This is a genomic window from Leucobacter sp. wl10 (genome assembly GCF_003569785.1).
Taxonomy (GTDB): domain Bacteria; phylum Actinomycetota; class Actinomycetes; order Actinomycetales; family Microbacteriaceae; genus Leucobacter.
In genome coordinates this window covers 1-50,734 of the sequence record NZ_KZ984010.1, presented here as the reverse complement: position 1 = coordinate 50,734, position 50,734 = coordinate 1, and the positions used below count along the sequence as shown (strand labels likewise).

Annotated in this window: 46 protein-coding genes, 2 tRNA genes and 1 pseudogene; 27 read left to right on the top strand and 22 right to left on the bottom strand. The window is 67.5% G+C overall.

The features are described 5' to 3' along the window. Positions 1–440 precede the first annotated feature (440 nt). Both D1J51_RS15990 and D1J51_RS18230 read right to left on the bottom strand, forming a co-directional pair. Positions 441–830: a hypothetical protein gene (locus tag D1J51_RS15990; RefSeq protein WP_119076910.1), complete on the bottom strand. Its 390-nt coding sequence runs from the start codon at positions 828–830 to the stop codon at positions 441–443. 552 nt (positions 831–1,382) lie between these two features. Continuing rightward, positions 1,383–1,925 carry a recombinase family protein gene (locus D1J51_RS18230; protein WP_256386028.1) on the bottom strand — a complete coding sequence of 181 codons (543 nt, stop codon included), beginning with the start codon at positions 1,923–1,925 and terminating at the stop codon, positions 1,383–1,385. 189 nt (positions 1,926–2,114) lie between these two features. On the opposite strand from D1J51_RS18230, the gene purB reads away from it, so the two are divergent. The 4 genes from purB to D1J51_RS15960 all read left to right on the top strand — a co-directional run bounded on the left by purB (position 2,115) and on the right by D1J51_RS15960 (position 5,812). After that, positions 2,115–3,500: an adenylosuccinate lyase gene (gene purB, locus D1J51_RS15975; protein WP_119076906.1), complete on the top strand. Its 1,386-nt coding sequence runs from the start codon at positions 2,115–2,117 to the stop codon at positions 3,498–3,500. A 67-nt stretch (positions 3,501–3,567) separates the two neighbouring features. Further along, positions 3,568–4,443, top strand: coding sequence for a siderophore-interacting protein (locus D1J51_RS15970; protein WP_240423370.1), 876 nt, complete (start codon positions 3,568–3,570; stop codon positions 4,441–4,443). Positions 4,444–4,494: 51 nt separating this feature from the next. Beyond that, positions 4,495–5,325 (top strand): LssY C-terminal domain-containing protein, encoded by an 831-nt coding sequence (locus tag D1J51_RS15965; RefSeq protein ID WP_119076904.1) that lies wholly within the window; start codon positions 4,495–4,497, stop codon positions 5,323–5,325. Then, complete coding sequence (locus tag D1J51_RS15960; protein ID WP_119076903.1) at positions 5,318–5,812, top strand: hypothetical protein; 495 nt, start codon at positions 5,318–5,320, stop codon at positions 5,810–5,812. The genes D1J51_RS15965 and D1J51_RS15960 overlap by 8 nt, the downstream gene beginning before the upstream one ends. A gap of 28 nt (positions 5,813–5,840) precedes the next feature. On the opposite strand, the gene D1J51_RS15955 is transcribed toward D1J51_RS15960, so the two are convergent. The 9 genes from D1J51_RS15955 to D1J51_RS15915 all read right to left on the bottom strand — a co-directional run bounded on the left by D1J51_RS15955 (position 5,841) and on the right by D1J51_RS15915 (position 12,975). Continuing rightward, positions 5,841–6,128 carry an ABC transporter ATP-binding protein gene (locus D1J51_RS15955; RefSeq protein ID WP_119076901.1) on the bottom strand — a complete coding sequence of 96 codons (288 nt, stop codon included), beginning with the start codon at positions 6,126–6,128 and terminating at the stop codon, positions 5,841–5,843. Between the two features lie 28 nt (positions 6,129–6,156). Further along, on the bottom strand, positions 6,157–6,726 hold the full coding sequence (locus D1J51_RS15950; RefSeq protein WP_119076899.1) for a DUF308 domain-containing protein: 570 nt from the start codon (positions 6,724–6,726) through the stop codon (positions 6,157–6,159). A 197-nt stretch (positions 6,727–6,923) separates the two neighbouring features. Next, positions 6,924–8,300: a replicative DNA helicase gene (dnaB, locus tag D1J51_RS15945; RefSeq protein ID WP_119076897.1), complete on the bottom strand. Its 1,377-nt coding sequence runs from the start codon at positions 8,298–8,300 to the stop codon at positions 6,924–6,926. A gap of 617 nt (positions 8,301–8,917) precedes the next feature. Further along, entirely contained in the window at positions 8,918–9,367 is a 450-nt protein-coding gene (rplI, locus tag D1J51_RS15940; RefSeq protein ID WP_119076895.1) for a 50S ribosomal protein L9, read from the bottom strand. A 13-nt stretch (positions 9,368–9,380) separates the two neighbouring features. Next, entirely contained in the window at positions 9,381–9,641 is a 261-nt protein-coding gene (rpsR, locus tag D1J51_RS15935; RefSeq protein ID WP_017884085.1) for a 30S ribosomal protein S18, read from the bottom strand. A gap of 54 nt (positions 9,642–9,695) precedes the next feature. Beyond that, the gene (gene ssb, locus D1J51_RS15930) at positions 9,696–10,241 is read right to left on the bottom strand and encodes a single-stranded DNA-binding protein (RefSeq protein WP_119076893.1); all 546 of its coding nucleotides are present in this window, start codon (positions 10,239–10,241) and stop codon (positions 9,696–9,698) included. A gap of 3 nt (positions 10,242–10,244) precedes the next feature. After that, positions 10,245–10,604: a 30S ribosomal protein S6 gene (gene rpsF, locus D1J51_RS15925; protein ID WP_119076892.1), complete on the bottom strand. Its 360-nt coding sequence runs from the start codon at positions 10,602–10,604 to the stop codon at positions 10,245–10,247. A 137-nt stretch (positions 10,605–10,741) separates the two neighbouring features. Further along, the gene (locus tag D1J51_RS15920) at positions 10,742–11,524 is read right to left on the bottom strand and encodes a PIG-L family deacetylase (protein ID WP_119076890.1); all 783 of its coding nucleotides are present in this window, start codon (positions 11,522–11,524) and stop codon (positions 10,742–10,744) included. After that, entirely contained in the window at positions 11,524–12,975 is a 1,452-nt protein-coding gene (locus tag D1J51_RS15915) for a CCA tRNA nucleotidyltransferase (protein WP_119076889.1), read from the bottom strand. The genes D1J51_RS15920 and D1J51_RS15915 overlap by 1 nt, the downstream gene beginning before the upstream one ends. Positions 12,976–13,041: 66 nt before the next feature. Here D1J51_RS15915 and D1J51_RS15910 point away from each other — a divergent pair, with 66 nt between their 5' ends. The 3 genes from D1J51_RS15910 (at position 13,042) to trxA (ending at position 16,570) form a co-directional block, all read left to right on the top strand. After that, positions 13,042–15,180, top strand: coding sequence for a DUF6049 family protein (locus D1J51_RS15910; RefSeq protein ID WP_119076887.1), 2,139 nt, complete (start codon positions 13,042–13,044; stop codon positions 15,178–15,180). Between the two features lie 75 nt (positions 15,181–15,255). Continuing rightward, positions 15,256–16,212, top strand: coding sequence for a thioredoxin-disulfide reductase (gene trxB, locus D1J51_RS15905; protein ID WP_119076885.1), 957 nt, complete (start codon positions 15,256–15,258; stop codon positions 16,210–16,212). 34 nt (positions 16,213–16,246) lie between these two features. Then, positions 16,247–16,570 (top strand): thioredoxin, encoded by a 324-nt coding sequence (gene trxA, locus D1J51_RS15900; RefSeq protein ID WP_119076883.1) that lies wholly within the window; start codon positions 16,247–16,249, stop codon positions 16,568–16,570. A gap of 59 nt (positions 16,571–16,629) precedes the next feature. On the opposite strand, the gene D1J51_RS15895 is transcribed toward trxA, so the two are convergent. From D1J51_RS15895 to rpmH, 9 genes are all read right to left on the bottom strand, one after another. Beyond that, the gene (locus tag D1J51_RS15895) at positions 16,630–17,079 is read right to left on the bottom strand and encodes an SRPBCC family protein (protein WP_119076882.1); all 450 of its coding nucleotides are present in this window, start codon (positions 17,077–17,079) and stop codon (positions 16,630–16,632) included. A gap of 109 nt (positions 17,080–17,188) precedes the next feature. Then, positions 17,189–18,211, bottom strand: a complete 1,023-nt coding sequence (locus D1J51_RS15890; protein WP_119076880.1) for a ParB/RepB/Spo0J family partition protein — start codon at positions 18,209–18,211, stop codon at positions 17,189–17,191. Positions 18,212–18,214: 3 nt separating this feature from the next. Then, entirely contained in the window at positions 18,215–19,168 is a 954-nt protein-coding gene (locus D1J51_RS15885) for a ParA family protein (RefSeq protein ID WP_240423369.1), read from the bottom strand. Further along, positions 19,161–19,808 carry a 16S rRNA (guanine(527)-N(7))-methyltransferase RsmG gene (gene rsmG / locus D1J51_RS15880; RefSeq protein ID WP_119076879.1) on the bottom strand — a complete coding sequence of 216 codons (648 nt, stop codon included), beginning with the start codon at positions 19,806–19,808 and terminating at the stop codon, positions 19,161–19,163. The genes D1J51_RS15885 and rsmG overlap by 8 nt, the downstream gene beginning before the upstream one ends. Positions 19,809–19,852: 44 nt before the next feature. After that, positions 19,853–20,356, bottom strand: coding sequence for a Jag family protein (locus D1J51_RS15875; RefSeq protein WP_205547977.1), 504 nt, complete (start codon positions 20,354–20,356; stop codon positions 19,853–19,855). A 7-nt stretch (positions 20,357–20,363) separates the two neighbouring features. Further along, positions 20,364–21,329, bottom strand: a complete 966-nt coding sequence (gene yidC / locus D1J51_RS15870; protein ID WP_119076875.1) for a membrane protein insertase YidC — start codon at positions 21,327–21,329, stop codon at positions 20,364–20,366. Positions 21,330–21,333: 4 nt separating this feature from the next. Continuing rightward, on the bottom strand, positions 21,334–21,639 hold the full coding sequence (gene yidD / locus D1J51_RS15865; protein ID WP_119076873.1) for a membrane protein insertion efficiency factor YidD: 306 nt from the start codon (positions 21,637–21,639) through the stop codon (positions 21,334–21,336). Beyond that, complete coding sequence (rnpA, locus tag D1J51_RS15860) at positions 21,636–22,001, bottom strand: ribonuclease P protein component (RefSeq protein WP_119076871.1); 366 nt, start codon at positions 21,999–22,001, stop codon at positions 21,636–21,638. Before rnpA ends, yidD begins: the two co-directional genes overlap by 4 nt. A 25-nt stretch (positions 22,002–22,026) precedes the next feature. Further along, positions 22,027–22,164: a 50S ribosomal protein L34 gene (gene rpmH, locus D1J51_RS15855; protein WP_119076870.1), complete on the bottom strand. Its 138-nt coding sequence runs from the start codon at positions 22,162–22,164 to the stop codon at positions 22,027–22,029. A 411-nt stretch (positions 22,165–22,575) separates the two neighbouring features. Here rpmH and dnaA point away from each other — a divergent pair, with 411 nt between their 5' ends. The 11 genes from dnaA to D1J51_RS18505 all read left to right on the top strand — a co-directional run bounded on the left by dnaA (position 22,576) and on the right by D1J51_RS18505 (position 35,027). Continuing rightward, positions 22,576–24,012 carry a chromosomal replication initiator protein DnaA gene (gene dnaA, locus D1J51_RS15850; RefSeq protein ID WP_119076868.1) on the top strand — a complete coding sequence of 479 codons (1,437 nt, stop codon included), beginning with the start codon at positions 22,576–22,578 and terminating at the stop codon, positions 24,010–24,012. Between the two features lie 410 nt (positions 24,013–24,422). Then, positions 24,423–25,565 carry a DNA polymerase III subunit beta gene (dnaN, locus tag D1J51_RS15845; protein WP_119076867.1) on the top strand — a complete coding sequence of 381 codons (1,143 nt, stop codon included), beginning with the start codon at positions 24,423–24,425 and terminating at the stop codon, positions 25,563–25,565. 8 nt (positions 25,566–25,573) lie between these two features. Further along, positions 25,574–26,740, top strand: coding sequence for a DNA replication/repair protein RecF (recF, locus tag D1J51_RS15840; RefSeq protein ID WP_119076865.1), 1,167 nt, complete (start codon positions 25,574–25,576; stop codon positions 26,738–26,740). Next, complete coding sequence (locus D1J51_RS15835) at positions 26,689–27,225, top strand: DciA family protein (RefSeq protein WP_371414097.1); 537 nt, start codon at positions 26,689–26,691, stop codon at positions 27,223–27,225. Before recF ends, D1J51_RS15835 begins: the two co-directional genes overlap by 52 nt. 308 nt (positions 27,226–27,533) lie before the next feature. Next, positions 27,534–29,531 carry a DNA topoisomerase (ATP-hydrolyzing) subunit B gene (gyrB, locus tag D1J51_RS15830; protein ID WP_119076861.1) on the top strand — a complete coding sequence of 666 codons (1,998 nt, stop codon included), beginning with the start codon at positions 27,534–27,536 and terminating at the stop codon, positions 29,529–29,531. Beyond that, positions 29,521–32,085 (top strand): DNA gyrase subunit A, encoded by a 2,565-nt coding sequence (gyrA, locus tag D1J51_RS15825; protein ID WP_119076859.1) that lies wholly within the window; start codon positions 29,521–29,523, stop codon positions 32,083–32,085. The genes gyrB and gyrA overlap by 11 nt, the downstream gene beginning before the upstream one ends. Beyond that, positions 32,078–32,485, top strand: coding sequence for a DUF3566 domain-containing protein (locus D1J51_RS15820; protein WP_119076857.1), 408 nt, complete (start codon positions 32,078–32,080; stop codon positions 32,483–32,485). The genes gyrA and D1J51_RS15820 overlap by 8 nt, the downstream gene beginning before the upstream one ends. 95 nt (positions 32,486–32,580) lie before the next feature. Next, a tRNA-Ile gene (locus D1J51_RS15815) sits at positions 32,581–32,657 on the top strand. A 206-nt stretch (positions 32,658–32,863) separates the two neighbouring features. Continuing rightward, positions 32,864–34,150 carry a DUF418 domain-containing protein gene (locus tag D1J51_RS15810; protein ID WP_240423364.1) on the top strand — a complete coding sequence of 429 codons (1,287 nt, stop codon included), beginning with the start codon at positions 32,864–32,866 and terminating at the stop codon, positions 34,148–34,150. Between the two features lie 116 nt (positions 34,151–34,266). Continuing rightward, positions 34,267–34,339: transfer RNA gene (locus D1J51_RS15805), tRNA-Ala, on the top strand. A 136-nt stretch (positions 34,340–34,475) separates the two neighbouring features. After that, positions 34,476–35,027 (top strand): hypothetical protein, encoded by a 552-nt coding sequence (locus tag D1J51_RS18505; protein WP_240423362.1) that lies wholly within the window; start codon positions 34,476–34,478, stop codon positions 35,025–35,027. On the opposite strand, the pseudogene D1J51_RS18500 reads toward D1J51_RS18505, so the two are convergent. Together D1J51_RS18500 and D1J51_RS18055 are read right to left on the bottom strand one after the other, a co-directional pair. Then, positions 34,947–36,002 (bottom strand): annotated as a pseudogene (locus tag D1J51_RS18500) (recombinase family protein); the annotation flags it as partial. The gene D1J51_RS18505 and the pseudogene D1J51_RS18500 overlap by 81 nt on opposite strands. Then, the gene (locus D1J51_RS18055; protein WP_162903891.1) at positions 35,999–36,172 is read right to left on the bottom strand and encodes a hypothetical protein; all 174 of its coding nucleotides are present in this window, start codon (positions 36,170–36,172) and stop codon (positions 35,999–36,001) included. The gene D1J51_RS18055 and the pseudogene D1J51_RS18500, both read right to left, overlap by 4 nt. A gap of 220 nt (positions 36,173–36,392) precedes the next feature. On the opposite strand from D1J51_RS18055, the gene D1J51_RS15795 reads away from it, so the two are divergent. The 9 genes from D1J51_RS15795 (at position 36,393) to D1J51_RS15755 (ending at position 50,230) form a co-directional block, all read left to right on the top strand. Continuing rightward, the gene (locus D1J51_RS15795; protein ID WP_119076854.1) at positions 36,393–37,091 is read left to right on the top strand and encodes a hypothetical protein; all 699 of its coding nucleotides are present in this window, start codon (positions 36,393–36,395) and stop codon (positions 37,089–37,091) included. Between the two features lie 33 nt (positions 37,092–37,124). After that, on the top strand, positions 37,125–37,592 hold the full coding sequence (locus tag D1J51_RS15790; RefSeq protein ID WP_240423360.1) for a GNAT family N-acetyltransferase: 468 nt from the start codon (positions 37,125–37,127) through the stop codon (positions 37,590–37,592). A gap of 234 nt (positions 37,593–37,826) precedes the next feature. Then, positions 37,827–41,303, top strand: coding sequence for a MobF family relaxase (mobF, locus tag D1J51_RS15785; protein WP_240423358.1), 3,477 nt, complete (start codon positions 37,827–37,829; stop codon positions 41,301–41,303). 142 nt (positions 41,304–41,445) lie between these two features. Then, positions 41,446–42,339 carry a pPIWI-associating nuclease domain-containing protein gene (locus D1J51_RS15780; protein ID WP_119076913.1) on the top strand — a complete coding sequence of 298 codons (894 nt, stop codon included), beginning with the start codon at positions 41,446–41,448 and terminating at the stop codon, positions 42,337–42,339. A 177-nt stretch (positions 42,340–42,516) separates the two neighbouring features. Then, positions 42,517–44,463: a type I restriction-modification system subunit M gene (locus tag D1J51_RS15775; RefSeq protein ID WP_119076851.1), complete on the top strand. Its 1,947-nt coding sequence runs from the start codon at positions 42,517–42,519 to the stop codon at positions 44,461–44,463. Next, positions 44,460–45,677 carry a restriction endonuclease subunit S gene (locus D1J51_RS15770; protein ID WP_205547975.1) on the top strand — a complete coding sequence of 406 codons (1,218 nt, stop codon included), beginning with the start codon at positions 44,460–44,462 and terminating at the stop codon, positions 45,675–45,677. The genes D1J51_RS15775 and D1J51_RS15770 overlap by 4 nt, the downstream gene beginning before the upstream one ends. Continuing rightward, a complete protein-coding gene (locus D1J51_RS15765; RefSeq protein ID WP_119076849.1) occupies positions 45,674–48,787 on the top strand; it encodes a type I restriction endonuclease subunit R in 3,114 nt (1,037 codons plus the stop codon). The genes D1J51_RS15770 and D1J51_RS15765 overlap by 4 nt, the downstream gene beginning before the upstream one ends. Positions 48,788–48,789: 2 nt before the next feature. After that, positions 48,790–49,044: a helix-turn-helix domain-containing protein gene (locus D1J51_RS15760; protein WP_119076847.1), complete on the top strand. Its 255-nt coding sequence runs from the start codon at positions 48,790–48,792 to the stop codon at positions 49,042–49,044. Next, positions 49,028–50,230, top strand: a complete 1,203-nt coding sequence (locus D1J51_RS15755; protein ID WP_119076845.1) for an AAA family ATPase — start codon at positions 49,028–49,030, stop codon at positions 50,228–50,230. The genes D1J51_RS15760 and D1J51_RS15755 overlap by 17 nt, the downstream gene beginning before the upstream one ends. Positions 50,231–50,734 lie beyond the last annotated feature (504 nt).

The window sequence follows — 50,734 nt, the reverse complement described above, 5'->3', positions numbered from 1 at the left end:
CACAGCCCGCCCTACACCCCCAAATACGAAGAGCCAGTTTTGTTCCTCTCATCGTGACTCAGCCTGTTGCGTAGAGCCTTTGGGTAATCTGCGGCGGGCCCGCATGCGTCGAGACGCCCGTCGGCACGTTCTTGCTCCCCGGCTTCGGGAACAGAGTTTGGCGTGTCGTCGGTGGTGCTGTCTACGATCGGTCATGCGCGGTCCGGCGCGCTCCCCGATGAGAGGAGCACCGTGCCGTCCGAGTGGCATCCGATCCAGCACGTGCGCCCTTGCGAGTGGGTGCTCTGGTACTCCGGGTTCGCCAAGGCGTACGGCATCATCCGGGAGCTCAACTTCGGGCACGGCCGCAATGCGGAGGTCTGGTATCGGGCTCGTCACATACGCCCCCAACCCAGCCAACCGCCAACTGATCGGGTACCACCAGAGGCATCGATACCGGGTCAGCCCAACGGCACCACGGCTGCGTCGAGTGTCACCGTCACTCCATCAACAACACCGACAGATCGGAAGAACGTGAGCCGCTGGTACGTGAAGTAGGTCACCGTTGACTGCATGATGCCCGTGTCGAGTTCCTTCCATACATCCGTGTCTGCGTTGTAATACGACAGCGCGTAGGGGACGTCGACAGGCACTCCAGAAGCATTCCGGAACATGGTCGTGGTCCGGTAAACAATAAGCCCTCCCTGACCTGGCTCCGAAGTAGCAGTCAGCGTACCCGACGGCTGTGGACCGCCCGACGCAGCCGCCGCTGGAGCAGCAACTGCGACCATAACCACCGGCATCGACCACGCCGCACCCGCCAGCATCGTCCTACGCGTCACATCGCTCACATGAGCCCCCTGATCTCTCTATTGCCAAGCTATGATCGGCATGCCGTCCCTCGTATCCACCGATCGGGCGAATAGCCATCGGTATCCTCTGCGTGGAAGCCTGCCGGGTTCAAGCAACCGTAATAGCAGGACCCTGCGCGATCAGCGCGCTTTCGACATACAAGCGCGGGGTGTACACCACTTGCTCGGCAGCCGGAACCCAACGGCGGAACTCGATCAGAAACGAGTACAAGCCCGGCGCGGGGTCGCTAGACCTCCACCCCAAGTACGGATACGCGTACGTGGCGTCAGGAGGCCAGGACGACTCCACCGACAAGATCACCCAGTCCCTGATGAGACTGGGTGCCACGTGAAAATTCGCTCTTCCCGCCGGCAGGCCGGGAGGGATTTCCAGGAAGGCGCGAGCTTGCTGACCGTCCGACACAGACGCACGGTCCCAGTACATCAGCGGGATACCACCACCACTTGCTGTTGCAGCGGGGGCGGCAACCGACACCGCAACCACGGGAAACGACCATGCGCCCGCGCGCATGACTGCACGCCTGGATGCTTCTACCATCGCGGTGAACTCCTTGATCGGTAAAAACGTCCCCGGTCGTCGAGGAGGACGACCGGGGACGCTGGAGCTGTGTGGAAGCCTGGTGTGGCCAGCCCCATTCTGCGCGTATAAAGGATGGCAGCAATTCGAGTAGAGCGCAAGTCCACTGAAATTGGGATGCGCTCGGCTTCACCCCGTGATACAACGTGAACCCCATTGACCGCGGAGAGGACGTCTAGTGACTGAGGTCGAGAGACTGCCGCCTGTTCCGCGATCAGCACCCCGCCGGTGCCGTACCCGAACTTCGCCGCCCCGTGCCAGTCGCCGCGCTCGGCCTTCTGCCGGTTCGCGCGCCTGATCCGGTCGGCCTTGTGCCCGGACTCGTACGCCGCCATCGCGACGAGCTGGCGGGCCATCAACCGGTCCTCGTGCGTGTTCAGATCGAACGCGCCACCCATCACCGCCTCAATACGGATCGGGTGCGACTCCACCAAGTCGATCAAGTCCTCCAACTCCCGGGGACGGCGGTAGAGGCGGTCCACATGCCACGCCACCACCCGCGACGAGCCCCTCGGCGTCGACGGCGCGGCGCTGCACCCGATCACGGCCCTGCTCGTCGTGCCCCCTGCTGCGCACGGTCGCGCGCGCCTGAGGGATCGCGCCGCGCGATCGGAGGGACGGGCGGGAAGCTCGGGAAGAGTGGGAGAATGGGCGGTGGCCCGCGATCCCGAACCCGAGAGGCGCCCATGACCCCGCTCCCCCCGCAGCCCATCAGCCCGCTCGACGGCCGCTACCGTTCGCAGGTCGCGGGCCTCGGCGACACCCTCTCGGAGGCCGGGCTCAACAAGGCGCGCGTGCACGTCGAGGTGGAGTGGCTCGTCTATCTGACGCAGCATTCGCTGCTGGGCGGCGCCCCCATCGCCGAGGACCAGGTCGCGTCGCTGCGCGAGTGGGCGGCGAACTTCGGACAGCCCGAGATCGACGAGCTCGCCGAGACCGAGCGGACCACGCAGCACGACGTGAAGGCCGTCGAGTACCTCGTGCGCGCCCGTCTCGAGCGGCAGGGTCTGGGGCACCTCGCCGAGCTGACGCACGTCTGCTGCACGAGCGAGGACATCAACAACCTCTCGTACGCGCTCACCGTGAAGCAGGCGATCGCCGACGTGTGGCGGCCTCGCTTCGAACGGGTCATCGCCGAGCTCGCCCGCCAGGCCGAGCAGTACCGCGAGCTGCCCATGATGAGCCGCACGCACGGCCAGCCCGCGACGCCGACGACGCTCGGCAAGGAGCTCGCCGTCTTCGTGCACCGCCTCGAGCGCCAGCTGAACCAGATCGACGACATCGAGTACCTGGGCAAGTTCTCGGGCGCCACCGGCACCTTCGCTGCGCACCTCGCCGCCGATCCCGATACCGACTGGGCCGAGGTTTCGCAGGAGTTCGTCGAGGGCCTCGGCCTCGACTGGAACCCGCTCACCACGCAGATCGAATCGCACGACTGGCAGGCCGAGCTCTACACGCGCATCGCGCACGCCAACCGCATCCTGCACAACCTCGCGACCGACGTCTGGAGCTACATCTCCATCGGCTACTTCCGTCAGATCCCGGTCGCGGGGGCCACCGGATCGTCGACCATGCCGCACAAGGTCAACCCGATCCGCTTCGAGAACGCCGAGGCCAACCTCGAGCTGTCGAACGCGATCCTCGACTCCCTCGCCGCGACGCTCGTCACGAGCCGCTGGCAGCGCGACCTCACCGACTCCTCGTCGCAGCGCAACATCGGAGTCGGCCTCGGGCACTCGGTGCTCGCGCTCGACAACATCTTGAAGGGCCTCGGCCGGATCGACGCGGCGCCCGAGGTGCTCGCCGCCGACCTCGACGCGAACTGGGAGGTGCTCGGCGAGGCGATCCAGACCGTGATCCGCGCCGAGGTGACCGCCGGCCGGTCTTCGATCAAGGATCCCTACGCTGCCCTCAAAGAGCTGACGCGCGGACGCCGCATCGGACAGGCCGAGCTCGTCGAGTTCGTCGAGGGCCTCGAGATCGGCGAGGCGGCGAAGGGGCGCCTGCTCGCGCTCACGCCCGCCGCCTACGTGGGCGACGCGGCACGGCTGCTCGACTACCTGCGGCGCTGAGGGGCGACGGCCCTGGCGCATCCCGCGCCGCTGTGCCAGAGTGGAAACATCTGACGAGAGGATCTTCGTGTCCGAGCAGGTTCCCGCCACGCCGCAGCCGGCCCCGGCCGCCCGATTCGCGCGCCCCCGCACGATGCACCGCTTCACAGCGCGTCGCGTCACGGTCACGGATATCGCCGAGATCGAGCGCTTCACGCGAGTGACCCTGTCGAGCGACGAGCTCGGCGACTGGGCGAGCACCGGGCCGGGCGATCACGCCCGCGTGTTCTTCCCGGACCCCGAGACCGGAGAGCTGCTGGCGCCCGCGCCCGTCGGCCCGGAGGAGAGCGGCATCGTGCGCCCCGATGGGCCCGCCTTCGGCCGCGACTTCACCCCGCTCAACGTGCGCGAGGACGCCGGATCGGGGCACCGCGTCTTCGATCTCGACATCCTGCGCCACTCGGCGCCCGGGCCCGCGGCGCGCTGGGCCGCTCGCGCCGAGCTGGGTGACGAGGTCGTGGTCGTCGGCCCGCGCGGCTCCGTCTCCGTGGCGTCCGGCGCCCCCCGCGTGCTCTGCGTGGTCGACGAGACCGCGCTGCCGGCCACCGCGCGCTGGATCGAGGACATGCCGGTCTCGGCCCGCCTCGAGGTCGTCGCCGACGTGGCCGACGGCCTCGACTGGGTTCGCGCCTACCTCGCCGCCCAGGGCGGCCGCGACGTTCCCGTCTCGGCCCCGCCGACCGGCCCCGCCGGCCTCGCCGATGCCGTGCGCGAAGCGGGCGTCGGCGCCGACACCTACGTGTTCGCCGCCGGCGAGGCCACTCGCCTCATTCCACTGCGCCGCCTGCTGCGCTATGAGCTCGAGCTGCCGCGCGAGCAGTACGCGATCACCGGATACTGGAAGCGCGGAGCGGCGGCGTTCGACCACCACGCACCGATCGACCCCGAGGACCCGGAGGACTGAACCCCCGAGAACCGGCATAGGTGCGCCGGTCCCACTGGATAGCATGGTGGCATGAACTCGACGCGGCGTTCACGCATCTCGCTCACGGCGGTGCTCGACGAGTTCTTCTTCGTGTATGCCGGACTTGCCGCGGTCTGGCTGGCCTGGCTCGTGCTCACCGAGAGCTTCAGCTTCGGGTGGTTCGGAGTCCTGTTCCTCATCGCCTTCTGGGTGCTCCTGGCCTACCTGGCGCTCCCCCGCCTGCACCGCATCCTGACGACCATCTACGTGCCCGACTACTTCATCGGTCGTACCCGCACGAGTGACGGGCTGCTCGGCGATCCCATCAACGTCACGCTGCGCGGCACCGAGCAGCAGCTGCACGAGGCGATGGATCGGGCCGGCTGGATCCGCGCCGACCCGATCACCCTGCGCTCCTCGTGGCGCATCGTGGTGTCCACACTCGCGCGGCGCAGCTACGAGCGCGCACCCGTGAGCCCGCTGTTCCTGTTCGGGAGGGTGCAGGACTTCGCCTACCAGCAGGAGGTGGCGGGCAATCCCGCCAAACGGCACCACGTGCGCTTCTGGCGCACGCCCGAAGATTGGCTGCTGCCGGGCGGGGCGCAGGTGGATTGGCTGGCAGCCGGCACCTTCGACCGCGCCGTCGGGTTCTCGCTGTTCACGTTGCAGATCACGCATAAGATCGACGCCGACATAGACGTGGAACGCGACCATGTCGTCGGCACGGTGCTGCAGGGCAGCCCGACGGTGCATCTGGACGTGCTGGCCGACTTCTCCACCGGATATCACTCGCGCAACGGCGGCGGCGACAGCATTCGCACCGACGGCGACCTGCCGATCCTCGACCTGCGCCCGCTCGCCGAGAGGATGCCGCATGCCTGACGAGCCTCGCAAGCGGGCCGCGATCGAACCGCCGACCACCCTCTTCGGCCGCGAGGCGCAACCCGCCCCGACCACGAACAGACCGGTCGCGGTCTCCGGCGGTGCCGCCCTGGTCGTCGCGCGGGCGGGAGGCGCCGTGCTGTGGGGCGCGGGTCTGCTACGGGAGTGGGGATCGATTCGGGCCGAATTCGAGTTGAGCGGGGAGGAATCCATGCTGATGCTCGGGATTCTGCTCGGCCTCCAGGCGCTCTGGATGCTCCTGCTGCTCGTGCTGGCCTGGCTCGTGTGGCGCGGGAGCAACATCGCCCGCAGCCTCGTGATGCTCGGCGCCGCCGTGAGCATCACGGCCTCCGCGGTCTCCTACTTCACCTCCGGGGAGGAGATCACGGTGCGCACCACCCTGCTCACCCTGGCGCTCGACATCCTGATCCTGCTCGCGCTCTCGAGCCGGGATGCGCGCGCCTGGACGCGGCGGCCGCGCGCTTGACGCCCGTCGGACGCCCTCCGCGCGCCGATCAGTGCCAGTTCTTGCCGTCGGGGCGACGCAGGTCTTTGCGCGCCTCGAGATCCTCGGCGCTGGGCCTGCCGCCGAGCCCGACGAGCGCCACTATCACCACCGAGACGATGAAGCCGACGCCCAGGAAGATCAGCGCGAGCACCCAGTCACGGGTCGCCATCAGCACGACGAGTCCGGCGAACACGCCGAGCACGGCGGCGAAGCCGACGAGCTCGAGCGGGCGCAGGCGATCGCGACGCGATGGGGTCACGGAATCGTGCTTGGCGGGCTCTGAGGACTGACTCATCGTCTGCTTTCGGGTCGTGTGAGATGGACTAGCGGGGGGCGGGCTCGGAGTCCGGGCGACGCGTGTCGAACGCCGAGATGCCCAGGAAGACTCCCGTGATGATCGTGTAGGCGCCGAAGAAGCCGAGGATGGCGACGGAATCGCCGCGCACGAGCAGCGCGAGGATCGCGAGGAGAATCCCCGCCGCACCGACGACGGTCGCGTCCTGGCGGCTGCCCGGGCGCACGGCACTGCTGAGGAACTCGAGCAGCGCGCTCACGAGCGCCCACGCCGCGATGACCGCGGCGAGGACGATGGTCGTAGCGGCGAAGGGCAGCACGACCGCCGCGACGATCGAGGCGATGCCGAGCAGGAGCGGGATCGGACTGGGGGAGCCGGAGCGGCGCGCTATCCACTCGACGAGGTGCGCAATGCCGATGGCGGCGAGCGAGGCGGAGGTGATGCCCCGGTCGAATCCCAGCAGCTGATGGAGGGTCGCGGTGAAGGTGATCGCGGCGCCCGCGACGAGCAGCGCCGTCACACGCACCAACCGGACAGCACGCGGCACCGGCGTTTCGGGGGTCGTCGACGGGCCGGCGTTCGTCACCGCTGCGGACATGGCACCCCCTCCTTCGCCTCTAGTCTACCGCTCTGGTCAGGGCGATCCCTGATCGCGGGTTCCCGTCGTCTCACAGCGTGCGTCCGCTCATGCGACCGCGGTCGAGCCCTCCGGAGGAGCGACCCGGGCGCCCCTGTTCGATCGAAGCCGTCGCTCGCGCCCGCGGCCGCCGGGCGCGATAACGCACGCGGGACCGGTCATACCCCCTGCGGCATATCCTGGAACCGCGAGTAGTGGCCCTGAAACGCCACGGTGACGGTGCCCGTGGGGCCGTTGCGCTGCTTCGCCAGGATGAAGTCGGCCTCTCCGGCACGCGGGCTGTCCCGGTCCCCGACCGCTTCCCTGTGCAGCAGGATCACCATGTCGGCGTCCTGCTCGAGCGAGCCCGACTCTCGCAGATCACTGATCGCCGGCATCTTGTCGGCGCGCTGCTCAGATGCTCGGTTGAGCTGGGACAGCGCGATCACGGGGACGTCGAGCTCCTTCGAGAGCAGCTTGAGTGCGCGCGAGAACTCGCTGACCTCCTGCTGACGGCTCTCGGCCTTCTTGCCGCTCGAGAGCAGCTGCAGGTAGTCGATGACCACCATCTTGAGGCCGTGCTGCTGCTTCAGCCGACGGCACTTGGCTCGGATCTCGACGAGGGTGAGGTTGGGGCTGTCGTCGATGAAGAGCGGCTTCTCGGAGATGCGGGCCTGCGTCGCTGCGAGCTTCTGGAAGTCTCGATTGTCGAGGGCGCCCTTGCGCAGGGTCTGCATGGGAATCGTGGCCTCCGCGGCCAGCAGACGCATCGCGATCTCGGCGCGGCCCATCTCGAGCGAGAAGAAGACGGTGGGCGCGCCGGCGTGCACGGACGCGTTGCGGGCGACATCGAGCGCCAGCGTGGACTTGCCCATCGCGGGTCGGGCCGCAATGATGACCATCTGGCCGCCGGCGAACCCGTTGGTCATCGCGTCGAGCTCGCTGAATCCCGTGGGCACGCCGAGCATGCCGTCGGCCGCGCCATTGGCCTTGTTGATCTCCTCGATCGCGGCGTCGACGGCGAGCGACAGCGGCACATAGTCCTCGCCCTGGCTCTCACCGGTCACACCGTAGATCTCGGACTGAGCGACGTTGACGAGGTCGATGGCCTCGCCCTCTCCCGCGTAGCCCATCTGCACGATGCGGGTGCCGGCCTCCACCAGCCGCCGCAGCAGCGCCTTCTCGGCCACGATCTCGGCGTAGAAGCTCGCGTTGGCCGCGGTAGGCACGATGCTGGTGAGCGTGTGCAGGTACTCCGCGCCGCCGGCCCGCTGCAGCTCGCCCGCCTTGGTGAGTTCGTCGGTGACGGTGATCACGTCGGTCGGCTCGCCGCGCGAGTAGAGCGACAGAACAGCCTCGTAGATCACCTCGTGCTTCGGCACGTAGAAATCGGGGCCCTTGAGCAGACCGGTGACGTCTGCCACCGCGTCCTTCGAGAGCAGCATGCCGCCGAGGGCGCTCTGCTCGGCGAGCAGATCGTAGGGCGGGGTGCGCTCGTAACTGCGCGCTTCATCCTCGACGAACGGATCTGGGATTCCCAGGTGTGCGATGGACACGCGGTCACTCCTTCACGATGAGGCGGGGCTGTTACTGAACCATCAGACACCTGACCCCCGACATTCACGCTACGGGCACTCGCCGCCTCGTTCAAACACCGTCAAACGGGCCGCTTCCCGCCCTGTGGATAACTCGGTGCATAACGCGCCGCTTTGCGCGGGAGCTTTTCCACACTCTTGGGGAGAACATGTGGACAGCTTGTGGAGCGTGGATAATTTATACCCTTTGATCAGGTATTAATGTTTTCCACAAGAGATAAGTTATTCAAGTCTCAGGTAGAACTTGAGGCTTGAAACGCGGGCGACCATGTGGACAACCTGGACACGGAAGCGGCTTTGTCAAGCCCGAGCTCCGTCTCGGGCGTTTCCTCCTGTTCACAACGCATTCACCCTCCGTGTCCGGCGGGATCGGGAGCGCGACGGACGTCGTCGGCAGTCACGCGGAGGAGCTGCGCGTCTCGATTCCGAGCGGGGGAGCGAGGGCACGAGCAGGGCGAGGACGAGCGCGGGGAGCGGGCGACCTCGCAGGCGGAGGAATCCGCGGAGCGCTGCAGAGCGCACGGCGAAGGGGGCGACGATCCTGAGTGATCGTCGCCCCCTTCGCCGTGCGAGCCGAGCTATCGCTGCGAGATGACCTGCAGGGTCACCTCGGCGTCCACGCCCTCGTGCAGGTGGATGGTCGCCCGGTACTCACCGGTCGACTTGATGGTCGGCACCGTGATCTTGCGCTTGTCGATCTCGCCGATGCCGGCCTCGGCCACGGCTGCGGCGACGGCGGCCGGCTTCACCGAGCCGAACAGGCGACCGCCCGTGCCGGTCTTCGCCTGCAGGCGGATCTTGCCCTCCTGCAGCCTGACCCTGAGCGCCTGGGCGTCCTCGACCGAAGCGAGGGCGCGGGCCTCGCGCGCGGCGCGGAGCTGGGCGACCTGGGCCTCGCCGCCGCGAGTCCAGTGCACCGCGTAGCCCTGCGGCACGAGGTAGTTGCGTGCGTAGCCGTTCTTGACGTCGACGACATCGCCGGCGGAACCGAGGCCCTGGACCTCGTTCGTGAGAATTACCTTCGCCATGGTGGTCTACTCCTTAGCGGCCGGAACCGGCGTAGGGGAGCAGGGCCATCTCGCGGGCGTTCTTGACGGCCTTCGCGATCAGGCGCTGCTCCTGCACGGACACGCCGGTGATGCGGCGGGCGCGGATCTTGCCGCGCTCAGAGATGAACTTGCGCAGCGTAGCGACATCCTTGTAGTCGATGACGCCGACGGTCTGCTTCTTCGCGGGTGCGAGGGTCTTGGCGTTCTTGCCCCGACCCGGCTTGCGGCCTGCGCCGCTGGACTTGCCTGCCATATTGGTCTCTTTTCGTGATGCGATCCGGGTGGCCCGGATCGAGAAGTTGTCTGCCTAGAAGGGCTGCTCGTCGTCGAAACCGCCGCCGAAATCCCCGCCGGAGGAGGATCCGCCCTGGCCCGAGTTGGCCCAGGGGTTGTCCTGCTGCTGACCGCCGCCGCTACTGCCGGAGCGGCCCCAGCTGCTCTGACCCTGCGGCTGGTTGCCGCCGCCGAAGCCGCCGACCTGGCCGCGCGACTGACCGCGGGTGACCTGAGCGGTGGCGAAGCGGAGCGACGGGCCGACCTCCTCGACCTCGAGATCGAGGGAGGTGCGCTGCTGACCCTGGTTGTCGGTGTAGCTGCGCTGGGTGAGGCGGCCCTGGACGATGACGCGCATGCCCTTGGTGAGCGAGGCTGCGATGTTGTCGGCGTACTCGCCGTACGCGCGGCACCCCAGCCACAGCGGCTCTCCGTCCGACCAATCACCGGACTGACGATCGCGCACGCGCGGCGTCGACGCGATCCGGAACGTCACCCAGGACTTGCCCGCCTGGCTGACACGCGGCTCGGGGTCGGCAACCAGGTTGCCGACCACGGTGATCAGCGGCTCGCCGGCCATGGGCTACGCGCCCACCTTCGCGGCGCGAGCGGCCTTGGCCCGGTCGCGCTTGGCCTGCGCGGCGCGCTGAGCGATGAGCTCGTCGGCGCGGAGCACCTTGGTGCGCAGCACCGCCTCGGAGAGACCGAGCTGACGGTCGAGCTCGGCGGTCGCGTCGGGGCTCGCGGTGAAGTTCACCACGACGTAGACGCCCTCGGTCTGCTTCTTGATCTCGTATGCGAGACGGCGCTTGCCCCAGATGTCGACGTTCTCGATCTCGCCGCCCGCGTTGCGGATGACGCCGAGGAACTTGTCGATGCTGGGGGCCACGGTGCGCTCGTCGATACCGGGATCGAGGATCACCATGAGTTCGTACGGATGCATTACTGACCCACCTCCTTCGGACTTCACGGCCGCAGGATTTCTGCGGCAGGAGGGTTGTTGTGCATCGTGCCCGGGCGCGGAACGGATCGCTCTGTGCGCGGACAACTCGAACAGCCTACCACCTTCAGCGCACGGAGTCACCCGCCCGGCTGCTCGCGGAATCCCTCGAGGCACGAGATCGGCTCCCGCTGGCCGCCGACGTGGACGATGTCGCCGCCGTCGACGGTCAGCTGGGTGCCGTGGGCGCGCAGCGCCGCGACCTTGCGCTCGAGCCAGGGGGAGACGTCGTGCCGCTCGACGGGGTCGAGCGCTGCGGTCCCCTCCGTCTCCGCGATCTCCGAACCCGAGACGATCTCCCAGAACGGAATCTCGAGCGCCCGCGCCACCGCCCGGGCGAGCCGGTGGGAGAGCACGTGATCCGGGTGGCCGTAGCCGCCCCCGTCGTCGTAGCTCACGATGCCCCGCGCACCCGAGCGGTAGGCCGCGGCCAGCAGATCGTTCAGCGGTTCGATCGCGGGCACGCTCGTGAGGGCGTCTGGGCCGGCGTCGGGTACGGCCGTCGCGCGGCCGTCCGGTCCCCAGGACATGCCGGAGTCCTCGTAGATGGCGGGGGAGAGGCCCTCGGCGCGGGCCGGGTCGACCCCGAGGAAGGCGTGGCGCTCGACGCCCAGCATGCCGAGCGCGGTCTTCAGCTCGTTCTGCCGCACGATCGCGAGACCGTGCGTGCCCGCGAGCGCCGCCAGCGGACCGGGCACGACCTCTCCCTGTTCGCCGCGCGTCAGCGTGACCAGCAGGGGTTCGCGCCCGGTCTCCGCGAGCGCGGCGAGCGTGCCGCCCGTCATGATCGTCTCATCGTCGGGGTGCGCGTGCACGAACATCACGCGCGCCCGCCCGCCGAACCACTCGCTCGGATCCTGCATCAACTCTCCTCCTGGCGAACCCACCAGGCCCGCAGCCGCTCCTCCGCGGCCTCCTCGCCGATGGGCCCCTCGTCGAGACGCACCTCGAGCAGGTACTTGTAGGCCCGGCCCACGAGCGGTCCGGGCGGGACGCCGAGGATCGCCATGATCCGTTCGCCGTCGAGCTCGGGGCGCACCGCCGCGAGCTCCTCGGCCTCCGCGAGCTCCGAGATGCGCCGCTCGATGTCGTCGTAGGCGTGCTCGAGCCGCTCGGCCTTGCGCCGGTTGCGGGTCGTGACATCGGCGCGGGTGAGGACGTGCAGCCGCTGCAGCTCGTCGCCCGCGTCGCGCACGTAGCGCCGCACCGCTGAGTCGGTCCACTGCTGGTCGCTGTAACCGAAGAACCGCAGGTGCAGCTCGACGAGCCGCGCCGCCCGCTTCACGGTGCCGTTGTCGAAGCGCAGCTCCCGCAGCCGTCTCCTCGCGAGCTTCGCGCCCACGACGTCGTGGTGGTGGAAGGTGACGTTCCCGCGCTCGAAGCGCCGAGTGACCGGCTTGCCGATGTCGTGCAGGAGGGCCGCGATCCTCAGCACGATGTCGGGCGAGGGATCGTGATCCCGGGCCTTCTCGAGATCGATGGCCTGCCGCAGCACCGTGAGGCTGTGCTCGTAGACGTCCTTGTGCCTGCCGTGGTCGTCCTGGGTGGCGACGAGCGCCGTCAGCTCGGGCAGGAAGCGATCGGCGAGACCGGTGTCGACCAGCAGCCGGATCCCCGGCACGGGGTCGTCGGCCGAGAGCAGCTTCACGAGCTCGTCGCGAACGCGTTCCGCCGAGACGATGTCGAGGCGATCGGCGAAGCGCACCATCGCGTCCCGGGTCTCGGCGTCGACCTCGAAGCCGAGCTGCGAGGCGAAGCGGGCCGCGCGCAGCATGCGCAGCGGGTCGTCGGTGAAGGACGCCTCGGGGGGGCCGGGAGTGCGGATGCGCCCCGCGAGCAGGTCCTCGATCCCGCCCGCGCCGCTCGCGGAGGCGGCGCCCACGTCGACGAGCCGCATCTCGGGCAGCATGAGGGCCAGTGCGTTGATGGTGAAGTCGCGCCGCACCAGATCGCCCTCGATCGTGTCTCCGTAGCTCACCTCGGGCTTGCGCGAGTCGTCGCGGTAGGTCTCGGCGCGATAGGTGGTGATCTCGACGTCCTCGCCATGCACCCGGGCCGCGATAGTGCCGAAGTCGCGGCCGACGTCCCAGACGCTCTGCCCGAGGGTGTCGAGAATCTCGCGCGTCTCGCCGGGTCGCGCCGAGGTCGTGAAATCGAGGTCCGTGACCGGTCGGCCGAGCAGGGCGTCGCGCACCGGCCCGCCGACCAGCGCGAATTCGTGGCCGCGCTCGGAGAACGCCGATGCGAGAGCCGCGACGGGTGCGGACGCTGCGATGGCCCGCAGCGCCTCCATGGACTGGGCGAGGGTGGGCATCCCTCAAGAGTACCGGGGTCGCACCGGCTGGGATGCGTGTCAGCGTCGCTCCATAGACTGGGCGTCATGTCTTCCGCCCGCCGGCGCCTCGCGCACGCGCTCACCGCGGCGCTCGTCGCGCTGGGGCTGCTCGCCGGGGCGGCGCCCGCGGGTGCGGAGACTCCCGCTCCCGCTCCGCCCCCGGCCGAGCTCGTCGTCGCGCCGCAGGATCCGGTGATCGACGAGGGCGACGCCGAGGTGTCGTTCAGCGTACTCGTGAGGAACCCGGGGGAGCAGGTGGTGCCGAGCGGGGACATCGAGCTGCGCCTCTCCGCCCAGCCGATGGAGACGGCCGGTGAACTCGAGGCCCAGGCCGCTTCCGCCTCGCTGGACCTCGCCCAGGGGCGCATCGGGGAGACGGCCCCCGGAAGCGAGCAGGCCGCCACGATCACGGTGCCGCGCGACCGGCTCCCGTCGCCGTCCTCCAGGGGGGTTCACGCGGTGCTGGCCTCGTTCACGCCCGACGATCCCGGGGGCTCCGGGACGCCCCCCGACGTCCTCACCGCCTTCTCGCCCGTCGTGTGGGGCGGCCCGGCGGCCCCCGACATCCCCCCGGCCGGCGCGGCCAACGCCGAGAGCACCGTGCGGCTGAGCCTGATCGTCCCCCTCGTGCTGCCCTCCGACATCCGCACGCTTCCCACCCGCAGTCAGCTCGCCGAGCTCGTCCCGACGTGGGAGGGGCTGCTCGCGCAGGCCCGCCTGCAGCAGGCCACGCTCGCGATCGATCCGCGGATCGTCGCCGGGATCCGCGCATACGGGGGCGAGGCGCCCGAGAACGCGCGCCAGTTCCTCGACGGCCTCGAGCGCAGTGCGCTGCCCAGCTTCCTGCTGCAGTTCGCCGACGCGGATCCGGCGGCGCAGGCCGCGCTCGGCTTCACCTCGCTGCTCGCCCCGAGCAGTCTCGACTTCGTCTCCCGCTTCGGCAGCGTCGATGCGACACTCGCGAGCGATGAGGGGAACTCCGCCCCTGCACCGTCGGGCACTCCGAACCCCTCCGACGGGGGCGGGAGCGGGCCGGACGACCCCGGGAACGCCGACCCCGAAGCCCCGACGCTCCCCACCCTCGAGGAGCTCTTGGACTGGCCGCAGCAGCAGAGCGTCGCCTGGCCGGCCGAGGGGGCCGTCGACGAGACCGCCCTCGAACTGCTGCGCGTCGAGGGCATCGACTCCGTCGTGCTCAGATCCGACAACGTCACCGACGCGGGGGCGCCGCGCGCCCGGCTTCCCCGGGGCTCCGCCCTGATCACCGATGCCGCGCTCGGAGACGCGGCCCGCGCGGCCCTGTCGGCGCCCACCGAGACCGAGCGCGCGGGAGGCGCCGCCCGGCTCAGCGCGCAACTGGCCTTCGCGGCGCAGGCCGGGTCCGGGGGAGCGCTGCTCGGGCTCGACCGAGGAGCGGTGGGCGACAGCGAGGATCCCGCGCAGCTCCTGGAGCTGCTCTCGTCGCTCGCCTGGGTCGTCCCCACACCCGTCGCCGAGCAGCCCGAGGGCACCGCATCGCTGCGGGCGAGCGGCACCTCCGAGAAGCGCGTCGCGCTGCTGCGCGCCGCCGCGAGCCGGGAGTCGTCCGTTACCGAACTGGGCGCCGTGCTCGTGAATCCGGAGTACCTCAGCGGGTACCAGCGCGCGCGGCTGCTCGAGCTCTTCGCCACGCGTTACGCGTCGGCAGGAGTCGATTTCGAGGGCGTCGCGGCGCAGTTCCGCGAGCGCGACGCCCAACTGCTCGACGGCGTGCGCGTCATCACCACCGAGAACACCCAGCTCGTCGGCAACTCGACGCGCGTACCGGTGCAGCTGCGCAACGCCCTCCCGTTCGACGCCCAGGTCACCGTGCAAGCCGACCCCTCTTCGGCCGCGCTCTCGGTCACGGAGCGCCGTTTTACCGATGTGCTCGTGCCCGCCGAGGCGAACGAGCGGGTGCTCGTGCCCGTGCTCAGCCGCGTCTCCTCGGGCGAGTCGGGCCTCGTCGTCACCGTCTCGGCGGCTACGGGCGAACCCACCGTGTCCACGAGCACCCTGCCGATCTCCATCCGCAGCACCATCGAGACCATCGCCCTCTGGGCGCTCGGATCGCTGGCCGCCCTGCTGCTGGTGTTCGGGATCTGGCGCAGCGTGCGGCGCAGGCGGCAGGGCGGGGCCAGCGCAACTTCCAGCCCCGCGGAATAGCGCGACCCTAGGATGGGTTGTATTCCCTGCGCGGCCCCGGCCGCGGCTGACACGGCATCTCGCACGAGGAGCTCCATGCACCAGATCATCATCATCGGTTCCGGCCCCGCTGGCTTCACCGCCGCCATCTACGCCGCGCGCGCCGGCCTCGAACCCGTGCTCTTCGCGAGCTCCGTCGCCATCGGCGGCGAACTCATGAACACGACGGAGGTCGAGAACTTCCCGGGCTTCCCGGAGGGCATCCAGGGGCCGGATCTGATGCAGAAGATGCAGGAGCAGGCCGAGCGCTTCGGCACGCGGGTGGTGTACGACGACGCGGTCGAGGTCGACTTCTCGGGCGACGTGAAGCGCGTCATCGCGGGCGACGGCACGGTGCACGAGGCGCGCGCCGTCGTCTACGCGACCGGCTCGGCCTATCGCAAGCTGGGGCTGCCGGATGAGGATCGCCTCTCCGGCCACGGCGTCTCGTGGTGCGCCACCTGCGACGGCTTCTTCTTCCGCGAGAAGACCATCGCCGTCGTCGGCGGGGGCGACTCCGCCATGGAGGAGGCCACGTTCCTCACGCGCTTCGCGGACAAGGTCTACGTGATCCACCGCCGCGAGGAGCTCAAGGCCTCGAAGATCATGCAGCAGCGCGCCTTCGACAACGAGAAGATCGAGTTCATCTGGAACTCGGAGGTCACTGCGATCCGCGGTGAGAACCAGGTCAGCGGCGTCGCGCTGCGCAGCACGGTCGACGGCTCCGCGAGCGAGCTCCCGCTCGAGGGCCTCTTCATCGCGATCGGCAACGATCCGCGCACGCACCTGGTGCACGACAAGCTCGAGCTGACCGCGGAGGGCACCATCGCGGTGCAGGGCCGCAGCTCGCGCACCTCCGTCGTCGGAGTCTTCGCCGCCGGAGACGTGGTCGATCCCACCTATCGGCAGGCCGTCACCGCCGCCGCCTCGGGCACGGTCGCGGCCTTGGACGCCGAGCACTACCTCGCCGCGCTCGACGCCGCTCAACCCCTGGCAGCGCTCGCCGAGCGCTGATCGTCACCGACTCGCAACCGAAAGAGGAATCATCATGAGCGAAGCCATCAACGTCGACGAGCAGACCTTCGACAGGGTCGTGCTGCAGAGCGACATCCCCGTGCTGGTCGACTTCTGGGCCGCCTGGTGCGGCCCGTGCCGCGCCGTGGCTCCCGTCCTCGACCAGATCGCGGCCGAGCAGGAGGGCAAGCTGCGCATCGTCAAACTCAACATCGACGAGAACCCGAACCTCGCGGGCCGATACCGCATCACCTCGATCCCCGCCATGAAGGTCTTCAAGAACGGCGAGGAGGTGCGCGAGATCATCGGCGCCATGCCGAAGCCGATGATCGAGGAGCACCTGAACGGGATCATCTGAGATTCTCGCCCGGTGACGGCGGGTCGGTGGGTGCCACCGGCCCGCCGTTTCGCGTCTCATCAGCCGCGTTCGGCGAGCTCCGCGAGGCGGTCGATCGAGGCGCGCAGCGCCTCCGGCGTGTTCTTGCGGGCCCGTGCGAAGCGGCTCTCGTCGGTGAGGCCGCTCCAGTCGTAGGTGTGGCGCACGAGCGAGCCGCCACCGGGCAGCGGCTCCACCTCCCACCGCCACAGGTGGCCAGGCGTCTCGCCACCGGGCGGCGCCGGCTTCCAGGCTATGCGCCGTCCCTCTTCGAACTCCACGACGCGGTTGTCGCGGTCCTCGCCGTTGTGGATGCGCATCACGAACACGTCGCCGACGGCGCGCACCCGCTGGCCCGGTGCCGCCTCGATCAGGTTGCCGTTGCCGTCCCAGCGCGGCTGCTGCGCGGGATCCGCGATCAGCTCGAAGATCGTCGCGGGCTCCGCGGTGACCTCGCGCTCGGCTGACACCACCCTGTTCTCTGCAGTCATACCGTCAGTCAAGCACAGCGGGCCTGCTCGCGGAAGCAGTCAGCACCGGAGCGGGTCCCACGAGGTCGGCCCGGCGGAGGGTCGGCACCCGGGGATGCAGGGGTACGGATCAGCCGAAGCCGGGATCGTCGAGCTCGACGAGGATGCGCTTGAGATCGGCGATCGTCGCGAAGTCGATGATGATCTGCCCTTTCTTGGCGCCGAGCCTCACCGCGACCCGCGTATCGAATCGGTCGCCCAGCCTCTCGGCGATCTCGCCCAGCTGGGCCTGCACGCCACCCGCGCGGGGTCGCGGCGGCCGGCGCTTGGGCTCCTCGGAGGCCGCAGCCTCGGCCGCCCTCACCGACAGCCCCTCGTTGACGATCTTGTCGGCGAGGCGCTGCATGGCCTCTCCGTCGCCGTCGAGCGAGAGGATCGCGCGGGCGTGACCGGCCGACAGCACGCCGGCGGCGACCCGGGTCTGCACCGGCTCGGGCAGGCGGAGCAGTCGGATGGTGTTGGAGATCTGCGGGCGCGACCGGCCGATGCGCTCGGCCAGCTGCTCCTGCGTGATACCGAAATCGGCGAGCAGCTGCTGGTAGGCCGAAGCCTCTTCGAGCGGGTTCAGCTGGGCTCGGTGCAGGTTCTCGAGCAGGGCGTCGCGCAGCATGTGCTCGTCCGCCGCGCTGCGGATGATCGCGGGAATGGTCTCGAGGCCGGCGCGTTTGGAGGCGCGCAGACGGCGCTCGCCCATGATGAGCTCGTAATGCGGTTCACCCGCAGGGGGAACCGGTTCGATGGCGCGCACCACGACCGGCTGGAACACGCCGAACTCGCGCACGCTGTGCGTCAGCTCCTCGAGCGCCTCCTCGTCGAACTCGGTGCGCGGCTGCAGGCGGTTCGGCACGATGTCGTCGACGGGCAGGCGCGTCAGCCGGGCTCCCGGCACCTCGCGCAGGTCGGTGTCGCGACCGGGCTCGGACACCGTTTCGCGCAGGGGAGTCGAGGAGCCCACTGACGAAACGCTCTGCGTCTCGCTCCCGTTGGAGGGCGTCGGGAAGAACACGTCGACCGGGCGCTCGCCGCTCGACGGCGACTGCGGAATGAGCGCGCCGATCCCGCGGCCGAGCCCGCCTCGCTTCTTCGTCGCCATGCGCTACGCCCTTCCGCTTTCATAGGTGTTCGTGTACTGGTTGCCGTCCGCGTTCTCGGCTCCACCCGCGGCGTCTGGCGATCCGGCCCCTCGTTCCGCCATCTCCGCCGCCGCCTCGAGGTAAGCGAGCGCACCGATCGATGCGCCGTCGTAGGCGTGCACGGTCTGGCCGTAGCTCGGCGCCTCCGAGATGCGCACCGAGCGGGGGATCACGGCGTCCAGCACCTGCTCGGGGAAGTGCGAGCGCACCTCGCCCGCCACCTCGTGCGCGAGATTGGTTCGCGCGTCGTACATCGTGAGCAGGATCGTCGAGACGCGCAAGCCCGGGTTCAGGTGCTTCTGGATCAGCTGAATGTTGCCGAGCAGCTGGCTCAGCCCCTCGAGGGCGTAGTACTCGCACTGGATCGGGATCAGCACCTCGTCGGCGGCGACGAAGGCGTTGACGGTGAGCAGCCCGAGCGAGGGTGGGCAGTCGATGAAGACGTAGTGATACCGGCGCTCGGCCTCCGCGAGAAAGCTCTGCAGGGCCGTGCGGAGCCGCTGTTCACGGGCGACGAGCGATACGAGCTCGATCTCGGCTCCGGCCAGGTTGATGGTCGACGGCACGCAGTCGAGACGCTCGTGGTCCGTGGTCGGCTGCAGCGCATCCCCGAGACCGCTGTCGCCGAGCAGCACGTCGTAGACGCTGGTCACCTCGGGCCGGTGGGGGACCCCGAGAGCCGTGGAGGCGTTGCCCTGCGGGTCGAGGTCGATCACCAGCACGTTCGCGCCCCGCCGGGCCAGCGCCGAGGCGAGATTGACGGTCGTGGTGGTCTTGCCCACCCCGCCCTTCTGATTGGAGACCGTGACGACGCGCGGTTGCGCCGGGAGGGGCGAGACCGTCTCCGCGAGTTTGCGGCGTCGCCGGACCTTATCGGCGAGGTGGTCGCCGACGAGCGACTTCTCCGCTTCAGCCATGTCTATCGATTTTAGCTCGAAACACCCGGGTCGTCTCGTCGAGCAGGCCCGCTCCGAGCTCCTCCACGGAGACGCGCGTCACTCGATGCTTGCGCAGCGCCTTCTCGGCCGCGTCGATCTCGCCCTGCACCGAGCTGCCCTTGAGGAAGAGCATCTCGCCGCCGTCGCGCAGCAGCGGTGCGGCGAGCGGCACCAGCTTGCGCAGGGCCGTGACGGCGCGAGCGGTCACCTGCTCCACCTCGAACGCGCCGTGATACTCCTCGGCACGCCCCCTGCGCACCTCGGCGTTCTGCAGGCCGAGGCGATCGATCTGCTCGTTCAGCCAGCTGCAGCGGCGCTCCATGGGCTCGATCAGCAGGAAGCGCGCGTCGGGGCGAACGATCGCCAGCACCAGACCCGGCATGCCGCCGCCCGTGCCGATGTCGGCGACATGGGCGCCCGACTTCACGAGGGGCGCCAGCACCGCGCTGTTGAGCAGGTGCCTGGTCCAGAGCCGTGGTGGTTCGAGCGGGCCGATGAGTCCGAGCCGCTCGCCGTGCGCGCCGAGATCCCGAGCGAACTCGCGCAGCGCCTCGATACGGTCGCCCGCGATCTCGGCGGCGGCCGCGGGCTCAGGCTCCACCTGCGCGTCAGCAGTCACGGCAGCACTTTCCTCGAGAGGTTTCACGTGAAACGGCGGCCCCGTCAGCCGCGGCTGATGACGAGACGGCGATCCCGGCCCTCGCCCCGGGACTCCGAGTGGAAGCCGCGCTCGGCGACCTCATCGTGCACCAGCTTGCGCTCGTACGACGACATGGGCTCGAGCTCCACCCGGTCGAGCCCGGCGGCGATCTGCGCGATCGCGGCGTCGACCATGCCCCTCAGCTCGATGGCCCGCGCGTCCCGCGAGCCGCCGATGTCGACGATGAGACGCGAGAAGCGGCCGGTCTTCGCCTGGACCGCGAGCCGGGCCAGATCCTGCAGCGCCTGCACGGCCTCGGCGGAGGCGATGCGGTCGAGATCCTCTCCGCCGCCCGTCACCGCGACGTAGGCGCGGCCGTTGGCCACGTCGATGTCGATGTCGCCGTCCATGTCGGCGATGTCGAGGAGCCCCTCGATGTAGTCGGCGGCCAGGTCGCCCTCGGCTTCGAGCTCCTCGAGGCCGAGTTCGTCGTCCACTCGGCTCTCGCCGGCGCGCTCAGTGCTCACGATGCCCTCACTTGTTCTTCTTCTTGGCGCGCCTGGAGCTCAGCGGCTGCTGCCGCTGGCCCTTCTGCGGCTGCTCGCCCGGCGAGGACGGATCCTGGCCCAGAGCCTTCGCGCGCTTCTCGTCGTCGGTCAGCTTACCCTTCGCCTTGAGCCGCTCCTGACGCCTGCGCCACGCCTCGCTGCCCGGGGTCGGCATGTTGCGGATCACGATGCCCTGCTGGCCCATGGTCCAGAGGTTCGAGCTGAACCAGTAGATGTTGAGCGCCAAGGGGAAGGCGACGCCCGAGAAGAGGAAGGCGAAGGGAATGATGTAGAGCAGGATCTTCTGCTGCCGGTACATCGGCGAGTTCTTCGTCTCATCCGAGACGTTCTTCGACATGATCTGCAGCTGGGTGAAGAACTGCGACGCGATCATCAGCACCATGATGGCGCCGAGCAGTACGACGACCATCCAGTTGCCGTTCTCCCAGCCCTGGGTGAAGGTCATCTTGAGCGGTGCACCGAAGATGGTCGCCGCGTTGAAGCTCTGCGTGAGCTGCTCGGTCATGAAACCGATGCCGGTCTTGTTCTCGGAGGCTTGACGGAGCACGTAGAACAGCGAGAAGAAGACGGGCATCTGGATGAGGATGGGCAGGCACGAGGCGAAGGGATTGGTGCCGTGCTTCTTGTACAGAGCCATCGTCTCGCGGCTCATGGCCTCGCGCGAGAACTGATCCTTCTTGCCCTTGTACTTGTCCTGGATCTTCTTCATCTCGGGCGCGAGATCCATCATGCGACGCTGCGACCTGATTTGCCGCACCGTCACCGGAATCAGCGCCGAGCGCACCACCACCACGAGCCCGATGACCGAGAGCACCCAGGTGACGCCCGAAGCCGGGTCCATGCCGATCGCGGTGAACAGCCAGTGCCAGGCCCACAGCACCAGCTCGACGAGCCAGCGCAGCGGCCAGAGTATGGTTTCGAAGAAGTCCACCGGGTTAGGCCTTTCGCTCGATGGGGCGGACGAAGCCGCGGGGATTGATCACGAAGTTCTGGTGCTGTCCCGGCGGAACGTCGTCGATGCCGCCGGGAGTGAAGGGATTGCAGCGCAGAAGCCGCCAGACGGTGAGCACCGTGCCGACGAGGAAGCCACGCGACTGATACGCCTCCAAAGCGTATCGGGAACACGATGGATGATACCTGCATACCTGGCCGTAGAGGGGAGAGATCAGCCTGCGGTAGGCCCGCATGAATGCGATCATGCCGTTGCGGGGCAGCAGCCAGATTTCCAGGAGCGGTCTCATGCGGATCCACCGCCGTGCGCGATCAGTTCGCGCTCGACCCGATCGAGCGCACGATTCATCTCCCGCTCGAGCTGCTCGAACGAGGCGCCGGCGACCGCTGGGAGCGCGCGGAAGACCACGTCCACCCCGACGATGCCGGTGCGCAGCCGGCGCTCGACGACCGTCTTGAGACGTCGGCGGATCAGATTGCGGGTCACCGCGTTGCCGACGGCTTTGGAGACGATGAAGCCGAAGCGGGCGGGTTGCCCGGGGGCACGGAAAACCGCGTGGGTGATGCAGAACGCACCACCCACGCGGTAGCCTGCGCGCACGGTGCGCCGGTAGTCCTCGCCCCGCGTGACACGATGTCGCCTCGCAGGCACGATCGAGCTCGGGCGGGAGTCGGGACTATGCCGAGAGCTTCGAGCGGCCCTTGCCGCGACGAGCCGCCACGATGGCGCGTCCGGCGCGGGTGCGCATGCGGGCGCGGAAGCCGTGCACCTTGGCGCGACGGCGGTTATTGGGCTGGAAGGTGCGCTTGCTCATGTGAAGACTCCGTGACTTATGGAATAGATCCCCAAGGCTCGGTGACGTCGGGGAAGTCGGATCTGGACGAAGCGCGAGCCGTAGGAAGAACGCATCCTTCCGCAGCACGCGCCGACGCACTGCGTCGACCTAGGCGGGCCGCCCATACAAGGTATTTACTTTACGCCACAAGTCCGATCCCGTCAAAGCCTGCGTCGCGCGGCCGACGAGCTGTGCGGCCGTGAGGAATGTCGACCTGCGGTTCAAGGCGAGACTTGCCTGTGGACAAATCTGTGGCTAACGTGGGCGCAGGTGTTCTCCCTCCGCCGACAATCTCCCGATATACCGGGGATCTGCGCCCGTTCCTTTGTGGATAACTTTGGGTATAACATCGACCATTTCCAGACCTTCGAGACCGAGCCGGGTAGACGCGTGACTGATGACGAACTGCAGGAGGTCTGGGGTCGTGTGACCCGGACCGTGATGGGGGATCCCTCCGTCGGCCCGGCGAACGGTGCGCAGGTCGCTCTCGCGATGCCCCGGGGGATCGCGGCGGGAACGCTCTATCTCGCGGTTCCTTACGAGTTCACGCTGAAGCTGCTCGAGAGCCGCCTGCGGCCGGCCATCATGGCGGCGATCGCGGGTATCCCCGAGGCGGACCAGATCGAGAACTTCGTGGTGATCGTCGACGAGGAGGCCCTTCCGCCGCTCGAACCCGAACCCGCGGCCGAAACGGAGGCGCCGGCGGCCGCTGCCGCACAGGTCGCCGCGCCGCGCCACGAGAGCGCGCGCCCCGTCGACGAGCCCCGGAGGCGCCACGGCATCGACACGCCGGTCGACAGCAGGCTGAACGAGAAGTACGGGTTCGACAGCTTCGTGATCGGGCAGTCCAATCGTTTCGCGCACGCGGCGGCCGTCGCGGTGGCTGAGGCGCCCGCGCGGGCCTACAATCCGCTCTTCATCTACGGGGACTCCGGGCTCGGCAAGACGCACCTGCTGCACGCGATCGGACACTACGCCAGGGAGATGTTTCCGGATGTCCGGGTGCGCTACGTCAGCTCCGAGGATTTCACCAACGACTTCATCAACTCGATCGCCAACAACCAGGGCGCCGCTTTCCACTCCCGCTATCGCGGCGTCGACATCCTGCTCGTCGACGACATCCAGTTCCTCGAGGACAAGGTCGAGACCCAGGAGGCGTTCTTCCACACCTTCAACACGCTGCACGACCACAACAAGCAGGTAGTCATCACGAGCGACGTCCAGCCGAAGCAACTGCGCGGCTTCGAGGAGCGGATGCTCTCCCGCTTCGAGTGGGGGCTGCTCACCGACATCCAGGCGCCCGACCTCGAGACCCGCATCGCGATCCTGCGCAAGAAGGCGCAGCGCGAGAACCTCGAGATCGACCACAGCATCCTCGAGTTCATCGCGAGCAAGTTCGCCTCGAACATCCGCGAGCTCGAGGGCACCCTGATCCGGGTCACGGCATACGCGAGCCTGAATCAGCAGCGCATCGACATGCAACTCGTGCACACCGTGCTGAAGGATCTCATCACGCTCGACGCCGACAACGAGGTGCAGCCCTCGGACATCATCAGCCGGACCGCGGAGTACTTCGATCTCTCGGTCGACGACCTGTACGGTCCCACCCGGGCGCAGCAGATCGCCACGGCACGCCAGATCGCGATGTATCTCTGCAGGGAGCTCACGCCGCTCTCGCTGCCCAAGATCGGCCAGCTCTTCGGGGGCCGCGATCACACCACGGTCATGTACGCCCACAAGAAGATCTCCCAGCTCATCGCGGAGCGCCGCTCCATCTACAACCAGGTGCAGGAGCTCACCACCCGCATCAAGCAGGGCTCGCGTTAGGCGCGATTCACCGCGCGTTTATCCACAGGGCGGGCGGCCCTTGTGGATAGTTGGGGAGAACCGGGTCCGTCCTGTGGAGGAGGAGGCACACGCTGTGGATGAGTCCTACACCATAAACTTCCGCATCATTTCGCGGAAGACGACTCGTCCCGATGCCGCCAACAACTCACAGAGCTGTAGTTCTCTACAAAACGCTGAGGTCTCGGGAGTTATCCACAGTATCCACAACTGTTAACACTGTTAACACCTTCATCTCCTTCTTCGGGCATTCGATCACGCGAACCGCATGCGGGCCGCCCGGAACTTCCCCTTCCGACGGGGGTCTGCACGGATGCCCCGCACCGCCGAGTATGCAAAGATTGTGAACCGACAGATCAGGCGCGCGTACGTGTGCGTGGGAGGGAAGTCAGATGCGATTCACCGTCAACCGCGACGTGTTCAGCGAGGCCGTGTCGTTCGCGGTGAAGCTGCTGCCGCAGCGCCCCACCCAGCCGCTGTTGAGCGGAGCACTGATCGAGGCGGAGGGCGACCGTCTCACCGTCTCGTCCTTCGACTACGAGGTTTCGGCGCGCACGAGCGTGACGGCCGAGGTGGACGACGCCGGTAGGGCGCTCGTGTCCGGTCGGTTGCTGAGCGAGATCGCGCAGCGCCTGCCGCACGCCGACGTCGAGGTCGCCCTGCTCGAGAACCGCGTCGAGGTTCGATGCGGTTCGGCCTCGTTCAGCCTCCCCGCTATGCCGGTCGAGGAATATCCGCAGGTGCCGCAGGTCGATTCGGTTTCGGGATCGGTTCCGGCCGACGTGTTCGCCGACGCCATCGCGCAGGTCTCCCTCGCCGCGTCGAAGGACGACGTGACCCCCGTCATCACCGGCGTGCAGTTCGAGGTGACCGAGAACTCGCTGACGTTGACCGCCACCGACCGCTATCGCGTTGCCACTCGCAGCATCGACTGGGAGAACCAGAGCGGACAGGACGCGCTCACGGCCCTGGTCCCGTCGAAGATCGTCACCGAGGTCGGCAAGACCTTTTCGGGTGACGGCCAGGTGCAGGTCTCGATCATCAAGGACGCGGAGCGCGAGCTGATCGCGTTCACGGGCGGTTCGAAGACCGTGACGTCGTTGCTCATCAAGGGCAACTATCCGCCGGTGGGCCGGCTCTTCCCGGAGAGCGTCGACAACTACGCGGTCGTGAACACCGGTGAACTGGTGGAAGCGGTCGGCCGCGTGGGCCTGGTGCTCGAGCGAGAGGCCGCGCTGCGGTTCTCCTTCGTCGAGGGTTCCGTGACGCTGGAGGCTGCCGGAACCGAATCCGCCCAGGCTGTCGAGATCGTGGATGCTCACCTCGTCGGTGAAGACATGGTGGTCTCGCTCAAGCCTCAGTTCCTGCTCGACGGGCTGCGTTCGACGCACGCCGAGTTCGCCCGGGTCGCCTTCACGCGCACCGACAACCCCGGCAAGCCCGGCCCCGTGCTCATCACGAGCCAGCGCAGCAGGGACGATGCCGACGAGGAGAGCTTCCGTTACCTGCTGCAGCCCAACCTGCTGCTGCGATAGGGGGAGCGATGCGGGTCGCGCATCTCTCGCTCGTCGATTTCCGCAACTACCGCACGGCGGAGCTGGATCTGGCGTCGGGCCCGAACCTGTTCATCGGTCGCAACGGCCAGGGCAAGACGAACCTCGTCGAGGCGATCGGCTACTTCGCGACCCTTCGTTCGCATCGGGTGACGAGCGATTCGCCGATGATCCGCGCCGGCGCCGAGGCCGCGATCATGCGGATGAGAGTCGCGGCCGCGGAACGGGACGTGATGCTCGAGTTGCAGTTGAACAGGGAACGACCGAATCGTGCGCAGGTGAATCGCAACCCCGTGCGACCTCGGGAGGTCACGAGATGGTTCGCATCGGTGGCTTTCGTTCCGGAGGATCTCGGAATCGTCCGTGGAGAACCATCGGGGCGCCGGCGCTTTCTCGATGACGCCCTCGTCGTGAGGCATCCAGTCGCTGCGGGGGCTCTCTCGGACTATGAGCGAGTGGTGCGCCAGCGCACGTCGCTGCTGAAATCTGCGCGGGGCGGATCCGCGGCGGTAGACGCGACGCTGAGTATTTGGGACGAGCAGCTGGTCGAGTACGGGACGCAGATCATGCTCGCTCGGCGCGAACTCGTCCGGGATCTGGGCGGACCGTTGCGCGAGGGGTACCGTCGATTGGTCTCGCAGGATCACGGTCCGGGGATCTTCTTGAGCGAGTCGGTGACCGCGGCTCTCTCACGCGCCGATGTTTCACGTGAAACGCAGAGCGCGGAGGAACTCGCGGACGTTTCACGTGAAACGTTGATCGCGCAGTTTCGCGAGGCTCTGGCCGCCGTTCGATCGCGCGAGCTGGAGCGAGGGGTGACGTTGGTCGGTCCCCACCGGGATGACCTCCTGCTCACGCTCAACGGTCTCCCCGTCAAGGGCTACGCCAGCCACGGGGAGTCCTGGTCGTTCGCTCTGGCCTTGAAGATGGCTCTGGCGGCCATTCTCCGGGATGAGTCGCCGGCTGGAGATCCTGTGATCGTGCTCGACGATGTCTTCGCCGAGCTGGATTCTCGCCGGAGGGATAGCTTGATGGCCGCCGTCAGCGATTTCGAACAGGTGATCGTGACGGCCGCCGTCGAGGAAGATGTGCCCGATGGCGTCGCATGGCGGCGAGTGCTCATCGAGGCCGGTGCTGTGATTTCGAGGGGCGACTGATGCCGAGCGGGGAGCCGGGGTTCGCCTCCGAGGCTTATCTGCGGGCGAAGGCGGTCTGGCGGGGATCCGCCGTTCGCAGGCGCAAGCGCGTCGCCTCGGACGTTCCGGGGGGCCGGCCGTTCGGGGGCGGTAGAGACCCACGGGCCCTCGGCGAGGTGCTCAATTCGATGGCGAGCGACATGGGGTGGAGCCTCGAACTGGAGCAAGCGCGCCTGATCGCCGAGTGGGCGGAGTTCGCGGGCGACGCGACGGCCGAGCATACGACCGTGGTCGGCATCAGTAACGGAGTGCTGCAGGTGCAGTGCGACTCGACGACCTGGGCCACCGAGTTGCGCCGGCTCCGGGCCGAGATGCTCACCAGGCTGCTGCGCGACTACCCCGACGCGGAGGTACGGGATCTTCGCTTCCTCGCACCGGGGGCGCCGAGTTGGCGACACGGCCCGCGCACTGTGCGGGGGAGGGGACCCCGGGACACATACGGATAGTGCGGGGTGACGGAATTCTTCTCGAGATGAGTCGGTGCGCGCTGGGAGAGGAGGGTAGGCGAGAGGCATCGCTCCGTCAGATTCTCCGCGATCTGTTTGCCTGCTGGGGGCGGGATCGGGTTCGCCGCTACCGAGGGTGACGCGGTGTTTCGACTGTTCACCGGTTCCGGGGGTTCGATCCCGACTGAAACAACGGTGCGGTAGGCCCGCAATGGGGCATTCCGCGCCTCAACGTTGATAGGCTGGTCTGCGGAGGTGTCCGGCGTGCGAAAACGCTCTGAGAGGCCCAGAAAAGGATTATTCAAGGAATGAGTTCAGAACAGGCTGCGGCCGCAGAAGACTACGGCGCCGGTGCGATTCAGGTGCTCGAGGGCCTCGAGGCGGTACGCAAACGTCCTGGGATGTACATCGGCTCCACCGGTCCGCGAGGGCTGCACCATCTCGTGTACGAGATCGTCGACAACTCGGTCGACGAGGCGCTTGCCGGACACTGCGACACGATCGACGTGACGATTCTCGAGAACGGCGGGATCCGGGTCGTCGACAACGGGCGCGGGATCCCCGTCGATCCGCACTCGAGCGACCCGAGCAAGTCGACGGTCGAGGTCGTGCTCACGGTTCTGCACGCGGGCGGCAAGTTCGGCGGAGGGGGCTACGCGGTATCCGGAGGCCTGCACGGCGTGGGATCCTCGGTGGTCAACGCCCTCTCGACGCGTTTCGAGGTCGAGGTGAAGCGTCAAGGTTTCACGTGGAACATGTCATTCACCGGCAGCGTGCCGGATGCACCGCTGGTGCAGGGAGAGCCGACCGACGCCACCGGCACCACCATCACGTTCTGGCCGAGCGCCGAGATCTTCGAGACCGTCGATTTCGACTACCAGACACTGCGCACCCGCTTCCAGCAGTACGCCTTCTTGAACAAGGGCCTCAAGATCCGGCTTACCGATCTGCGCCCTCAGGAGCCGGTGGCGAATGAGGAGGGGGAGCTCGTCGCGCCGCCCGCGCCGCACGACGAATTCCTGTACGAGAAGGGGCTCGAGGACTACGTCCATCACATCAACTCGGCCAAGCGCGCCGAGGTCGTGAACGAGGAGATCATCTCGTTCGAATCGGAGGACGCCGAGCGCAAGATCGCGGTGGAGATCGCGATGCAGTGGACCACGGCCTACTCGGAGAGCGTGCACACCTTCGCGAACACGATCAACACCCACGAGGGCGGCACGCACGAGGAGGGGTTTCGCGCAGCGCTCACGACGCTCGTGAATCGCTACGCGCGCGAGAAGAACATCCTCCGAGAGAAGGATGAGAACCTCTCGGGAGACGACGTGCGCGAGGGGCTCACCGCGGTGATCTCGGTGAAACTGGGGGAGCCCCAGTTCGAGGGCCAGACCAAGACGAAGCTCGGCAACACCGAGGCGAAGGCTTTCGTGCAGAAGGTGGTCGGTGATCAGCTCGGCGATTGGTTCGAGCGCAACCCCTCGTCGGCGAAGGACGTCATCCGCAAGGCCATCCAGGCTGCCACCGCGCGTCTCGCGGCGCGCAAGGCGCGCGAGACCGCGCGCCGCAAGGGACTGCTCGAGTCCGGCGGCATGCCGGGCAAGCTCAAGGACTGCTCGTCGAAAGACCCCTCGATCTCCGAGATCTTCATCGTGGAGGGCGACTCCGCGGGTGGTTCCGCGGTGCAGGGACGCAACCCCGAGACGCAGGCGATCCTGCCCCTGCGCGGCAAGATCCTGAACGTGGAGAAGGCGCGCCTCGATCGTGCGCTCGGCAACGCCGAGGTCCAGGCCATGATCACGGCCTTCGGCGCGGGCATCGGTGAGGAGTTCGACCCCGAGAAGGCGCGCTACCACAAGATCGTGCTCATGGCGGATGCCGACGTCGACGGTCAGCACATCACGACGCTGCTGCTCACGCTCCTGTTCCGCTACATGCGTCCGCTCATCGACCTCGGATACGTCTATCTCGCGCAGCCCCCCCTCTACCGCATCAAGTGGTCGAACGCCGAGGACGAGTACGTGTTCAGCGACGACGAGCGCGACAGGAAGCTCGAGGCCGGCGCCGAGGCCGGGCGCCGGATCCCCAAGGACAACGGGATCCAGCGCTACAAGGGTCTCGGCGAGATGAACTACGAGGAACTGTGGGAGACCACGATGAACCCCGAGACCCGCAGCCTCAAGCAGGTGACCATGGAGGACGCGGCCATGGTGGACGAGATCTTCGCCACGCTCATGGGCGAGGACGTGGAGGCGCGACGCAGTTTTATCCAGCAGAACGCGAAGGACGTGCGATTCCTTGACATCTGAGAATCAGACCCCGGAGACCGAGGGCGTCGAGCGCGACGCGGACCAGGCTGTGCACGGCAGGATCGAGCAGGTCGATCTGCAGCTCGAGATGCAGAACTCGTACCTCGATTACGCGATGAGCGTCATCGTCGGTCGCGCGCTGCCCGACGTGCGCGACGGACTGAAGCCCGTGCACCGCCGCGTCCTGTACACGATGTTCGACGGCGGCTACCGCCCCGACCGGGCGTTCTCGAAGTGCGCGCGAGTCGTCGGCGACGTCATGGGCAACTACCACCCGCACGGCGACTCGGCCATCTACGACGCTCTCGTGCGCCTGGTGCAGCCGTGGGCCATGCGATACCCCCTCGCCCTGGGGCAGGGCAACTTCGGCTCGCCCGGCAACGACGGCGCCGCGGCGCCGCGGTACACCGAGACGAAGATGGCGCCGCTCGCGCTCGAGATGGTGCGGGACATCGACGAGGACACCGTCGACTTCCACGACAACTATGACGGGCGGACCCAGGAACCGGCCGTGGTCACGAGCCGGTTCCCGAACCTGCTCGTCAACGGCTCGGTCGGTATCGCCGTGGGCATGGCGACGAACATTCCGCCGCACAATCTGCGCGAGGTCGCCGAGGGCGCCATTTGGCACCTCGAGCACCCGGAGGCGGGCCGTGAGGAGCTGCTCGAAGCCCTCATGGAGCGCGTGAAGGGCCCCGATTTCCCGACCGGAGCCCAGATTCTCGGTACGCGCGGCATCCGGGACGCCTACCGCACGGGTCGCGGCTCGATCACGATGCGAGCCGTGGTGAACGTCGAGGAGATCCACGGGCGCACCTGCCTCGTCGTCACCGAGCTGCCTTACCAGGTCAATCCCGACAACCTCGCGGTCAAGATAGCGGACCTCGTCAAGGACAATCGGGTCCAGGGCATCGCCGACATCCGCGACGAGACCAGCGGCCGCACGGGCCAGCGCCTCGTCATCGTGCTCAAGCGGGACGCGATCGCGAAGGTCGTGCTCAACAACCTCTACAAGCACACGCAGCTGCAGGAGAGCTTCGGCGCGAACATGCTCGCGATCGTCGACGGCGTGCCCCGCACCCTGTCGCTCGACGGCTTCATCAGCCTGTGGGCGAAGCACCAGATCGACGTCATCGTGCGGCGCACCGAGTTCCGTCTGCGCAAGGCCGAGGCCGAGGCCCACATTCAGCGCGGCTACCTCAAGGCGCTCGACGCGCTCGACGACGTCATCGCGCTGATCCGCCGCTCGCCGACCGTCGAAGAGGCGCGCGAGGGGCTCATGGAGCTTCTCTCGGTGGATCAGATCCAGGCCGACGCGATCCTCGGTCTGCAGTTGCGCCGCCTCGCCGCTCTCGAACGGCAGAAGATTCTCGATCTTGCCGCGAAGCTCGAGGCGCAGATCAAGGAGTACCAGGGGATCCTCGCCTCGCCGACCGAGCAGCGAGGCATCGTCATCGAAGAGCTCGGCGAGATCGTCGACAAGTACGGCGACGAACGGCGCACGAACATCCTGCACGGCTTCGACGGCGACATGTCGATGGAAGACCTGATCCCCGAGGAGGAGATGGTCGTCACGGTCACCCGCGGCGGCTACGTCAAGCGCACCCGCATCGACAATTACCGTTCGCAGCACCGCGGCGGCAAGGGCGTCAGAGGCGCCCAGCTGCGCGCCGACGACATCGTGGAGCACTTCTTCGTCACGACGACGCACCACTGGCTGATGTTCTTCACCAACACCGGACGCGTCTACCGCGCGAAGACCTACGAGGTGCCGGAGGGCGGACGCGACTCGAAGGGCCAGCATCTCGCGAACCTGCTGGCGCTCGCCCCCGACGAGGCCGTGACGCAGATCCTCGATGTCCGCGACTTCGCCGCCGGCTACTTGGTGCTCGCTACGCGGGACGGCCTCGTGAAGAAGACGGCGCTCGAGGAGTACGACACGAATCGCACGGGCGGCATCATCGCCATCAAGCTTCGCGAGGGAGATGAGCTCGTATCGGCTCTCATCGCCGAGGCGAGCGACGACGTGCTGGTCGTGTCGCGACACGGCATGTCGGTGCGATTCACCGCCTCTGATCAGGCGCTTCGGCCCATGGGGCGCTCCACCAGCGGTGTGCGCGGCATGAACTTCCGCGATGGGGACTCCCTGCTCTCCGCCTCTCGCATCCACGGCGAGGAGGGCTTCGTCTTCGTGGTGACCGAGGGCGGCTACGCCAAACGGACGGCCGTCGATGAGTACCGGGTGCAGAACCGCGGCGGCTACGGCATCAAGGTCGCAAAGCTCGACGAGAATCGCGGCGACCTGGTCGGTGCGCTCATCGTCGAGGAGGGCGACGAGGTGCTCGTGGTGCTGGCGGGCGGTAAAGTGGTGCGATCGAGCGTGGCGGAGGTGCCCGCCAAGGGGCGCAACACCATGGGTGTCGTGTTTGCACGATTCCCAGAGGGGGACCGTATCATTGGCATCGCGCGAAATTCGGAACGCGGGCTCGATGACGAAGAGTCCGAGGCCCAGGGCGCCGATAACGCAGAGAACAAGGAAGACGTGAATGAGTAACACTGTCGCCGACAAGCTGGCTAAGAAGACTCGGAAGAAGGCGCCTTCGAAGCAGGTGCGCCTGAAGCTGGTCTACGTCGACTTCTGGTCGGCCGTGAAGTTCTCGTTCCTCGTGGCCCTCTGCCTCGCGATCGTGGGCGTCGTGTCGACGGTGCTCATCTACACGGTGCTCATGCAGACCGGTGTGCTCGGTGACCTGGACGCCCTCTTCATGGACATCGTGGGTGAGGAGAACAGCCTCATGAGGATCATCGGTTTCCCGCAGGTGCTCGGCTTTGCCGTGGTCGTGGGGATTCTCAACACGATCGTGGGTACCGCGCTGGGAGCGGTCGGATCGCTCGTGTACAACCTGCTCGTGCGCGTGCTCGGAGGGTTCCAGCTCGGCTTTACGAGCAACTAGGCTGCACGCCTCGGGGCACGACGAGACAACGCGCCCGATACGCGAACCCGATTTCGGTTTTCGCTTCGGATCGGATACAGTGGTTGCTTGGTCAAGGGGCTATAGCTCAGGCGGTTAGAGCGCTTCACTGATAATGAAGAGGTCCCAGGTTCAAGTCCTGGTAGCCCCACCACAATCCGCACGGGTCGACGGCTCTCCTCCGAGAATAGAGTTGATCGGCCCGGGTTCAGCATCGGACTCGAGTTCGAGTCGCGATTCCACCGCTGTTCACCCGAAGAGCCCCGCCGACCCCGGAGCTTGCATTCGTCGCTCTGAACAGGCGAGTCGCCATGCACCCGCCCTTGTCTCTCGCGGGGGCCGTGCGCAAGACTGGTGGGCATGGGCATGGGGGAGGCTGGTACGACGGAGATGAACCGGAGGGCGGCAACCTCGGGTCGGCGAGCACTCGCCCCGGATCTGGCGCGCGGATGGATGCTGCTGCTGATCGCGATCGCCAACGTGTCCGTCTACCTGTGGGGGCACGACACTCCGATCTACACGAACCATCCCGTTGACGGCGGCGTGCTCGATCGGGTGCTCTCGGGGCTCACGATCCTCTTCGTCGATGCGCGCGTCTACCCGATGTTCGCGTTCCTGTTCGGCTACGGTATGGTCCAGTTCGCGAGGTCGCGCGAGGCGCGAGGCGTTGCGCAGCGGACGGTGAGCGGCATGCTGCTGAGACGGCACCTGTGGTTGATCGTGTTCGGCCTGGTTCACGCCGCGCTCCTGTTCGCCGGTGACATTCTCGGCGCTTATGGACTGACCGGGCTGGCGGTGACGGCGGCCCTGTTCTGGCGATCCGATGGCGTGCTCAAGATCGCGGTCTGGACGCTGCTCGGACTCTTCGCCCTCGGCGCGGTCATGGCTCTGGGATTCTCGCTGCTGCTCGCCGCGCTGTGGCCGGGAGGGACGCAGGAGATGCTCCTGGGCGACGGGTTCGGAACCGCCGACATGCTCAACGGGATCGCCGCATACGGATGGGCGATGCTGGTGCGCCTCGGCGTGTGGGTCGTCGGGGCCCCCACTACCGTGCTCTCGCTGCTGGTTCCCGCATGCGTGCTGCTGGGTTGGATCGCGGGAAGACACCGGTGGCTCGAGGTCGAGACCCGCCGGTTCAGGCTCCAGTCCGTCGCGGTATGGGGGATCCTGACCGGCGTGGTCTTCGCGTCGCCCACGGCGCTGATCTATCTGGGGATGCTCCCGGCGCTCGAGGCGATGGCGTGGGTGATATCGCTGTTCGGCCAGCTCGGGGGAGTCGCGGGCGGCATCGGGTACGCGGCGCTCTTCGGGGTCATCGGCATGCGTTTGAAGGAGCGGCCGGGTGCGGTGACGCGGGCGGTGGCTGCAGTGGGCAAGCGTTCGCTCAGCAGCTATCTGATGCAATCGGTCGTCTTCGCTCCGCTCCTGGCGGCCTGGGGCTTCGGGCTCGGCGCCCGGATCAATACGGCGGCGGCGTTCGGGATCGCGGTCGCCGCGTGGCTGCTGTCGCTGGTGGTCGCCGTGATTCTCGAGCGCCGCGATGCCCGGGGTCCCGCGGAGGTGCTGCTGCGCCGGCTCACCTATGCGCGGCTCGATACCGTTCCGTCGAATCCCGGAAGAGTGAGCGAGGAAGTGCCGGGGAGGTAGCGGTCGAGAGTGACCGGCTTTTGCGCGTCGGAAATCGCGCCGCTATAGTGGTCCGAGGTGGTTTCCGGCCTCGCACTCGGGAGCCCCTGAGCGGAGAACCGAACGGGTCTTCCCTCGGGTCCTTAGCTCAGTTGGTAGAGCGCCTGCTTTGCAAGCAGGATGTCGGGAGTTCGATTCTCCCAGGATCCACCCAAAGTGTCTTACGGGAACACGCGACATGTGTAGATGTTGAGTGTTCCCGTAAGGGTTCCTCGCCTCCGTCGTCGCTGTGTTCGTGTGCTTCGCGGATGATGGTGGCGAACGGTTCTGCGAGGCGTAGGCGGAGTTGTTCGTCGTCGGTGATGTCGAGCCGGGCGTAGAACGCTTGGTTCGCCAGCCGCCGGTCGGTGTCGCCGGATCGGGCGTAGGCGTGGTGCGCGTCGGTGAGCAGCCGCAGCGAGTCGTGCAGGAACGCCCGCCCGCCGGTCTGGTGCTCGTCCTGCTCGGCGAGCTTCTGGTTCACGTCGGCGAGGCCCGCCCGGATGCGGTCTTGGTGCCGTTTCAGGGTGGGGAGGTCGATGGCGTCGGCGAAGTGCGCGGCCAGCAGCTTGTCACTCTCCGCTTCGAGCTTGGCGCGGTTGGCCATGAGGTCGGCTATCTCTTGGTCGCGGCCTGCCATGCGCTTGTCGAACGCGGCATCGACCTTCGCGGCGAGGTCGCGGTAGGTCTGGTCGCTGATCGTGATGGAGGCGTAGGAGTCCGCGACGAGGCGTTCGGCGACCGCGACCGGCACCGCCCGCCGGGTGCAGTCGGTTTTCTTCGCGGCGCGGCCGGAGCAGACGAAGTAGGCGTAGGTGACGCCTTTGGGGTTGGTGGCGAAGTCGAGCAGCATCCGTGACCCGCAGGTGCCGCAGTGCAGCAGCCCTTTCAGGTGGTGGGCGTGCTGGACATGCCGCGTCATCTTCGCCGTCCTCGCCCGGAGCAGTGATTGCACGGTGTCGAACAAGGCCGGTTCCACGATGGGTTCGTGTGAGCCGGGGTGCAGTCCGCCCTTGTAGCGGATCACGCCCGCGTAATACGGGTTGGTGAGTAGCTTGTAGAGCGTGTTCTTCCCCAGCGGCTTGGATGGGCGCTTCGGCGTCGGCACCGTCACCAGCCCGCGCGCGGTGAGGTCGCGCAGTAGCCCGGTCACGGAGGTCTCGCCTTTCGCGTATTGCTCGAACGCCCATGTGATGAGCGGGGCACGTTCGGCATCGACTTCCACCGTCCTGACCTCGCGGCCGTTCTCATCGGTGCGGCGCACGTTCAGGTAACCGATGGGCGCGCGCATCGGCGTGCCGCCCTGCGCGACCTTCTGCGACAGGCCCTTGGTGACCTCAGTGGCGAGGTTCCGGCTGTAGAACTCCGCAATTGAGGACATGATGCCGTGAACGAGCATCCCCGAAGGGGTCTGGTCAATGGACTCGGTGGCAGAGACGAGGGTGACCCCGGCGCTGATGAGGGCTTCGTGAATCTTCACGTCGTCAGCGCGGTTGCGGGCGAGCCGGTCGAGCTTGTGAACGATGCAGAACTGCACCCGTGTTGCGGCGATAAACGCCAGCATGTCCTGCAACCCGTCACGGTCGGCCGACCGTGCGGACTCCCCGGCGTCTACGAACTCGCGCACGATCCGCGCACCCAGCTCGTCGGCCTTCCGTCCGTTGGCCTCGCGTTGCGCGGGGATCGAGAACCCTTCCTCGGTGCCGCCGCGCTCGGCCTGCTCCCGCGTGGAAACACGCAGGTAGGACACCGCCAGCAGCACGGGCCGGTCGTCTATCCTGTCGTCGGCGAGGCCCGACTTGGCGCGGGTGTCGGTGGGAGCGGTGATGGTCATGCGGTGCTCCTTCGTTGGGGCGGTTGCTCTGCTTCTACTCTGCCTCGTTCGTCTGACACCGGGCCGAGTTCGTCAGGCGCCGGGAGGTCGTAGGGATCGGGTTCTCCGGCGCGGTGCGCGTCATAGCGGGCCTGGGTGATGCTCAGCACCCACTCCACCAACTTCGACATGTCCGGCTCCTCCCGCCGCATAACCCGGAGACGCAGCCGCCCCGGATCGCTCCCCGTGCCGAGCGCACCTCGGCCTCGCGCCGCGTGTCGCGGTCGCTCGTTATTGGTGGATCGGGCCGGGCTACTCATCTCTATCTCACGCTGTGGCAGATACGCCAGTACCACGTTACCACAGATATGGCGTAGCGGCCATTGCGTGAGGTCATGTAGGCTGGGTGGCATGGTCGAGGAGTTGGAGAGTGTGCCGCTGCTGGTGGCTGCAGACTTGCCGGCGGGCTGGCAGATGCCCGACGCCTCGCCCATCGACCCCGAACACGACAGCTCCGAGATTGACGCGGCGCTCAGGTACGAGCAATGGGTCGATCCCGCGCCGGGGCTGGATCGGCGGCTGAACTCCAGCCACAACAACAACGACTCCGGGCGCTGGTTCTTGATCCAGCATGTCGAGTCGAACACCCGCGTCCTGCTGCGCCTGCAACGCCAATACCTACTCGATGAGGAACCCAAGGGCGAGGTACGGATCACCGGGATCGTGTACCTGCCCGAGTGGGCGGGCGACCCTGTGGCGAGCCCGATGTTGCGCAACCTCCCGACGTCGCGGATCGAGGCGGCGATCAACCGCCGCCAGTTCGCCGTCACCGGAGCGACCCGGTTCGAGGATGGCAGGTTGACGCTGCCTTCTGGTCGCATGCTGCGCTCTGCGGACGTGATGAAGCCGCTGGGGAATCCGAAGCGCACCCCGGACTTCTACGAGGTCGTCGCGCTCCAGCACACCCGGCTTGTGGACGACGGGGAGCCGAACCCGACCGCGCGCATGGCCGAAATCAGCCGCGTGCCCCTCTCGACCGCGCAGGGCTGGGTCGCCCGCGCCCGCCGCAAGGGGCTCCTCCCACCCGGACGCCGAGGCCGCGCCGGATAGCCAGACGAGACGCAGACCATGACCCTTGACTCCGTGAGGGAAACGACAGCGACAGACCGTCGGCTGCTCGCGCGGGCGACGCTCGACAACCTGAACTGGAACGGCCGGCGCTTCACCATGCGTGAGGTCGAGGACACCCCGCAGTTTCGCCACTACTACGACGGCTGGCCGAGCGGCGAGGACTTCGGCCTCGTCGCCGAGGACACCGAGAGTGTGGCCGTTGCAGTGGTCTGGCTGCGCTACTTCACCGCAGAAGACCCCGGCTACGGGTTCATCGCAGACACCATCCCAGAGCTAAGCATCTGGGTCAGCGCCGAGCGCCGATGCCAAGGCATCGGCGGATCGCTCCTGCATCGAGTTACCGAGGTAGCCCGATCCCGCGGCGTCACCGCGATCAGCCTCTCGGTCGAGGACGGCAACCCCGCCGCACGCCTCTACGCCCGGCACGGCTTCCGACCCGTTCCGAACGGCGCACCGGGCTGCCTGCTCCTGGAACTCTGACGCCACCATCACTGCCCCCTCGCTGCACGCTTCACGAGCGCCACCGACTCGACCCCGCTCCTGCGCGCCGCCGCCTCTCCCGAACGCGCCCGCTCACCAAGCCCCGCACGCTCGCGCACCGCCTGCCTACCCGCTCTGGGCATCTCCGAGCTTCTTGTCCCTGTTCTTCTGAATGAACGTATCCTAAGTGCCGTAGTTGCTGATACGCTAGCTAATCGGCGAGGCGGCGGAAGGATGGTGGTCGAGATGCATGGCGGTGTGATCCCGTTCCGGGGCACCGGGGCCAATGCGCTGCGCTATGTCGAGTCCGACCGCTCCCGCGCCGACGACTACTACCTCGGCGCGGAAGCCACCGTGGCGCAGTTCGCGGCGATCGACGGATCGGGCGCGGTGACCGCTGAGCTGGCGCTTGACCCTGCCGCGTATGCGGGGTGGGTGGACTGGGTGAACCCGCTCACGGGTGAGTCGATGGGCAAGCCCCGCCTGGCTGGGTCGGATCGGCGGGGCTCGCCCCGGTTCATGGAAATGGTCATCAACACACCCAAGTCGCTGTCGATCGCCGCCGCCTTGCACCCGGAGGTCTCCGACGCCCTCGATGCCGCCCAGCAGGACGCGCTCTCGGAGATTCGGCGCTGGCTCGCCCAGCACTCCGTGACCCGCGTCGGCCCACTGGGTCGGCAGGAGGTCGTACCCATCGAGCAGATGCATGTCGTCGGCATCACGCACCGCACGTCGCGGGCGGGTGATCCGCACCGGCATATCCACATGCAGATCGGCACCCGTGTCTTCGCGGCCGGGAAGTGGCGCGGCCTGTTCACTGCCGCCCTGTTCAAGCAGCAAGGCACAATCCGAGCACTCGGAACTGCCGTGATCGCCGCCAGCCCCGAGCTTGCCGCCGTGCTCGACCGGCACGGCCTGACCCTCGACCCCGCCACCGGCGAAGTCGCAGAGTTGCAGCCCTACAACGCGGTCATGTCCAAGCGGGGAGAGCAAGTGCGGCGCAACCTCGAACGCCTCGAAGCCGAATGGGATGCCGCGCACCCCGGCGAGAGCATGGGGCCGGTCGTCGCCACCCGCCTGCGAGCCGAGGCATGGGCGCATGAACGCCCCGCGAAGAAGCCCACCACCTTGCGGGAGGAAGCCGAATGGATCGCAGAGCTGCGCGAGACCGGATACGACCCCGACACCTTGCGCCGACCCAACACTCGCGCGTCGGTGGGATTGGACGACCTGAGCGTGCAGGAGGTCGCATCCCGCACGCTCGACCGTTGCGCGGCCGCCGCATCTGCGTGGACGGCGCACACGGTGGCCGAGCACGCGACCCAGATCATGACCGAGCACGGCGTGCAAGCGACCCCTGCCGAGATGCGCGACTTCATCACAGTTGCGACGCGGCTGGCATTGGAGGACTGCTTCACGATCCTCCCACCCGACGCACCACGCCCCGAGCACGTCGCCCATCTGACGAGCGTGCGCGTCATGCAAGCCGAGACAGAGCTGCGCGACCTGATCGCCGCGCGCGTGCCAGCCGATGGGCCGGCCCTGCCGGACGTGCGCGAGCTGGCGCAGGCCGCCGGCCTCGACGCAGGCCAGGCAGAGGCTGCCGCAGCGGTCGCCTCCGCCGACCCCCTGGTGATCGTGGAGGGCGCGGCAGGCAGCGGCAAGACGACCATGCTCGCTACCGCTATCACCGCCGCGCAGCAGGAGGGCCGACCGACGCGGGTGGTTGCGCCGACGAAGAAGGCCGCCGCCGTCGCCCACCACGCCCTCGGCATCCCCGCCGACTCCGTGGCCGCGCTCGTCCACGCCCACGGTTACAGGTGGAACACCGACGGCGTATGGACGCGCCTCGCACCCGGCGACACCGACCCCGAAACGGGCCGCACCTATATCGGCCCGCCCGAGACGGCACGGCTCCAAGCTGGGGAGCGGATCGTGGTGGACGAAGCGGGGATGCTCGACCAGGACAGCGCCCTCGCGTTGCTCACCGTCGCCACAGAGACCCGCGCGACGCTCGCGCTCGTCGGCGACCGGGCGCAACTGCCCGCCGTCGGCCGGGGCGGGGTGCTGGACATGGCCGCGCAGATTCGGGGCCGCACCATCGACATGGCAGAAGTGCATCGCTTCACCGACCCCGAGTATGCCGACCTCACTGTGCGGTTGCGCGACCGCGACGACCCCGGCGCGATCTTCGACCAACTCGCAGCTCTCGGGCTGATCCGCCTGCACGCCGACACCGAGCACGTGCACGAGCACATCGCCCGGCGCCACAGCGACGGGGAGGCGGTGACGGTCGCCAGCAACGACGAGGCGACCCGGCTGAACGGGCGCATCCGCGACGAACGCACGCACGCCGGGGCCGTGGACGATCAAACGACCGCGACCGGCAGCGACGGTCTCCCCATTGGGCGGGGTGACCTGATCCAGACCCGGAAGAACGACACCGGCCTGGGCGTGGCGAACCGTCAACTGTGGGTCGTGCAACACGTCGCCGACGACGGAACACTGTGGGCAGCCGAAGCAGGCAGTGACCGGAAGCGCGAGCACACCGTGCGCCTGCCTGCCGCCTACGTCACCGAGCACACCCACCTCGCCTACGCCTCGACCGCCTACGGCGTGCAGGGCGTCACCGCCCCGGCCTCGCACACGATCCTCACCGATGCGATGAGCGGCGCAGCCGTCTACGTGGGCATGACCCGAGGCACCGACGAGAACGTGCTGCACGTCGTCACCGAGAACATTGCCGAGGCCCGGCAGCAGTTCATCGACGCCGTAGCGCGCGACCGCGCCGACCGAGGACTCACCGACGCCACCCAACAGGCAACAGAAGCGGTGCGGGGTCTGGTCGACGACGGCCCCGTGCAGTTCGTCAACACCGAGATAGCCGCACTGACCCAGCAGGCCGAGCACGCCGAACAGCGCGCCGCCCGGTGGCGGCAGGCCGCCGAAGCGCTGACGGAGTTGTATGCGCGGCAGCGCGAGGAACGCGACCAGGCAGCACAAGCCGCTGTCACCGCGACCCGGCGGTTGGAGCGGGTGCGCGCCGAGGTCGCCGCCCCGCTCACCGAGCAGGCGCGGGCGGCACTGACCGAATGGCAGGACGCCGACGCCGCACAGCAGGTCGCCCGCGACCGCCTGCGCGCAGTCGGCAGGTTCGGCAAGCGCCGCGCCACCACCGAGCAAAACACCGCCCAGGCCCTCGCTCACGAAGCGGAGCGACGGCTGACGAGAACGTGGGGCGAGCCGCCCCGCTGGAGCGAGACCGAAGCTGCGTGGATTAAGCGCGTCACCCGGCCCCGGATCGACGCCGACCCGCGCGTGGTCGAAGCGACCGAGCAGCGTGAGGCCACCGCGAGAGCGGTGCGCAAGGCGCTGGAACCCGACCTGTGGCCGAGTCTGCGCATCTACGTCCGCGTCTTCGGCACCGACGCAGTGGTGAACAACCGGGCCGCCTACCTCGCCGCCCGACCCCGCACCAACGCTGAGGATGCAACTCGCACGGCGCAACAGGTCCGCACCGAAATCGAGGTACTACGCGCCCTCACGCCCGCCGAGGCAGTCGAGAGGATCGAACAGGCCCGAGCCGCTGAGCAAGCGCAACGAGAGGCATCTGACCATGCACGGAGAGAGCGCCAACGACAGGTTCACGCCTCCCGCACTTCCGTACACGACAGCGCCTCACAACACGACAGGCCAGCCCTGGGTCGGTGACTACTTGTGTTCGAGGCCCGCTGAAACATGCGAGGGGAGGGACGAGAGGTCCTGCCGGGTGGGCCATGCGTGCCCCGGGCGAAGGAGCTCCTCGCGCTGGGATGTCGGTGGCCAGCGGCATACTCGAAGCATGGTTCGGAAGATGACGCCCGCGCAGTTCAAGGCCGCGGTGAACAAGGCGCAGCGCCAGCAGAAGCAGGCGATCGACAGCTACAACCGCGAGGCCCGGCGGCACAACGCAGCAGTGAAGAAGGCCGCAAGCGACTACAACCGTGAGGTGCGCGCGTACAACGCCAAGGCGCGTGCCCACAACTCCCGGGTCAAGAATCAGCGCCGGCGGCTTGAGCAGGAGATCCACCGCCTGAAGTCACGTCCGGCGACGACGACCTTCGTCACCTACCGGGCATCGGTCGAGACACTCGTGCGCACGTACACGGCGACCGAGGAGAGCCTGGTAGGCCGGACGCTTACGCCGGCTGGCCGCGAGCTCGTCGATCGCGGCAGCGAGGAGGCCGCGAACAGCGCGTATCTGCTCAACGCGATGGACGGCGACGGCGCTCCCGAGGACGACCCGACAGAGGACGAGCTCCGTGGCCCGAGCATGCAGGCCGAACTCGCGACCTTCGGGCAGGACTTGGTCGATCGATGGATCGGGGCACTGTTCTCCCTGAGCCCGCGAAACCCTGACGCCGCTCGCCACTTCTGCACCAGCGCCCGCGAGGTGCTCATCGCGATGATCGACGGCGCGGCACCAGACGCGCGCGTCGCGGAGGCTGAGCCGGCCTGCGACCGGACAGGCAGGGGCGTCCCGACCCGACGCGCCAAGGTCAGGTTCCTCTTGCGGCGCAAGGGCATCGACGAAGGGCCCATCGAGGACCTCGTCGAGGAGGACATGAACAACGTCCTGGGGCTGTTTCGCGAGTTCAACGACGGCACCCACGGCCACGCCGGACGGTTCACGATCACTCAGCTGAACGCTCTCCGCGTCCGTGTGGAGTCGGCGATCGGCTTCATCCACACCTTTTGCGCTGCCTGATCCCCGGGCCCGGATGCCGTGGAGGACCGCCTCCGCCGCCCCGACCGCGCGGAGCGGGATCTTCGCGGGAGCAACCGGTTCGTCTCGGACACGAGCCGAATGTCACGTTCCTGATACACCGATCCCTGTAAAGTACTTGATACAAGGGACTACCGCGACGAGCAGGAGCGAGCACGCATGGCCGAGTCGGCAGAGGCAGCCAGGAAGACCACGGCGAAGATCGTCTGGGACACGGCGGACAAGTACCTGCGCAACATCGTCGACGAGGAGGACTACGGCGACTACATCCTGCCGTTCACCGTCTTGCGCCGCCTGGAGTGCATGCTCGCAGATAGTAAGGACGAAGTCATCAAGTACGTCGACGCCTTCGCCGGCATGCCCCAGCATCTCATCGACATCGCAGTAAAGGACCGGTTCGGCCTGGGCTTCTACAATGTCTCGCCGCTCGACCTCGCGACCATCGCCTCCGTCGACGACAACGTGGACAAGTCTCTCAAGAGCTACATCGATGGCTTCTCGAACAACATCGCCGACATCTGGGTCTCGTTCGACTTCAAGCGGCGCACGAAAGTGCTCACCGACGCGAACCGGCTGCACGCCGTCGTCAAGCACTTCTCCACGCTCGACCTTAGCCCCGCCAGCCTCAGCAACACCGGCATGGGTGACGTCTTCGAGGACGTCATGTACCGGGCCTTCAATAAGAAGGGCAAGGCCGCGGGCAACTTCTACACCCCGCGCGACGCCATCAAGCTCATGGTCGACGTCCTGATCGCGAACGACGACGACACCCTCGCCGGGGAGAGCACGGCGCGCTCGATCTACGACCCGACGGCCGGCTCCGGCGGCATGCTGCTGATCGCGCAGGATGCGCTGCGGCGCATGAACGAGACGATCGACGTCACGCTCTACGGCCAGGAGCTCATGCCGTCCGCGTTCGCCCTGGGCAAGGCGGACCTGCTCATCCAGGGCGGCCGCCCCGACGCGATCAAGCAGGGCAACACGCTCGTCGAGGACCTCTACGAGGGGCAGACATTCGACTACGTGCTCTCGAACCCGCCCTTCGGTATCGACTGGGAGGTCGAGGAGAAGTCCGTGCGGGAGCAAGCGAAGACGCCCGGCTCACGGTTCAGCCACGGCCTCCCGAGCATCAGCGACGGGCAGATGCTGTTTCTGGCCCACTGCGCGTCGAAGCTCAGCCCGGCCGGCAAGAACGGCCAGGGCGGTCGCGCAGCCGTCGTCTCGAATGCGGCTCCGCTCTTCAACGGGGACAAAGGGCCGACGGCCATCCGCGAGTGGCTCCTCGACGAGGACCTCATCGACGCGATCATCGCCCTGCCACCCAGCATGTTCTACGGGACCGGCATCCCGACCTATGTCTGGATCCTCGACACGAACAAGGACCCGGAACGCGTGGGCAAGATCCAGTTGCTCGACGGATCGGACCAGTGGACTCTGTTGCGCAGGCCCATGGGCGAGAAGCGCCGGGAGATGAGCACGACGGACCGGGATCCGGTGCTCGAGGCGTACAAGGCCTTCGACCACGCGGACCCGGAGATCTCCCGCGTGATGACGCCGGACGACTTCAGATTCCGGGACATCCCCGTCTACAAGCAGGCCCGCCTGGCCGCGCGATTCAGCGACGAGGTCGTAGAGACCCTGCGTGAGCGAAAGGACTTCACGGAAGGCCACGTGGCCGTGCTCAAATCGCTCGACGGCACGAGCTGGAACGGGCTGGCCAAGGCCTTCCCGCAGGCGGCAAAGGCGGCTGGGCTAAAGGCTCCGCTCGGCCTGGTAGACGCCGTGATGAAGGCGCTGGCGGTGCCCGACGACTCAGCACCGCCCGCAGTCGACCGGAAGGGCACCGCGGTCACCTCGAGCGGGTGGAAGATGACGGAGCGCGTGCCGCTCAGCGAGGACCTGGCCGAGCACATGGCGCGCGAGGTCGTGCCATTCTCTCTTGACGCCCAGTGGGACGAGAGCAAGGCGAAGCACGGCAACGAGATCCCGTTCACGAGGATCTTCTACACGCCGCGGGCACCGCGGCCGCTCGAGGAAATCGACTCCGAGGTTCAGGGACTCATGGGCGAGCTCGCCGACATGTTCAAGCTGGTGAGCGATCAGTGACCGATCAGGCGGTCCACCAGTCGCTGCTCGAGAGTCCCGCCTTCGTCATGGCTCCGGTCGGGTCCGTCGTCGTCGAGCGGAACGAGAAGGTCGGTGAGACCGACTATCCGCCGCTGTCGGTCGGGAAGCTGGGCGTGACGCCCCAGCTTGCCGGCGTCGCCAAGTCCCAGACCGAAGGCGATCGGAAGCTCGTCCGGGCCGGCGACCTCGTCATCAACTCTAGATCCGACAGGCGTGGAGCGTCCGGTCTGGCGCGGCAGGACGGGAGTGTCTCGGTCGTCTACTCCGTCATGACTCCGAGGCCAGACCTCCTGCTCCCGGAATACGGCCACCACCTGTTCCGCAGCATCGCGTTTCAGGACGAATTCTTCCGCTGGGGCACCGGCATCGTCGACGACCTGTGGTCGACGAACTTCACTCGGATGTCGCGGATCCGGGTCCCTCTTCCGCCGCTGGACGTCCAGAGTCGCCTCGCTGCCCTGCTCGACGAGGTCGATGCCATGGTCGCGAAGCTCGATCAGCTGACCGACGCGCTGCGAGCGCGAGCGATCGACACTGCTGCGCTGTTCGGCCTCTCCGAAGACGACTCCCGTCGAGGCGAGGACGCGCAGTCCCCGCTGTTCGGGACGCCCGAGCACTGGGACCGCACGAAGTTCGGCTACGACTTCACCGAGAGTACCGAGCGGAACGGCGACGACCCGCCGGGTCCGCTCCTCTCAATCTCGGAGTACCGAGGCGTCGAGGTGAACACGCGGACGGACGGACAGCAGGCGTCGCTGGACGTGGCGAAGTACCGGGTCGTGAGGCCTGACCAGCTCGCCGCCAACATGATGTGGCTCAACCACGGGGGCCTCGGGGTGTCATCGCTCACCGGCTACATCAGCCCCGACTACAAGGCGTTCTGGATCTCGCCGCGGTTCCACCCGCGCTACGTGCACCACCTGCTCCGCAGCCCCCGATACGTCGACTATTTCGGGGCGATCGGCACAGGGGTCCGTCCGAACGCCCAGCGCGTCACGAAGATCGCGCTCGACATGATGCCGTTGCCCCTGCCTCCCATGGACGAGCAGAAGCGCATCGCGGACGATCTGGATGAGGTCACCGGTCGCATCGACGGGATGCTGGCGAAGATCGCCAGCCTTCGCGAACTGCTCGTGGAGCGCTCATCTACGTTCCTCCTCGATGTCGTGACCGGACGGAAGGAAGTCGCATGAGCCATGCGCAGCTGATGGAGCTCGAGTTCGAGGAGAACCTCTGCGCAGAACTCGCCGAGCGCGGTTGGCTGTACGAGGACGACGGGAAGCCAACCGGCTGGGAGGTCGGACTCGCGATCGTGCCTGCCGACGCGCTGCACTGGCTGGCCGCGCAGTACCCGGACGAATACGAGAAGGCAGTCCCCGGCGACCTGGTCGGCGAGTCAAAATCAGAGGCCGAGCGGAAGCTCCTCGAGCACATCACAAAGGAGCTTGCCAAGGCGACGCGGATGGACCCGACGACCGGGCACCCGGTCGGCGGCCTGCTCGGCGTGCTGCGCAAGGGCTTCTCCTACGCTCAGATCGGCCGTCCCACGGCGAAGTTCGGACCGATGATGGCCTTCCCTCCGGCCAATCCGAATCTGACCGAGGTTGTGGAGGCGGCGGATTCGGTCCGGCTGCGTGTCCTGCGCCAGGTGCGCTTCGACGCGAAGACGAACGAGAGCATCGACGTCGTGCTCCTCGCCAACGGCTTGCCGATCGTCACCCTCGAGCTCAAGACCGACAACACGCAGACGGTCAACCACGCGATCCGCCAGTACAAGGAGGACCGCAAGCCCGGCAGGAGTCGACCGCTTCTCGCTCCCGGCCGCGCGCTGGTCCACTTCGCGGTCTCCAACGACCTCGTCTACATGACGACCAAGCTGGAGGGCGGGGACACGGTCTTCCTGCCCTTCAACCAGGGCGACGACGGCCACGAGGGCAACCCGCCGTCGGCGACCGGTTCGTCGACGAACTACCTCTGGCGCGAGATCCTCGCCCGCCCGACCTTCATGCGCATCCTCAAGGACTTCGCGCTCTTCGAACCGGGCAAGTCCGGGAAGAAGGACGACGGACGACTCGTCTTTCCGCGCTTCCACCAGCTGCGGGCGGTCGAGCGCGTCGTCGCCGACATCGAGGTGAACGGCCCCGGCAAGCGCTACCTGGTCTGGCACTCCGCCGGCTCCGGCAAGACCAAGACGATCGCGTGGCTCAGCCACCGCCTGATCCGGCACATGAGCGCCGACTCGAAGTCGACGTTCGACTCGGTCATCGTCGTCACCGACCGCACGGTCCTGGACGAGAACATTCGCGACGACATGAACCTGGTGCAGTCGAGCAAGGGCCTCGTCGTGGCCGTGGGCGAGAAGTCTGGCGCGAAGTCCCCGCAGCTGAAGAAGGCGCTCGTCGAGGGCGACCACATCATCACCTGCACCCTGCAGACCTTCCCCGAAGTCATGAAGCTCATCGAGGACACCGAGGAGCTGCGAGGCCGGCGCTGGGCCGTCGTCGCCGACGAGGCCCACTCGTCGCAGTCGGGCTCCGCGGCCAAGCAGCTCAAGGAGCTGCTCGTGGACGTCGAGGTCGATCCCGATGAGGAGATCAGCGCCGATGACCTCCTCGCCGCCAAGGACTCGGCCATCGCGGCATCGGCCAATATCACCTTCGTCGCCCTGACCGCGACGCCGAAGGGGAAGACCCTGCGCCTGTTCGGCACCCAGGTCGGAGACCGCTGGGAGGCCTTCGACACGTACACGATGGCGCAGGCGATCGAGGAGGGTTTCATCCTCGACGTCCTCACAAACTACTCGACCTACGACATGTTCCTGCGGGTGAAGAACACCCTGGAGGGCGAGGAGTCCGAGAGCGAGATCCAGGTCAACACCGGCGAGGCGGTCTCGAGCATCGTCCGCTACGCGAGGCTCCACCCGACCGCTATCGCGCAGAAAGTGCGGGTCGTCGTCGAGCACTTCCAGAGGAACGTGCAGCCGCTGCTCGGCGGGCAGGCCCGCGCCATGGTCGTGACGAGCTCGCGGATGGAGGCCCTCAGCTGGTCGCGGAAGATGGACGCCTACATCGCCGAGAAGGGCTACGACCTGCGCACCCTCGCGGCGTTCTCCGGCTCGCTCACCGACGAGTACGGTGAGAGCGTCACCGAGGTATCCGTGAACGGCGTGAGCGACGTCGGTAGGGCATTCCGCGAGGAGGGCGTCTACCGGGTCCTCATCGTCGCCAACAAGTTCCAGACCGGCTTCGACGAGCCCCGGCTGATGGCTATGTACGTCGACAAGAAGCTTTCCGGCGTCGCCACGGTGCAGACACTCTCGCGGCTCAATCGCATCTACCCGGGCAAGACCGCGCCGATGGTTGTCGACTTCCGCAACACCCCGGCGAGCGTCCAGGCCGACTTCAAGCTGTACTACTCCGATGCGCACGTCGACGGCGACGTCGACCCGAACGCGCTGATCACGGTGGGAGAGCGCCTCGACACGTCCGGGCTCTACACGCACGAGGAGATGGACGCTGTCGCCGATGCGTTCCTCTCGGTTCTCGGTGGCGAGGTGATCGCGAAGGCGCTGTCTCCGATCAAGAACCGTTGGAACGGCCAGTGGCGTCAGGCCGTGCTATCGAAGGACAAGAAGCGGAAGGAGGAGCTCGAGGCCTTCCGCGCCGACGTGCTCGGCTACCGCAACGCCTGGCAGTTCCTCAGCCAGATCGTCGACTACCAGGACCCTGAGCTGCACCGTCGCGCAATCCTCGCGACGCTGCTCGGCCGGAACCTCCACTCCGATGGCGATGAGCGCGACGACAGCTTCCTCGAGGGCGTGCAGCTCTCCGGCGTCAAGCTCGTCCCGTCGGCGATCGAGGAGGACCACTCGATTAGCGAAGGCAGCGGCGACGGTATCCGGCTCCCCATCTTCGACGGCGAGTACGGCGGCAGCGCCGCGCCGAAGCGCGGCCCGCTCGACGAGGCCATCGACAAGGTCAACGAGATGTTCAAGGCCAAGGGCGTCGATGTCAGCCCCGAGAGCGTCTCGGGCTTCATCACGACCTTCTGGGGTTTCCTCGACGCCAACGAGGAGGCCGTGGCGATGGCGAAGAACAACACCGTCGCCCAGCTCAAGGCGTCCGAGGGCTTCAGCGGTGCCGTCGGGCTCGCGGTCCTCAAGACGGTGAACGAGTCGAAGGAGATCCAGTCGTACATGACTGATCCCGCGTTCATCGGGCAGATCGCCGACATCGCGGCGGATGCGCTCCATGCTCAGCACCGACCCGACGCAGACGCAGGCCCTGACCCGGAAGGGGAATGAGCATGGGTGAGGCGGAACAGCACGGCTTCGGCGACATCATCCGCGAGGCCCGGAAGAAGCAGGGCTGGTCGCAGGTCGAGCTCGGGGAGAAATCCGGGTTGTCGCGCCCGACCATCGCGCGCGTCGAGGCGAACAAGGACGTGACGACTGGGACCATCGCGAAGGTCGCTCAGGCCCTCGGCCTAAAGCTCGAACTGAAGCGCTCCTACGCGCAACCATCGGATAGGAAGGAGTCGGTCGATGGCGACGGGTTATGAGCGGTATACGAAGCACGCCGTCTGGGAGACGCTGCGGCTTAAGCGGGAGTCACTGAACGCCGCTCGGTTCGATGACGCGGCCTCGGAGCAAGCCCGGACGGACATTATCGAGTGGCTCGATGAGGCGCTGAAGACGAAGGTGGCCCGCCAGCCGGCCCTCTACCTCGGCGCGCTGGACGAGCTCAGTAACGCTCTGAACCAGTTACCCGTCGATACGGCGCAGTTCAAGCAGTTCGTCGCCAACCGACGGCACGGCGGCCAGCCATACCAGCTGCTTGAGCAGGCGTTGAGGGCGCTGCCACTCCCTCCTCCGAAGGATTTGAAGGCCGCGTACATCACGCTGCTCGATCAGGAGGTCCAGGCGCGCACTGAGCGCCTGGACGAGCTCGAGTCACGCGTTAAGGAAACAGAGAAGTTGCTCCAGGACCGGCAGACGAAGCTCGATGCCGCCTCGACTGAGGTCGAGCGCCTTCGTGCGGAGATTCAGGCTCAACAAGAGGCAATCAGGCAGGTGAGCGAGTCGGCCGAAGCCGAAATGCGAGCAGCGTGGGACGAGGCGTTGTCGAAATGGCGTGAGGAGCGAAAGGCTACCGACTCGCAGCATGATGCGCAGGCGCTGGAGAGCGTCGCCACTCTCGCGGCGGTGACAAAGGCCGGTGAGGCTCTCGCGGAGCATGCTGCCGGGGACTTGAGTGCAGCTGACTGGTACGGACGTGCAAAGCGCGAGCGCCGGGCCGCCCAATGGATTCGGGTGGGCGCCTTGGCCGCGTTCGTCTTCGCGGGGGCCATCGGGTACTTCATTGTGAGCGAGGCGATCGCCGAAAACTTCGATATCTCCGTCGGTGGCGGCATCATGCGGGCTTCGGTGGCCGTCGTGATCGGCGCGTTCGGTGCCCTTCTCCTCCGCGAGTCCGGTAGGCACTTCCGCGAGGCTGATACTGCCGAGGACGTTGCACTGTCGCTGAAGGCGTTGGCCCCGTTCTATGCCAACTCGGATGAGGAGGTCCGACTCAGCGCGCGCGTGCAGGTCGGAGACGCGGTCCTTGTTAAGAACGTCCTGTCCCGGTTCTCTCACCGAGATGCGGCCAAGCACGCGGGCGACATCAACACGGCCGATCTTCCGGATCTTGTCAAGGACGCGACGAAGGCGCTGAGCCCCTCGGCCGCGACGACATCGAACCCGTGATCGACGCGCGATGTTGGGGGGCAATATGGGCAGTGTCGCTCGCGTGTACGCACACGATCGCACCACCTCCGACCAATGCCCATCGAGAGGCAAACTGAGGCGACCGACTGCGGCGTCCGGAGAATACGGCGCGCTCGATGAGCCGTAGCGCAGCGCCTCACGCTGGACGCGTTTTCACCCACACCGTGCCCCGGTGAACTCCGAACCGCCGAGCCAATGTGTTCACGCCGATCCCTTGCGCACGCGCTGTTCGCATAGCGTCCACTTCCTCGTCCGTGAGCCGTGTTCGAGGTCGTTTCTTTGGTTCCGCCGACGCGCCGATCAGCGGGTCATCCGGCTCCCCGGCGAGTTCGGCATCCCCGCAAGTGCCTTGATTCCATGCGGAAACCAGCCTCTCAACCCGTGGTCGTCTGTTCCCGCAACGTTCCATTGCTTCCACCATTGAAGGCGTACTAGAACTCGCGACATGCGTGGGACTGTCTGAATAACGGTGTGTGAGGGTTC

What these genes read in the sequence shown, in the direction of transcription:
- purB (WP_119076906.1), top strand. Translation starts at nt 2,115, where the DNA reads ATGACCCCGCTCCCCCCGCAGCCCATCAGCCCGCTCGACGGCCGCTAC.
- D1J51_RS15965 (WP_119076904.1), top strand. Translation starts at nt 4,495, where the DNA reads ATGAACTCGACGCGGCGTTCACGCATCTCGCTCACGGCGGTGCTCGAC.
- D1J51_RS15960 (WP_119076903.1), top strand. Translation starts at nt 5,318, where the DNA reads ATGCCTGACGAGCCTCGCAAGCGGGCCGCGATCGAACCGCCGACCACC.
- D1J51_RS15955 (WP_119076901.1), bottom strand. Translation starts at nt 6,128, where the DNA reads ATGAGTCAGTCCTCAGAGCCCGCCAAGCACGATTCCGTGACCCCATCG.
- D1J51_RS15950 (WP_119076899.1), bottom strand. Translation starts at nt 6,726, where the DNA reads ATGTCCGCAGCGGTGACGAACGCCGGCCCGTCGACGACCCCCGAAACG.
- rplI (WP_119076895.1), bottom strand. Translation starts at nt 9,367, where the DNA reads ATGGCGAAGGTAATTCTCACGAACGAGGTCCAGGGCCTCGGTTCCGCC.
- rpsR (WP_017884085.1), bottom strand. Translation starts at nt 9,641, where the DNA reads ATGGCAGGCAAGTCCAGCGGCGCAGGCCGCAAGCCGGGTCGGGGCAAG.
- ssb (WP_119076893.1), bottom strand. Translation starts at nt 10,241, where the DNA reads ATGGCCGGCGAGCCGCTGATCACCGTGGTCGGCAACCTGGTTGCCGAC.
- rpsF (WP_119076892.1), bottom strand. Translation starts at nt 10,604, where the DNA reads ATGCATCCGTACGAACTCATGGTGATCCTCGATCCCGGTATCGACGAG.
- D1J51_RS15920 (WP_119076890.1), bottom strand. Translation starts at nt 11,524, where the DNA reads ATGCAGGATCCGAGCGAGTGGTTCGGCGGGCGGGCGCGCGTGATGTTC.
- D1J51_RS15915 (WP_119076889.1), bottom strand. Translation starts at nt 12,975, where the DNA reads ATGCCCACCCTCGCCCAGTCCATGGAGGCGCTGCGGGCCATCGCAGCG.
- D1J51_RS15910 (WP_119076887.1), top strand. Translation starts at nt 13,042, where the DNA reads ATGTCTTCCGCCCGCCGGCGCCTCGCGCACGCGCTCACCGCGGCGCTC.
- trxB (WP_119076885.1), top strand. Translation starts at nt 15,256, where the DNA reads ATGCACCAGATCATCATCATCGGTTCCGGCCCCGCTGGCTTCACCGCC.
- trxA (WP_119076883.1), top strand. Translation starts at nt 16,247, where the DNA reads ATGAGCGAAGCCATCAACGTCGACGAGCAGACCTTCGACAGGGTCGTG.
- D1J51_RS15895 (WP_119076882.1), bottom strand. Translation starts at nt 17,079, where the DNA reads ATGACTGCAGAGAACAGGGTGGTGTCAGCCGAGCGCGAGGTCACCGCG.
- D1J51_RS15890 (WP_119076880.1), bottom strand. Translation starts at nt 18,211, where the DNA reads ATGGCGACGAAGAAGCGAGGCGGGCTCGGCCGCGGGATCGGCGCGCTC.
- D1J51_RS15885 (WP_240423369.1), bottom strand. Translation starts at nt 19,168, where the DNA reads ATGGCTGAAGCGGAGAAGTCGCTCGTCGGCGACCACCTCGCCGATAAG.
- yidD (WP_119076873.1), bottom strand. Translation starts at nt 21,639, where the DNA reads ATGAGACCGCTCCTGGAAATCTGGCTGCTGCCCCGCAACGGCATGATC.
- rpmH (WP_119076870.1), bottom strand. Translation starts at nt 22,164, where the DNA reads ATGAGCAAGCGCACCTTCCAGCCCAATAACCGCCGTCGCGCCAAGGTG.
- dnaN (WP_119076867.1), top strand. Translation starts at nt 24,423, where the DNA reads ATGCGATTCACCGTCAACCGCGACGTGTTCAGCGAGGCCGTGTCGTTC.
- recF (WP_119076865.1), top strand. Translation starts at nt 25,574, where the DNA reads ATGCGGGTCGCGCATCTCTCGCTCGTCGATTTCCGCAACTACCGCACG.
- D1J51_RS15835 (WP_371414097.1), top strand. Translation starts at nt 26,689, where the DNA reads ATGGCGGCGAGTGCTCATCGAGGCCGGTGCTGTGATTTCGAGGGGCGA.
- gyrB (WP_119076861.1), top strand. Translation starts at nt 27,534, where the DNA reads ATGAGTTCAGAACAGGCTGCGGCCGCAGAAGACTACGGCGCCGGTGCG.
- D1J51_RS15820 (WP_119076857.1), top strand. Translation starts at nt 32,078, where the DNA reads ATGAGTAACACTGTCGCCGACAAGCTGGCTAAGAAGACTCGGAAGAAG.
- D1J51_RS15810 (WP_240423364.1), top strand. Translation starts at nt 32,864, where the DNA reads ATGGGCATGGGGGAGGCTGGTACGACGGAGATGAACCGGAGGGCGGCA.
- D1J51_RS18055 (WP_162903891.1), bottom strand. Translation starts at nt 36,172, where the DNA reads ATGTCGAAGTTGGTGGAGTGGGTGCTGAGCATCACCCAGGCCCGCTAT.
- D1J51_RS15795 (WP_119076854.1), top strand. Translation starts at nt 36,393, where the DNA reads ATGGTCGAGGAGTTGGAGAGTGTGCCGCTGCTGGTGGCTGCAGACTTG.
- mobF (WP_240423358.1), top strand. Translation starts at nt 37,827, where the DNA reads ATGGTGGTCGAGATGCATGGCGGTGTGATCCCGTTCCGGGGCACCGGG.
- D1J51_RS15780 (WP_119076913.1), top strand. Translation starts at nt 41,446, where the DNA reads ATGACGCCCGCGCAGTTCAAGGCCGCGGTGAACAAGGCGCAGCGCCAG.
- D1J51_RS15775 (WP_119076851.1), top strand. Translation starts at nt 42,517, where the DNA reads ATGGCCGAGTCGGCAGAGGCAGCCAGGAAGACCACGGCGAAGATCGTC.
- D1J51_RS15765 (WP_119076849.1), top strand. Translation starts at nt 45,674, where the DNA reads ATGAGCCATGCGCAGCTGATGGAGCTCGAGTTCGAGGAGAACCTCTGC.
- D1J51_RS15760 (WP_119076847.1), top strand. Translation starts at nt 48,790, where the DNA reads ATGGGTGAGGCGGAACAGCACGGCTTCGGCGACATCATCCGCGAGGCC.
- D1J51_RS15755 (WP_119076845.1), top strand. Translation starts at nt 49,028, where the DNA reads ATGGCGACGGGTTATGAGCGGTATACGAAGCACGCCGTCTGGGAGACG.